Source organism: Croceibacterium salegens, from assembly GCF_009827435.1.
GTDB classification, from domain to species: Bacteria; Pseudomonadota; Alphaproteobacteria; order Sphingomonadales; family Sphingomonadaceae; genus Croceibacterium_B; species Croceibacterium_B salegens.
Window position 1 is genome coordinate 1 of sequence record NZ_WTYM01000022.1, and the last position, 52,140, is coordinate 52,140.

Below are 52,140 nucleotides of genomic sequence, written 5' to 3' on the forward strand. Positions count from 1 at the left end.
GATGTCTCCGCGCTGATCAAAAACGTCTATTCGACGCTTTTGGGTCTCGGTAGCGAAGGCGGTGCGGCCGAACCCGTGCCGGAACCGGCTGTTCCGATCCGCACGTCGGTCAAGAAGGATCACATTGTTTGCCTGGAAGACGGCAAGAAGATGAAGATGCTCAAGCGCCACCTCATGACCGATCATGGCCTGACGCCCGATGAATATCGCGCGCGCTGGGGCCTGGCGGCCGACTATCCAATGGTGGCTCCGGATTACGCGGACAAGCGCCGCGAACTGGCGAAAAAGATCGGCCTCGGCCGCAAGCCAGGCCAGCGCCGCAGCCCCCGCAAGAAGGCCAACACCGAGAGCTGACCACGCAGCTATCGAGAAGCATAATCTTGGACGCGCTGGCTGAGGATCCAATTTGCGGATCTAGGCCCTCCAAAGACGTCTACTCGGAAAATGGCCGAATTGCGGTCGCCAACCGCGAAATGAGGTCAACGCACCAAATTGCTATAGACGTCAAAAGCACAAAGATGCAGGGTTTTACGCGCGACCCGAAGGGTTGATCACATGATGATCGCCCTGACAACTTTGCCCCGGCTTCAGCCGGGGCATACTTCCTCAAGCTTGGATGACAGCTCTTGGGCCGCTTTCGGACAGTCAGCTTCTAGATGCGCAGTCAGAATAAGATGTCAGTCGGCCAACGACCCAGTTAGTGACTACTCCAGCGAGAGTGCTGAATGCCAGGAGCGGAGCAGCCGGTAACACCCCAATTGCAGCACTTGATCAAGGACAGCACTGCCGGTGGATTTTGAGCGGACTGGCATCGCGTAAAGGCCGGTTGCGAAATCTTACGTCGTTAGCGTCAGCTACCGGGCGAGCAGCCAGAAGAGCAAATCCTAGCGTATGCTACCCGTGGGCGGTTGGAACAGCACACTGGTTTCGAGCGGTTGGGTCAGGCCGGTGCGACCGAATAGGTTTCCTGTATGGGCGACAGTCATTGAATTATGCCAGTGGCTGGCCCGAGACAAGAATTGCTGCCATATAAAGAGAGGAGCGAGGAACGAGGGGGAAAATGGCGACCCAGAAACGGCGTCCAACGATCATAGACATAGCCAAGAAGGCGAAAGTGTCGTTCAAGACCGTTTCACGGGTTCTAAACGACAATACCAGCGTTACGGCCGAATTGCGTGATCGTGTTCTCGAGGCGATGGCGGAACTGGACTACCATCCCAACTTCGCAGCACGCGCGCTCGCCGGGAAGCGCAGCTACACGATCGCAATGCTTCTCGACCAGTCAGAATACTTGAGTGACGAAAGTTCAAGCACGTACTTTGCGCCTTACTTGGTCGACCTTCAGTCCGGCGCGCAGCAGGCGTGCCGCGAACTCGGTTATCATTTCCTGGTCGAGCCGTACGATCCCCACTCGGGCAACCATCCTGACGACCTTCGCGCTCAATTTTCGAAGTTCTCACTCGATGGCGTGCTGCTCGCTCCCCCTTCGTCCGACAGACCTGTACTGCTGCAAGCGCTTGAGGATATGGGATTACCCTACGTTCGGCTAATGCCGGGCATCGAAGTCGACCGGTCTCCTTCGGTTGCGATCGACGAAATCGATGGGGTCGCGCAGGTGGCCGAGCATTTGCTAGCTCTCGGCCATCGGCGGATCGGGGTGGTATGCGGGCCGGAATCGCATATCGCCGCGCGCATTCGGTCCTTGGCGTTCCAGTATGCGATAGGGGGCAGGGCAGAGGTCTTCCTGCACCCGGGCGATTTCTTCTTTTCGGGAGGGCTCGCTGCTGGCGAGGCGCTTCTGGGTCGGCCGGACCGGCCAAGCGCCATATTTGCCGCGAACGACTTCATGGCGGCTGGAGTGATCGTGGCAGCAACGCGGCTCGGGCTTCGTGTGCCTGACGACATCTCGGTAGTCGGTTTCGACGATTCCGTAGTGGCGCGTTTCATCTGGCCGCCGCTCACGACCGTGCGCCAGCCCATTCGGGCCATGGCGCGATGGGCGATCGAGTACCTTGTGGCGCTTGCCAGCGGACGCGAAACACCTGAACGGAAGCTCGAATTGCCTTTAAGCTTGATGGTTAGAGAGTCGACCGCTCCGCCCGCCCAGGTAGATCAAGAAGGCCTGCTTCCGTAGTTTACATGGTTGCTGACCAGAGAGAGGAAGCCTGCCAACTCGACGCGGAAACAAACTTTTGCTGGTGTTTCAGCTCCATAAATCCTGGGCAATTGGCTGAATCCACACCAGACGGTTTGCCCAAAGACGGACCGAGTTGGATTCGAACAATCAATTCGGTCTTACTCTGCTGAGCCGCGAAAGTGTCGACTGAATTACGGCCGAGGATCACTAAGAGACTGAAAGTGCTCCCTTTCAAGTTGTGATCATGCCTGTTCGAAGCATCGGTACGGTTGTCGAATTATCCAGATCTGAATCGATGTTCTGGAAAAACAGAGACAATTCAGCTGACTAGCTGGCGGAGCGGGAGTGAAACGTCATCCGTTCCGAGTAATTCCAGAGCGTGCCAAACTCATTAAATACTATCGAATTAACAACGGCATCGTTCCATAGCGTTCCAGCCGAGCCTTCGATATTCCCGAATCAAATGTTGGACGATATGTTGGACGACTATGAACAAGCCGACAGGCCCCCACGCTGAAAAGCGCCTAACCGCGATGCAGGTAAAGACCATAGCCAAGAGAGGCTTCTATGGTGATGGTCATGGCCTCTATCTGAAGGTCGAAGCGTCGGGCGCAAAGCGTTGGGTCCAGCGACTGACAGTCAACGGCAAGCGTAGAGACATCGGCTTGGGGTCCGCTTCCCTTGTATCGCTCGCTGAGGCTCGGGAACGCGCCCTAGAGCAAAGAAAGGTTGCAAGAGGCGGCGGCGACCCACTTGCCGAAAAGAGGCGTCAGGAAGCGCTGTTGACGTTCGAAGAGGCCGCTAGGGAGGTCTACCGAATTTCCGAGCCCACATGGCGAAACGGAAAGCACACTAAGCAATGGATTCGGAGCTTGGAAGTCTATGCCTTTCCCAAGCTCGGCGATAAGAAAGTCAGCATAATTGATAGTGCCGACATCCTCGCCGTTCTAACGCCAATTTGGACTGCGAATCCTGAGACTGCCCGTCGCGTCAAACAGAGGATAGGGACGGTTCTCAAGTGGGCGATTGCGCAAGGCTGGCGAAGTGACAATCCAGCTGATGCAATTTCACGAGCGCTACCAAAGCATGACCGCTCGACGGTCAAACATCACAAAGCATTACCCTACTCCGAAGTTAGACATGCGCTTGCAGTGATTAAAGAAAGCGATGCCACCGACACGAGCAAGCTCGCACTAGAATTCCTTGTGCTTACTGCAACACGCTCAAGTGAGACTCGGCTAGCGCGTTGGTCAGAAATCGACCTTCGATCGGCAACCTGGACGATTCCTAGTGAGAGGATGAAGGCCAAGAAGTCCCATCGTGTTCCATTGTCGCCAAAAGCACTAGAAATCCTGAATTCGGCAATAAGCTATCGCCTCAAAGAGGCAGATTGGATTTTTCCGGGGCCAACAGGAAAACCCATGTCAGACAGCACTTTCTCGAAATTGTTGCGGGAACTTCGCGTTGGCTGTGTGCCCCATGGATTTCGCGCATCATTTAGAATGTGGGCAAGCGAACAAACAAATCATGCAAGAGAAGTGGTGGAGTTTGCGCTCGCCCACGTGATAAAAGACAAAGCTGAGGCAGCATATGCAAGAAGTGACCTATTAGAGAAACGTCGTTCAATAATGAATGAATGGTCGGAATACATAATAGAGTAACAATAAATCGAGCTTATTTGGAAATATACAATACTCCTGTATTAAGAATATGTATTAATATTTCTTGCGACATTTCTACACGCGCCCTATCTCCGCGCCATGACTAACGAATCGCCCCCCAGCTTCCGCATTCTTAGGCGCCCTGAAGTCGAAAGACTTGTCGGCCTTAGCCGAAGCTCAATCTACGCCATGATGGCAAAGGGCGAATTTCCTCGCCCGATTTGCCTATCCCGAAGGGCAGTCGGGTGGAGACAAACGGACATCGATGAATGGTTGAATTGCCGCCCTTTAGCTGTCCGCAATCAGCTCTAGCGGGACAGCAGGATATCACCTCAATTCAACTGCTTTGAGAGCTTAATACAATGGACAAATATTCAGACAAGAAACTCGACGAAATCGTAGATTCCATCAATGACATCATTTCTGATATTAACGATACTCTCATCAACAATGATGATTACAATGTAAGAAGTCATCTAAGGGACATTAAATCTTCCCTTGAATCGATTATACCATCGTAATACTACTGGAGGTATGTATTTCCATATTGCATACCTCCACCCTCCGTTAGGGTGATATACAGTGTTGGCTTTTACACTACCCATAACAGAATATTACCTTTTGAGACTCTTTTACATACCGTTTAGCCCAACTGCTTTTTAGTCTAACCCTTGAAAGGTTAGAAGGTGAGCCACCACCCGTGATACCTAGTCAGAAAAGGACTAGAACTGAATATCAGCCCATACGTTGGGTTGTTCCTTGGAGCTAAAGTCTCGCTCTTCAGGAGGGTCGGAGGGTAGGCCTTACGGCTTGGAAAGTTCCCCCGGTATGAACCTTAGCCGTGTCTTCTAAGGGTATGATCACGGAAGCCTGAAACATCCCGAGTCCTGCCGCACATCGGCGGAATGCCTTCGCAAGCTAGGATATCAACAATGTAGAGGGCTTTGGCGATGTAGCTCGCCAAGAGCGTTTGGCTTAGATGATTTAGTGACGTTCCAGCCAAGGTAAGCGTCGTCAGTGAATACAATCATACCAAAAATCTGTAAGAAAGAAAAGACTATTCATCTTATTGATACTTGGTTCAAACTTAACAGATTTTGTTATAATCAATAATATCTAAACATTTATCCTACGTCGTATTATGCCTATAAAATCGATTTAAAGTGCCATACAGGGAGATTTTACTTGCTTTATGAGTTAGGGTAGCCAAATTCTCGTAAACGCGCTCAAATCGCCTTAGAATTCAAAATATATAACCTCTCTATTATTGCGAAGTCCTAGAGAAATTTTGGGCGATCCGTTCATATCCCTTTTCAGTGATGGCCTGAATTCTCTTCAAACCTCACACTCCAAGCATGAGCGCTCTAATTGAGGGCGAAATCTGTTTAAGTATATTGACTCAACTTTAAGCAAATTTATTAAGGTGAATACTCGCAGCAAGTAGGGGCTTTGCGTAAATAGGGAGGGGCACTTGGCTAACGACGGAACTATGGCCAGGGAAACCTTGGTTTCAATCACTGCGGAAATCGTCACCGCAATTGTAGCAAACAACAAAGTTGAGCCGGCTGGTGTAGGCGGGCTGCTTGCTACGGTCTTCGAAACATTATCGAGCCATGGTGCAGATGCGCAGAAGCCCAAAGCAGAGCCTGCGGTTTCAATTAGCAAGTCGGTCTCCAAATCCCACCTGGTCTGCCTAGAGGATGGCAAGCCGTTTAAGTCGCTCAAACGGCATTTGATGACCTCGCATGGCTTGACGCCTGAAGGTTACCGCGAGCGTTGGGGGTTGCCCGCTGACTACCCTATGGTCGCAAGCGATTATGTTAAGAAGCGCAGAGAATTGGCTTTGCAAATTGGATTGGGTCGTAAACCTGGTCAGCGTCGAGGACGGAGAAAAGCTGCCACTAAGAAATGACAGTTATTGGGTGGAAAGCGGACTGTCCGCTAATTGATTTGGACTTCCCACTGCTCGCGGTAGGACGCACGCGATGCGACTGTGCCAGGAGGAAGATTGATTATCGAACCCAGCGAAGGCCAAGTCGCTAGAACCTCTGCAATCGTCCAAGTTTGAGCATCGACAACTTCGCCGCCACCTTGGGGATGGCTGCTGAATTGCCATCCGCTATCAACGTCATCGACTGGCTCTTCGCGTGATGCATGCAGCATCGCGTGGCCCTCTACGAGCGACACGATTGCTCCTAGGCTCTCAAAGTTGGCGTCCCTCACCATTTTGAAATGCCAGTTCGTCGCATGCGTGGCAACGTCCGCAATGGGGTCGTTAGCGGAAGGACTGCATTTTTATCGAAATCACCGAATCAAGACATCGGCTAAGTCGCCACCATACCAAGAGCCCGATAGACTGAGGTTCGGCCAACTCCCATTTCCCTGGCGATAGCTGAAGGCGACATGCCATCATCATGCAGCGACCTAACCCGCTCCCGGTCAATCGACCTCTTGCGGCCCTTGTAGACGCCTTTGGCCTTGGCCTTGGCGATACCTTCCATCTGCCGCTCTTTGCGTATGCTGGTTTCGAACTCTGCAAAGACGCCTAGCATTTGGAGGAACGCCTTACCTGCAGCGGTGCCCGTATCAATCGGCTGGTCGGTGGCCTTGAGATTGGCTCCCTTATTTCGAAGCTCAGAAACGATATTCTCCAAATCGAGTAACGAGCGAGCCAGGCGGTCAATGCGAGTGACAACCAGTGTGTCGCCTTCTCTGATGAAATCCAAAACAGTCTCTAGCTCGGTCCTGCCTGACCGGCTGGTTCCGCTTACCTTTTCTGTTCTAATGACATTGCAACCAGCAGCCCTAAGGGCTTCTTCTTGAATGCCACAGTCCTGGTCACGGGTTGAGACACGAGCATAGCCAATCATGTTCGACATGGAACGACTCCTGTTCCGTTAGGATCTAGACCCTACACATAAGTGTTCCGTAATTATGGAGTCAAGCCTAATGGAACACGCAATCTGTTCCAGGCCATATGTTCCGGTGGGGTATACCCTTTTGGGGGAACTGATTGAAAATATATAAAACAAATGCCAACATGTGTGCGCAAAACAGGGAATGGAATGACTATGGCAATGTTCACGGAGGTAATTCTTCGAGACTGGCGTCAGTTCTCTCACGTGCAAGTGCCACTCGAGAGTCCGTGCACCATAATTACTGGCGTAAACGGTTCAGGGAAGACCACACTCCTCACCATCTTATCGAAGCATTTTGGCTGGAATCTGCACTTCGTTTCCACTCCCCTTCTAGGGAAGAAGCGCGCGCAACGCTATTACAGTGACATCTACGACCCTCAAAGCTTCAGCGAGACCGAGGAGTTGCCCGAAGGAAGTTTCGAGGTGGGCTCCATCGCATATGGCGACGGTGCAAAGTGCACGCTGAGCACAAAAGCCCGCACTGGTGCGAATTATCATCTGGACTACAACGGCATACAGCAAGTTGCAGGGCTCTACATTCCGTCACATCGCCCGGTTTCTGTCTTTGCGCCTGTCAACGACATTCCTACAAACCCAATCGCACTAAGCCAGCTCTACCAATCCTACTTTTCGGTTCTTTCACAATCAATGATGAGCGCTGGAAACCTGCGAAATCCCGCTCTCACTCAGAAACAAAACATCATTGCTTTGGCGGTATTTGGAGAAAGCTCAGAGCACGTAGAGGCCAATCCAGAATACGTGGGCAGGATAAAGGAATTTGAAGCGGCATTAAAGCAGGCTCTACCCCAGGACCTAGGCTTTGAAAGGTTGATCATTCGGTCGCCCGACATTGTCTTGCGGACCAAAACTGGAGATTTTTCAATTGATAGTATGTCAGGAGGAATAAACGCGATATTTTCTATAGTATGGCAAATATATTGCTTCGGAATTGGAAAAACTGAATTCGTTGTCGCAATCGACGAACCCGAAAATCATCTCCACCCTAGCATGCAAAAGACCTTCCTGCCGAATCTTCTCACTGCGTTTCCGCATGTGAAATTCATCGTCGCGACCCATAGCCCATTCATTGTTAGCAGCTTTGCTGAGGCCACAGTAGTTTCACTACAGCGAACCAGCGAAGACGGGCCCCGGAGTCGCATTCATTCAGAAATTTTGGAAGCTGCTGACCTGTCGGCAACACCAAATTCCATTCTCCGTGATGTGCTTAAAGTAGATTCGGTTCTGCCGATTTGGGTGGATGCGAAAATTAGGGAATTGCTCAAGATGGCGGACGGAATGCCAGATGAGCAGCGGGGGTCATTTCTAATGAACCAGTTAGAAGAGCTAGGCATTGGCGACTCAATTGCGGAATATGGGGCGTCGCAATGAGGAAACTACAGAAGCTCCAGGAGCCGCAGGTGCTAACGGACAATGCGGCCAACTGGCAGAAATTGGTCGATGAAAATCCTACCTATACTAATAAGTATAGGTATCGCCATGACGAAATCAAAAATCGATTACACGAAGAAACCGGGGAAAAATGCATATATTGTGAAGCAAAAATGAGACCCGTTGCGCCTAGCAATATCGAGCATATCATTCCCGTTTCATATGACCCTAGCAAGAGGTTCGTGTGGGATAATCTAACAATAGCTTGCCCTGAGTGTAATCGTCTGAAGGGTGCGGTCTACGACGAATTTCAGAAGTTCATTAATCCCTACAGCGATGATGTCGAAGCGCTATTGTTGCATCGCGGACCGATGGTTGGATGGCAGGCTGGCCAAGCCGATGCGGAGCTTACGGTCAAGTATCTTCGCTTGGATAGCGGTGAGCGAACCACGCTTATGATGAGAAAGATTGAGGCCATTAGTGACATTGACGATAAAGTTGAGCGATATACCCAACACAAGGGAACGCCTCTAGGCGACGTGATTGCAGCTAGAATAAGAAAGCGAACAGAAAAAGGGGAAGAATTTTCTGCGATGATAAGGTCAATACTGAGTCAGGCTGGACTCAATGAGTTGATTGCGTAATTTGGCAGGCATACCCTTGGGACAAGGGTCCTGTCATTTCGATGGTGTTGGACAAATTTGAGAATACGCTCCTCAAAACTTTGAAGGATGGCCGCGAAAGAGGAATGACACGAGCGATATGCCGTATCCTTCCCACTCATCGCGGTATCTTAGCTGCTTCATTCCGATGCGTGCCGAGTGACGAACTTCATTCGGGACTGCACCGTTGACCAGCCAACCGCAGATGAGGACGGCCCTGACTAGCCAAGACATCAACAAAAGATCATTTGTTGGTCGTTTTGTTGGCCTCGAAAAGATCGTATGCATTTAAGTATTTTATATATCGTATTTTTCTTAAGCCCGGTGGCGGAGCGGGAGGGATTCGAACCCTCGATACGGGGTTGCCGTATACACACTTTCCAGGCGTGCGCCTTCGACCACTCGGCCACCGCTCCGCGTGCCTTTTCGCGCTACCGCTTCGCTACTTGAGCGCAGGATGCCGTCCGGGCGAGGCGCGCCCTAGCCGCAGCCGCTTGCCATGGCAAGCGAGCCGGACCACACAGCCGCGATGAATCGCAACTTTGGGATGCCACCGTCCGCCGACGAAATCGAAATGCTCGCGCGCGCCGCGCTGGAGCGGCTGCCGGACGACTTCGCGCGCCACATCGGCGACATCGTTCTGCAGGTAGACGATTTCGCCAGCGACGAGGTGCTCGCCGACCTCGGTATCGAGGATCCGTTCGAGCTTTCCGGGCTCTACGAAGGCGTCGCCCTGACCGAGCGCAGCATCGAGCACAGCGGCACGATGCCCGATCGCATTTTCCTCTACCGTCGCGCGCTTCTCGACGAATGGGCCGAGCGCGGCGACGTGACGCTCGAAGACCTCGTTACTCACGTGGTGGTGCACGAGGTCGGCCACCACTTCGGATTGTCGGACGACGACATGCACGCTCTTGAGGATGCCGTTGGTTGAGGGCACCGTGCGGCGCATGAAGCCAAGCCTTATAACAGCATCTCTGCTCGCCCTCACCCTCGCCTCGCCAGCCGCCGCGCAGGAGACTGAACCGCCCACGCCGGCCTCGGTCGTGGCAGCCGCCCCGGCGAGCGACTGGAAGCGGATCGATCCCGCCGACCTGCTCGTGATGGATCTTGCGCCGGACGCTGCCGGCAAGCCCCGCCGGGTGGTCATACAACTCGTCCCCGCCCCGTTCAGCCAGGGCTGGGTCGGCAACATCCGCAAGCTGGCCCAGGCGCAATGGTGGGACGGGACGAGCGTTTACCGCGTGGTCGACAATTGGGTCGCCCAGTGGGGCGACGTGGATGAGAGCAAGGCGCTGCCCGAGGGGGTGAGCGAGCAGCCAGATGATCAATACACAGCACTTTGGTCCGACGTACCCGCACTCTACCGCCAAGCCGGGGATATAATGGTGAACGAGGCGGAAAGATTGGAACGAGTGGCGTCGGGCGCAGAGCCAAATCGAGGAGATTCTTATGCCGGCTTCACGACGCATTCGAATAGCTGGCCCGTGGCCGTCGAAGCCGGAGATGTGTGGCCCACTCACTGCTACGGCTCGGTCGGGGTCGCCCGCTCGGTCGGTAGCGGAGGAACAGGCTCCGAGCTCTATGCCGTCATCGGCCATGCACCGCGGCAGCTCGACCGCAACATCGCGGTCGTTGGCCGGGTAATCGAGGGGATCGAGTATCTCTCCACCCTTCCTCGCGGGCCCACCGGGACGAACGGCGTCTACGAGGATGCCTCGCAGCGGGTGCCAATCCTCTCTGTGCGGCTTGGCAGCGAGCTGCAGGAAATTCCCCAGCCGCAGTTCGAATACCTCGACAGCGACAGCCAGAGCTTCGCCGATTACGTCCACGTTCGCGCCAACCGGCAAGACCCATTCTACCTCCATCCCGCCGGCGGGATCGACATCTGCAACGTCCAACCTCCGATCCGGCGAATTCCCAGCGAATGACCACCGTCCGGTTCGTAGCGCCGCTGCAGTCGATGATCATCGAGGAGGGCATGCCGCCGATCGGTTTCGTGCACCTCACCGATGAAGCGGCCGAGCAGGTCACCTGTCACGAGCTCGAGCGGCGGCTCGAACTCGGCAAGCGGCGCGGGTTCGGTTCGGTCAAGGTCACCGTGCGGGTCGGCGAGAGCGAGTGGCAAACTTCGGCGTTCCCGTCACAGGGTAGGTGGTTTCTGCCGATCAAGAAGCCGGTGCGGTTGGCAGAGGACCTGGCGGAAGGCGAACCGGTCGAGGTCGAACTCGACCTGCTCTAAAGCTTCTGCATCACCTCGATGCGATTGCCGAACGGGTCGACGATATCGCCGCGCACGTAGCCTTCGAGCGGCTTGCCGGGTGTGAAGTCCACGCCCCCCGCCCTGACTGCCTCCGCAAACGCCGGGAGGTCGTCGACCAGCAAGGCCGGGTGCGCCTTCTTCGCGGCGCGGAAGTCCTGTTCTATGCCGAGATGGATGTGGAGCCCGGCCTGCTCGAACCAGCAGCCTCCCGACACCGCGAGGTGCGGCGGTTTCGGTATCTCTGCCATCTCCAGCACACCGACATAGAACGCCCGCGCCCGCTCCTCCTCGCCAGGCGGCATGGCGAGCTGGACGTGGTCGAGGCCGACAATCGCCATGGCCTCAGATGCGCTCCGCCTGGGCGACCGCCTCGCTTGCCCGCAAGGCGCTGACGATGCGGGTCAGGTGTGCGAGGTCGGAGACTTCGAGGTCGACGTCGTAGGTGTGGAACGGGTCGTCGCGCTGGGTCAGTTCGAGGTTGATTACGTTGGCCCGGTTCTGCGCGAAGATCGTGGCCATCTCGGCCAGCGTTCCGGTCCGGTGGTAGAGCACGACGCGCAGGCGCCCGACCGCGCCCTGCGAGCGTTCGCCCCACGACAAGTCGACCCAGTCGTTGTCGATCCCGTTGGCGAGTTCGAGGCAGTTGATGGCGTGGACCTCGACTCCGACACCCGGCTTCTTGAGCCCGACGATGCGGTCGCCCGGCACCGGGTGGCAACAGTCGGCGAGCACAAATCCCATGCCCGGCGTCAACCCCTTGATCGAGATCGCGCGTTCCTGAGCGGGCAGTTCGGGCAGGTCGGCGGTGCAGCCGGGAACGAGCGCCTCCATGACCTCGCGGTCGCTCAGCTTGGCCGAGCCGATGGCGAGCATCAGGTCGTCCTCGTCATCCAGCTCGAGCCGCTCGACCGCCGCCTTGATCGCCTTGCGGCCGATCTTGGCCGGCACCCGGCCTGCGATGTCGTCGAACATCTTGCGCCCGATCGAGGCTACTTCCTCGCGCTCCTTGGCCCGCACCGCGCGGCGGATCGACGCCCTCGCCTTGCCGGTCACAACGAAGCTGAGCCACGACAGCTGCGGCTCCGTGTTCTTGCCCTTGATGATCTCGACCACGTCGCCGTTGTGCAGCTCGGTGCGCAGCGGCATGTGGCGGCCGTTTATCTTCGCCCCGACGGTCTGCGCGCCGAGGTCGGTGTGCACGGCGAAGGCGAAATCGACCGGGGTCGAACCCTTGGGCAGCTGGAACAGCGCGCCCTTGGGAGTGAAGGCGAAGATGCGGTCGGAGTAGATCGCCAGCCGGGTGTGTTCGAGCAGCTCCTCGGGATCGTGGCTGGCGTCGACGATCTCGATCAGGTCGCGCAACCAGCCGACCTGTCCGTCGGGGCGGTCGTCCTGCTTGTAGGCCCAGTGCGCGGCGAGGCCGAACTCGTTGCGGCGATGCATCTCGCGGGTACGGATCTGCACCTCCACGCGCATCGAGTTCTCGTAGATCAGCGTCGTGTGAAGCGAGCGGTAGCCGTTGGTCTTGGGCGTCGAGATGTAGTCCTTGAAGCGCCCCGGCACGAACTGCCAGACTTGGTGCAGCACCCCGAGCACGCGGTAGCAGTCCTCGACGTTCTCGGTGATGATGCGGAACGCCATGATGTCGGAGATCTGCTCGAAGCTGACGTGGCGCTCGGCCATCTTGCGCCAGATCGAGTAAGGGTGCTTCTCGCGCCCCGACAGCTCGACGCGGATGCCGGCTTCGGCCAGCGCCTGCTTGATCTTGAGGGCGATGGCGTCGACCTGCCCCTCGCCGCTGCTGCGGATCTGTTCGAGCCGTCCGGTGATGGTGGCGTAGGCCTCGGGCTCGAGCTGTTCGAAGGCGAGCAGCTGCATCTCGCGCATGTACTCGTACATCCCCACCCGCTCGGCCAGCGGGGCGTAGATATCCATCGTCTCGCGGGCGATGCGCTTGCGCTTCTCGGGGCTGCGGATGAAGTGCAGCGTGCGCATGTTGTGCAGCCGGTCGGCGAGCTTGACGAGCAGGACGCGGATGTCCTCGCTCATGGCGAGCAGGAACTTGCGCAGGTTCTCCGCAGCGCGCTCGTCGTCGGTGAGCTGCTCGATCTTGGAGAGCTTGGTGACCCCGTCGACCAGCCGGGCGACGTCGGGCCCGAAGTTGGCCTCGACATCGTCGATCGTCGCCAGCGTGTCCTCGACCGTGTCGTGGAGCAGCGCGGTGATGACCGTGTCCTGGTCGAGCTTGAGGTCGGTGATCAGGCCGGCGACCTCGACTGGGTGGCTGAAATAGGGATCACCGCTGGCCCGCTTCTGGGTGCCGTGCTTCTGCACCGTATAGACATAGGCGCGGTTGAGCAGCGCCTCGTCAGCGTCCGGGTCGTATCCCTTGACCCTCTCGACCAGTTCGTACTGCCTCAGCATGGCCCGCCAAGATGTGGGTGCGCCGCGCCTTGGGCAAGCGGAAAGAACGGCGGGGGTGTTGACACGTGGGACACGATGCCGTGCGAAACGGCCAATTGTGTCACCTTGTCGGCCAAAAGCGTCGCCTTGCGGGCGAAAACCGTCACCTTGCGACCGAAACCGGCACCTTGGCATTCGGCGCTGTCAGGCATGATCGAATCGATAAGCATCGCCGGAACGCTGGCACAGCTAGTGGCCTGTAGGACAGCGATTTTCCTGCCGCGGCGCTTGCGGCTGGCGATGGCAGGCGCATAACGCTGCGGCCATGCCGCCGACCGCGCCCTCCGCCTCCGACACCGTGTTCGACCGCGTCTCGGCGCTCGCCCGCGAAACCGGGGCGATCAACCTCGGCCAGGGCTTCCCCGAGATCGAGCACGCGCCCGAACTTCTGGCGGCGGCGCAGCGCGCGCTGGTCGAGCATTCGAACCAGTACCCGCCGATGCGGGGCCTCCCCGAACTACGCGCCGCCGTCGCCCGCTACTACGTGCAGGAACAGGGCCTCGCCGTCGATCCCGCGCAAGTCATCGTCACCTCCGGCGCGACCGAGGCGCTCGCCGCGGCGATCCTCGCCTTCGTCGGTCCGGGCGACGAGGCGGTGCTGCTGCAGCCGTTCTACGACGCCTACCTGCCGCTGGTCCGACGCGCGGGCGGCACGGCGCGGATCGTGCCGCTCGAGGCGCCGGGCTGGACCATCCCGTTCGACGCGCTCGAGGCGGCCATCGGCCCGCGTACCCGCGCCATCCTCGTCAACACCCCCAACAACCCGACCGGCACGCTGGTCAGCCGCGCCGACCTCGAACGGCTCGGCGCCCTGTGCGAAGCGAGCGACATCGTGCTGATCTGCGACGAGGTCTGGGAAGGCATGATCCTGGACGGCAGCACACAGGTCTCGCCGCTGCACGTCGAGAGCCTCAAGGACCGGTCGGTCAAGATCGGCTCGGCGGGCAAGATCTTCTCGCTCACCGGGTGGAAGGTCGGCTGGGCCGTCGCCGCCCCGGCACTGGCCGAACGCATTGCCGCGCAGCACCAGTTCCTGACCTTCACCACCGCCGTGCCGCTGCAATGGGCGGTCGCCGAGGGCCTCGCCCTGCCCGCCGAATGGCACTCCGAACACCGTGCCCGCTACGTCGCCGCCTACCACCGGCTGGCCGGCGGGCTGGCGCTGGGAGGCTATGCCGTCCTCCCTTCGGCGGCGACCTGGTTCCTGACCATCGATCTCACCGCCTCGGACCTCGAATCCGACGACGAGGCGGTGGCGACCCGAATGATCCGCGAAGCCGGCGTCGCGGCCATCCCCGTCAGCGCCTTCTGCGGCGACGAGCCAGAGAAGGGCTACCTGCGCTTCTGCTTCGCCAAGGAAGACGCCACGCTCGACACCGCAATCGAGCGGCTGGCGCGGTTCCGCGAGCGGTCCTAGCCTGTCCATGGGAAGAGAGCTGGAGAGGAGCATGTCGTGCGAATTGCCAACGATGATTGTGAACGTTATCAGACGCGCATGAACTCGACCCGCACCCTCTTCGCCCTGGCCGCAACGGCCGCTCTCACGCTCGCCTTCCCCGCCCGCGCCGAGGATCCGCCGGGCAAGCTGGTGTTCGCCGAGGAGTTCGATGGGCAAGCGCTCGACCGCACACGCTGGAACGTCGTCGGACCCGACTTCTGGGTCAACAACGAGCAGCAGGCCTACGTCGACGACCCGGCGACCGTCAGCATCGTGCAGGGCGTGTCCGGCGCCAAGGGCGGCGCGCTGATGCTGCGCCCGCTGTACAAGCCGGGGATCGACCCGAAGGGCGACCGCAAGGCCGACTTCGTCTCCGGGCGGATCGACACGCAGGGCAAGTTCGAATTCTCCCACGGCCGCGCCGAAGCGCGCATCCGCATGCCCGATGCCGAGGGAGTGTGGCCGGCGTTCTGGCTGCTCGGCAACGGCAAGTGGCCCGACAGCGGCGAAATCGACATCATGGAATACGTCGGCGAGAAGGACTGGACCGGCGTTGCGCTGCACGGCCCCGGCTATTCGGGCGAGACCCCGCTGGTGAACAAGTTCTACTTCCCCGAGGGCCTCGATGTGACTGATTGGCACACCTACTCGGTCGAGTGGGACGAGCAGGCGATCCTGTTCGAGGTCGACGACCACCTCGTCTACCGCGTCACCCGGCCGATGGTCGAACACTACGGCAAGTGGCGCTTCGACAACCCCAAGTACGTGATTCTCAACTTCGCGCTGGGCGGGGCCTACCCGTTCAAGATCAACGGGGTCGAAAAGCCCTACAACGGCCTGCCCGCGGCGACGGTCGAGAAGATCAAGGGCGGAAATGTCGCGATGCTGGTCGACTGGGTGCGGGTGTGGTCGGCGGACGAGAAGTGAGCTTGAACGCAGCTTCCGTCTGCGTTATAACGCTCGTATGAACGCAAAGCTCAAGATCACCAAGATCGGCAATTCCGCCGGGATCATCCTGCCCAAGGAGGTGCTGGCGCATCTCGCCGCCAAGGTCGGCAGCGAGCTTTCGCTCGCGACCACTCCGCGCGGCATCGAGCTTGCTCCCCCGGATGACGATTTCGACACGCAGATGGCAGCGGCTCGCAAGGTGATGGAGCGGCGCAAGCGCGCCCTGCGCGAACTCGCGAAATAGCGTCGTGACCCCAGACTGGATCTGGATCGCCATCGAAGTGGCGGAGGTGGCGCATGCCGAACAGCTCGTCGAGCATGGCGGCGGCGAAGGCGTGCGCGATCGCGGCCTGCTCGAAAGCGCCATGGCGCGACCCCGACAGTTGGCGGCCTACGGCGAACCGGACGCGGCAGCCTTGGCTGCCGCCTACGCCTTCGGAATAGCCCGCAACCACCCTTTCGTGGACGGCAACAAGCGTACCGCGGCGGTGGTCAGCGAAACCTTTCTAGACCTCAACGGGTACGAACTCGATGCAAGCGATGCCGAACTGGTCGTGGCCTTCCTCGCCCTCGCCGCCGGCGAGTTGAGCGAGGAGGAACTGGCCGACTGGTTCCGCACGCGGATCGCGTCGGACTAGCTCAGCTCCAGGTCACCTCGGGCGGCAGGCTCATCAGGATCGCGTCGATGTTGCCGCCGGTCTTGAGGCCGAACAGCGTGCCGCGGTCGTAAACCAGGTTGAACTCGACGTAGCGCCCGCGCCATTCCTTCTGCGCCGCCTTTTCCTCGGGCGTGAACTCCTGCCCCATGCGGCGGCGGACGATCTTCGGGAAGACGTCGAGGAAGGCGCTGCCGACGTCGCGGGTGAAGGCGAAGTTGCGTTCGAACTGGGCCAGATCGGCGCATTCGAGGTGATCGTAGAAGATCCCGCCGACCCCGCGGGCGACGCCGCGGTGGGGGATGAAGAAGTAGTCGTCGGCCCACTTCCTGAACTTCTCGTAGTAGGTCGGGTTGTGGCCCATGCAGGCAGCGCGAAAGGCGGCGTGGAACTGCTCGGTGTCCTCCTCGTAGGGGATCGGCGGATTGAGGTCCGCCCCGCCGCCGAACCACGCCTTGCTGGTGGTCAGGAACCGGGTGTTCATGTGCACCGCGGGGACATGCGGGTTGGCCATGTGCGCGACCAGGCTGATGCCCGTCGCAGTGAAGCCCGGGCTGTCCTCGCTCGCCCCGTTGATGGTCTGCGCGAAGCCCGGGGCGAAATCGCCCGACACGGTCGAGACGTTGACCCCGACCTTCTCGAACACCTTGCCCTTCATCACTCCGCGCACGCCGCCACCGCCTTCTGCTCCGTCGTCGGTTTCGCGGTTCCAGGAAATGTATTCGAAGCTCGCGTCGGACCCCGCCTCGCGCTCGATCGCCTCGAACGCGGCGCAGATCTGGTCGCGCAGGGTCTCGAACCAGTCGCGCGCTAGCTGGGTCTGGGCACTCCAGTCGGTCAATTCAGGCTCCCGGATTGGTCTTCTTGTCGTGGTCGCGTTCGAGCAGCGGCTGGAGCAGCTCGTGGATGTCGTAGCCGTAGATAGTCAATCCCTCGATGTTGGCATTCTCGATCCGCACGCCCTTCATGTTGATATCGTCGAGAACGGCATCGGCGAAATTGACGTTGCGCAAGGCCGCCCCTCGCAGGTTGACGTTGTCGAACCCTGCGCCCGCCATGTTGCAATCGTTGAACTGGCAGCCCGACAGGTCCTGCCGTTCGATCTTGCGGGGCTCGGTCATGAGCGACTCCTCTCGTGACGGGGGGACCCGCTTGCCAAGCATGGGGCGCTAGTGCAAGGAAAGCCGATGGTTCCCCTTTCGTTCGCAAACGAGGAATTCGCGCTCTCGCAAGGCCGCGCGCTCTACTGGCCGCGCGAGCAGGCGCTGCTGGTCGCCGACCTGCATCTCGAGAAGGCGAGCTTCTACGCCAGGACCGGACAGATGCTGCCGCCCTACGACAGCCGCGAGACGCTCGAACGCCTCGCGCTGGCGATCCGCGAGACCGGTGCGCGCAGGGTCTATACCCTCGGCGACAACTTCCACGACGATGACGGGCCTGAGCGGATGGAGCCGCACGCCGCTGGCATGCTCGCCGCGCTGGTGCGGGCGACCGACTGGGTCTGGATCACCGGCAACCATGACGCCGGGATGGAAGCCAAGGCCGGGGGCACGCTGGCCGAGGAACTCGACATTGCCGGCCTGCTGCTGCGCCACCGCGCCCAGCCGGGCGAGACCCGGCCGGAGATATCCGGCCACTACCACCCGCGCGTGCAGCTGCGCGTCCGCGACCGCTCGATCCGCCGCCCCTGCGCGGTGATAAGCCGCGGCGAAGCGGGCGAACGGATGATCCTGCCCGCCTACGGCGCACTCACCGGCGGAATGAACGCCGCCGATCCGGAAATCCTCAAGGCCCTCCAGCCGGCCGAGGAAATCGACGCCTTGGTTCCGGCGAAAGGCAAGCTGGCAACGTTCCCACTTTGGCGCAGGGCAGCCTAGGTTTCTCCCCACTAGCGCTCCGGGGGGAATCTCCCTACATAGCGCCTCCAATCAAAGGCAATTATCAGGAGACTGCCCCATAGCCCGTCCCCCCCGGCGCAGCATGCAAATGCCCGTGAAAAGCGGCCCGCGCTACGATGATATGATCCAGTCGGACAAAGTCCGGGTTATCGACCACGAAGGCGAGAACCTCGGCGTCATGTACACCCGAGAAGCAATGGAACAGGCCAATGAGCTTGGGCTGAACCTCGTCGAGGTCTCGCCCAACGCCGATCCGCCTGTCGCCAAGTTCCTCGACGTCGGCAAGTACCGCTACGAGGCGCAGAAGAAGGCCAACGCCGCGCGCAAGACGCAGAAGACACAGGAGATCAAGGAGATCAAGATGCGTCCCAACATCGACACACACGATTACGACGTGAAGATGCGCAGCGTGAAGAAATTCATCGAGGAAGGCGACAAGGTGAAGATGACCCTGCGCTTCCGCGGCCGCGAAATGGCGCACCAGGAACTGGGCATGGACCTGCTCAAGCGGGTGCAGGACGACGTGGCGGAAATCGCCAAGATCGAAGCCTATCCGCGGCTCGAAGGCCGCCAGATGCTGATGGTGCTGGCGCCGAAATAGGGAATTGGGGCCGCGCGTGGAACGACGCGCCGCCCCGCCCCGTTTGCTTCCGCAAGAGGAGGCACGATGATCGGCAGATTACCAATCCTTGCAGTCCCCGCGGTCGCGGTTCTGGCGCTCGTTGCCTGCAGCGAGCAGGAACCGCCGACGCCCGCGGAAACCGCGACGGCGACGCCTGCGCCTGCGCCAACCGGCTCGCCAACCCCGGCCGCGGCTGGCGGAGAGGGCGAAGCCGCGCTTGCCCCGCCGCTGGTCCCCGAAGCGGAAAAGGGCGAGAAGGGCGCGCGCAACGTGCTGCTCACCTGGGCCCGCGCGCTCGAGAACCATCAGTTCGCCGAAGCCTATGCCCAGTTCGGGCCGGACGGACCGCCGGACGGCCTGAGCCCCCCGGCCTACGCCGCGCAGTTCGGCCGCTGCCGCAAGATCACGGTCGCCATGCCCACCGGCACGATGGAAGGCGCGGCCGGCTCGCAGTACTACACCGCGCCCACCACGCTGACCTGCGAGCTTGTGACCGGCACCAGCGAGCAATGGAAAGGCGACGTGATCCTGCGCCGTATCAACGACATCCCCGGCGCCACGCCCGAGCAATTGCGCTGGCACATCGAAAGCGCGGAGGTCACCCCTTCGGGCTAGTCCTCCGCCGGCGGCTCCCACAGTTCGAGCGGGTTGCCTTCGGGGTCGTGGATGCGGGCGAAGCTGCCGACGCCTTCCATCGCCTCGCGGTGGCTGACGACCGCACCCGCTGCCTCGAGCCGGTCGAGCAGTGCGTCGAGGTCCTCGACCCGCAGGTTGAGCATGAACTGGCGATCGGCAGGGAAGTAATCGCTGTCCTTTGCGAACATCGCAAAGGCCGTGTCGCCGGCCTCCTGCGCCCAGCTCCAGTTGCCGTCGGGATCGGGCTCGCCCGATTTCGTGGCGACGATGCCGAGGTTCTCGCGGTACCACGCGGCGAGCGCGCCCGGGTCCTGCGCCCTGAGGAAAAAGCCGCCAATCCCGGTTACCCTGCCCGCGCCCATGCCTGGCCTCCTTGCCGTAATCGCCCGCTAGGCTAGGATTGCGGCGGAGACGGGTAAAGGGGCATCGGGTGCTGGCGAAACGGATCGGGTTCTGGGGCGGGCTCATCGCCATGGCGTTGACGCTGGTGCTGCCGCCGCCGGAGGGCATGCCGCACATGGCCTGGCACGCCGCGGGCCTCGTGCTGTGGATGGCCGCGTGGTGGATGACCGAGGCGATCCCGCTCTACGCCACCGCGCTGTTGCCGTTCATCGTCCTGCCGCTCGCCGGCGTGGCGGACGCCAACAGGACCGCCTCGGCCTATTACTCGCCGATCATCTTCATCTTCATCGGCGGCGCGTTCCTCGCCCTCGCCATCGAGCGCACCGGCCTGCACCGGCGGCTGGCCCTGTTCATCATGGGGCTGACCGGGGCGACCTCGTGGAAGCTCCTGCTCGGGGTGATGACCGCCACCGCGATCCTCTCGATGCTCATCTCCAACACCTCCTCGGCACTGATCATGATGCCGATGGCGCTGGCCATGCTCGCGGCGGGCGGGATCGCGGAGGCCGAGACCGAGGGCTTCGCCGGGGCGCTGCCGATGGGCATCGCCTTCGCCGCCTCGATCGGCGGCCTCGCGACGATGATCGGCACCCCGACCAACGTCATCGGCGCCGGGTTGATCGAGGAATCGCTCGGCGTGCACATCAGCTTCCTGACCTGGAGCCTCTACGCGATGCCGCTGGTGATCGTCAGCATCCCGCTGGCAGCCTTCATCATCGGCAAGGTCCAGCACCTCGGCAACGAGACCTTCGACCCGGTGGCCGCCAAGGCAGCAATCGGTTCGGGCGGGGCATGGACGGTGGCGGAAAAGCGCCTGATGGCGGTGGTCGTGCTGGCGATGCTGGCGTGGATGACCCAGCCGTGGACCGAGCCGCTGCTGCCCAAGGGCGGTCTCACCGACGGGACCATCGCCTCGGTTGCGGGCCTAGCGATGTTCCTGCTGCCCGACGGCACCGGGCGTCCGATGCTGACCTGGCCCGAAGCCAACCGCGCGCCGTGGGACGTCGTGCTGATGTTCGGCGGCGGCCTCGCGATGGCGATGGGCATGACCGAGAGCGGCCTTGCCGCGTGGCTCGGAGAGGCGCTGATCCCGCTTTCCGCGGTGCCGCCGTTCGTGATGGCGGTGCTGGTCGTGGCCTTCGTGATCCTCGTCACCGAGTTCGCCAGCAACATCGCCACCGCGAGCGGCATCATGCCCGTCGTCGCGGCGCTGGCGCCATCGCTTCACGCCGACCCGCTGCTGCTCGCCCTGCCCGCCGCGATTGCCGCGACCTGGGGCTTCATGCTGCCCGCCGGGACAGGCCCCAACGCCCTCGCCTGGGCAACCGGCCACCTGACGTTGAAGCGCATGATCGCCGCCGGATTCTGGCTCGACGTGTTCGGCGCGGTGGTGATTGTCGCGGTGGTCTGGGCAATGCACCTGTTGCTCGGTTAAGATCCTCCCCGGGACGGGGAGGTGGCAGGCGAGAAGCGGCTGACGGAGGGGATTCTCCGCTCGCGCGGCGAATGTGGACAGTCCCCTCCACCGCCCTGTGGGCGGTCCCCCTCCCCGTTCCGGGGAGGAATTGTTACAGCCGCAACCATATTGCCTTCACACGGTACGGGCAGTAATGCGCACTCGCCGACGCCCGGTGGAGATGCGGTCCTGCGGAGGTTAGGACCGCCAGCGCCCCGGGAACAATCGAACAGGCTCCTGCCTTCCTGGGAGCGTAGCAATTAGGAAGGAGCGCCAGCGATGGCCGATCCCGTAAAGCCGCTCACCCCGCGTCGCCACCGCAAGCCCGAAGTCACCACCATCGGCGGGCGTGAGCTCAAGCCCAGCACCCTGATGATGGGCTATGGCTACGACCCGGTGCTCTCCGAAGGCTCGCTCAAGCCGCCGATCTTCCTCACCAGCACCTTCGTGTTCGAGAACGCGGAAGCCGGAAAACGCCACTTCGAGGGCATCACCGGCAAGCGCCCGGGCGGCGCCGAGGGCCTCGTCTATTCGCGCTTCAACGGCCCCAACCAGGAAATCCTCGAGGATCGCCTCTCGGTGTGGGACGGGGCGGAGGACGCGCTGGTCTTCTCCAGCGGCATGACTGCGATCTGCATCCTGATGATGGCCTATTGCGAGGCGGGCGACGTGATCGTCCACTCCGGCCCGCTCTACGCCGCGAGCGAGGGCTTCGTCGCCAAGTGGCTGAGCAAGTTCGGCGTGCGCTACGTCGACTTCCCGGCCGGCGCGACCCGCGAAGAACTCGATGCGGTGATCGTGAAGGCCAAGGACATGGCCGCCGAGCGCGGCGGCAAGGTGGCGATGATCTACCTCGAAAGCCCCGGCAACCCGACCAACGCGCTGGTCGATGTCGAGGCGGTCAAGGCCGCGCGCGACGCGACGCTCGATCCGGCGGTGACTCCGATCGCGATCGACAACACCTTCCTCGGCCCGCTGTGGCAGAGCCCCCTGCGCAATGGCGCCGACATCGTCGCCTACTCGCTGACCAAGTACGCGGGCGGCCATTCGGACCTCGTCGCGGGCGGCATCTCCGGCGCCAAGGCGTGGATGGACCCGGTGCGCAGCCTGCGAAACACCATGGGCGGCATCTGCGACCCCAACACCGCATGGATGCTGTTGCGCAGCCTCGAGACGCTGGAAATCCGCATGCAGCGCGCGACCGAAAACGCCATCAAGGTCTGCGACTTCCTCAAGGACCACCCCAAGGTGGAAGGCGTCGGCTTCCTCGGCCTGCTGCCGGACGGGCGGCAGAAGGACATCTACGACCGCCACTGCACCGGCCCGGGCAGCACCTTCAGCCTGTTCATCAAGGGCGGCGAGGCCGAGAGCTTCCGCTTCCTCGACGCGCTCAAGGTGGCCAAGCTCGCGGTGAGCCTCGGCGGCACCGAGACCCTCGCCAGCCACCCGGCGGCCATGACCCACCTCTCCGTCCCCGACGATCGCAAGGCCCAGCTCGGCATCACCGACAACCTCGTGCGCATCTCCATCGGCATCGAGGACGCCGGCGACATCATCGCCGACTTCGACCAGGCACTGGCGGCGGTGTAAGCTCCAGCAGACTCCCGCAATCCGACTTGCTTCAATCCGGCAAGTATGGTTCCCTCATCGCGGAAGGGGGGCTTCCGTGCGCGTAACACCCAGAATTCTTGCAGCAATCCTCGCGGGGTGCCTTGCGCATGTCCCGATGCTTGCCGCGGCGAAGGATGTGGTGCTCGAACCGTCTTCCGACTGGACGCTGACGGAAACGCCGCAAAGCTGCGCCGTCACACGGGAGTTCGAGAACGACGGCCGCAAGGTCGTGCTTCAGATCGAGAACCACACTTTGGGGCCCTTGCTCAAGATGGTGGTGGTGACCGGCGACTATCAGCTTGCCAAGGCAAAGCTGGGCAGGAGCGGCCTTTCGACCGGGTTCCTCCCGGGCAAGACGTTCGATTGGCGGACCTGGCCGGCCAGCCTGCCGGACGGTCGCCAGGGAGTCTCATTTCCCTACGCCTTCGCCTTGCAGGTCAATGAGGACCAACTCAAAGCAGTGGAAGGCGACAACGCCGACGAGAACATGCTGCAGCGGCTCTTTTCCCTGGCCCGCCAGCGCGAACGCGATGTCGACCGCCTTTACGTAGGCAACGCGTTCACGCGCGACATCGTCCTGCACACCGGGAGCATGCGCGCGCCGATGGTGGTCATGCGGTCGTGCCTTGCCGGGTTGGCCCGGCAATACGGCCTCGATTGGGCGAAGCTCGACGGCGCCAGCCAACTGGCCCGTCCGCTCGACATGGCCGGTTGGGTGCAACGGGTCCAGCTCAGCTATCCGCCGGAGATGAAGAAGAAGGCGATCGGGGCGCACTTCGACCTCGTCATTACCGTCGAACCCAACGGCGTGGCACGCGCTTGCGAGGTATTCGGAAAGGCGCCCGCGCCGGAATTCGTCGATGCCGCCTGTTCCGTGGCCTACACCGAACCGTTCGCACCGGCACTCGATGCCGGCGGCGAGCCTATCCGCGGGGTCTACAGCATCGGCGTAACCTACGTTGCCGATGGCCAACCCCGGCGCCAGTGGGGCGGCGGCGACTATCGCCCCAACCTCGAACCGAGAGTGACCGGCGGCGAGAGCCTCCCCACGGCGAACTGATCGTTCACCAGGAGGCTCGGCGGAGCGGACGCATACGCTGGCTCTTGGAGGGGGTAGCGCGCCCTGTTCCCCCCGAGCCAGGGCGCGCCGTAGGACGGTGTGTAACCGTCCTGTCAAATATAGGCAATCGCCCGGATTTCGGTCCGATTCGTCAGGCCGCGCGGTCGATTTCGCGCAGCGGCACGCTCTCGCCGATCGAGGTGATCCAGCCGCGCACGCCGAACTTGGTGATGTCGAGCCGCTTGTCGAAACGGATGCCGCAGTAGAGCTCGTCGATCCACACGATCCTGCCCGAGACGCTGACCTTGTCGGTCAGTTCGACCTGCACGGTGCTACCGAGGTTATCCATCGGGCGAGCGGTCTCTATCCTGCAGCCATGCAGCGAGATGTCGCGGATGACCACGCGTACCGGCGTGGCCGGAGCGCGGCAGGCGACTGCCACATTCGTGGCGACGCGCGGTGACGAACGGCGTTCATCCATCCCGAAGGTCCTCCCGTTTGATTGTTGCAAATAGGGGAACTTCCTTAACAAAGCGTCACCTGCGTTAACTCCGATTTTCGCGATTATCGGTGCTGTTGGCCCGGCGCGGAGAGGCTCGAGCGGGTTGGGGATATTAACCCTTCCAGCTGCGCCGTTCCTCGGCCTGTCGCAGGACCTCGTAGGCCAGCGAGTAGGCCTGGAAGGCCTTGGCCGCTTCCTCGTCGCCGGGCTTGACGTCGGGATGGACTTCCTTGGCCTTGGCCCGCCACGCCTTCTTGATCGCCTCGAAGTCGACATCGGATTCGAGCCCGAGCACGTCGAGCGCGCGCATCTCGTCGGCGGAGCGGCTGCCGTCGCCGCTGCCCGCCCAGCCGTAGTGCGCCGCCTCGGCATAGCCGGCGTTCTCGCTCTGCTCCGACTTGGCGCGCGCCGCGGCCTCTTCCTTGTCGAGGCCTTCGAAGTAGTCCCACTTCTGGTTGTATTCGGCCGCGTGGCGCTGGCAGAAATACCACCGTTCCTTGCTGTTAGGAGACTTGGGCGCGGGGCAATCGCCGGGCTCTTCGCAACCGTGACGGTCGCACAGCCGCACGGTCGCCGCCTCGCGCGAGCTGCCGTAGCCGCGCCAGCGCGGGAACCCCCAGTCGAGCGAACGCCGGGCGCGGCTCAAAGCTGCATGTCCTGAATCATCGTCACCTATGTGGCCTGCCTCGGCTCGCCTGCCAAGGCGTCCGTTTGCTACACTTTAAGACAAATGCTGCATTGCACAACGAATGTGGCGACCCATATAGCGCGCCAAGGAGATCCGTTCGTGAGCAAGCAGCTGTCCATTTCCGCGTCGATTTCCGTCTTCGTGACGGCGGTGTTCGTGCTGATGGCGACGCCGAACCTCGACCGCGCCAACGATACGGGCGCGACGAATTTCTTCGCCGCGCCCGCCATCCAGGTCTCGCTGCCGACGCGCTAGCGCCGGCAGGAACCTCATTCGCTTCAGTTCAGGACGACCGTCACCGCACGGCGGTTCTGCGCCCACGCGCCCTCGTTCGAGCCGAGAGCGACCGGACGTTCCTTGCCGTAGCTGATCGTCGAGATCCGCGCCGCCGGGATGCCGAGGCTGACGAGGTAGTTCTTCGCCGCATTGGCCCGACGCTCGCCGAGCGCGAGGTTGTAGTCGCGGGTCCCACGTTCGTCGCAATGACCCTCGATCGTGGCGCGGATTTGCGGGTATTGCAGCAGGTACTGCGCCTGGCTGCGCAGCGCCGCGGCGTCTTCGCTGTCGATGTTGAACTTGTCGGTGTCGAAGTAGATCGTGTCCTGCCCGGCCATGACCTGCTTGAAGTGTCCCTGGCTGCCCGGAATCGGGCCGGCAGGCTGCGTCGGAGTGGGCGCTGGGGCATAAGTGGACTCGGGCGCCGGCGGAAGTTGTTCCGGAGCCTTCTTGGCACACGCCGTGAGGGCCAGGGCGCTAACTGCTACGAGGGAGATGGTCAGCTTGTTCATCGAAATCTCCTTTTTCTTTTCTTAATCTCAACGCCTGTTCGCCGCGCCCGAGGGATAACCCTACCACGAACAGACGACGTTTTTAGGGCAGAACCGGCCCCCACGCCGGATCCGAGGCACCGACCGGCGTCCGCAGACGCCGTTCGTTGCGGCCTGTGAGGTCCACCTGCCAGATCGAGCTGTCGCCCGAGGTGCCCTGGGCAGTGCGGAAAAACTGTACGATGCGCCCGTTCGGGCTCCAGGTCGGGGCTTCATCCTGCCAGGAATTGGTGAGGTGGCGAAGCCCGCCGCCCGAAGGGGTCATCACGCCGATGCGGAAGTTGCCGACGATATGGGTGAAGGCGATCTGGTCACCGCGCGGGCTCCATTCGGGCGTGGCGCAGCGGCCGCCGAAGAAGCTGATGCGGCGCTGGTTGCCGCCGTTGGCGTCCATCACATAGCATTGCTGCGTGCCCGAGCGGTCGCTCTCGAACACGATGCGACTGCCGTCGGGCGAATAGGACCCGCCAACGTCGATCCCCGGCGTATCGGTCAGCCGCCGCGGCGTGCCGCCGGTAGCTGGCACCGAATAGATATCGGTATTGCCGTTGACCGCCATCGAATAGAGGATCGTGCGCCCGTCGGGGCTCCAGCGCGGCGCGAAGGTCGCGTTGCTGCTTTCGGTGACGAGGGTCTGCCGCCCGCTGCCGATGTCGTAGACGTAGATCCGCATCCGGTCGTTCAGGTAGCTGAGGTAGACGATCTGCGAATAGTCGGGCGAATAGCGCGGCGTCAGCGCGGTCGACTGGCCGTTGGTGATGAAGCGATGGTTGGCCCCGTCCGAATCCATGATCGCCAGCCGCTTCACGCGGTGATCCTTGGGCCCCGTCTCGGCGATGTAGGCAATCTTGGAATCGAAAAACGGGCTCTCGCCCGAGAGGCGCGAATAGACGAGGTCGGCACACTTGTGCGCCGCGCGCCGCCAGTCGGCCGGCTGCACCACCCAGCCGGCGCGGGTCAGCTCGTCGCCCAGCTGCACGTCGTAGAGATAGCAACCGACGGTCAACTTGCCGTCGTTGGCGGCGCGGACGAAGCCCTGCACGAGCATCTCTGCCCCGCGCCCGCTCCACGTGCCGAACTGCGGATTGGTGATATCGCCATAGCTCGGCTTGGGCAGCGCATCGGGCCCGGTCGGCTTGAACAGCCCGTTGTTTCTGAGGTCGTTGTAGACAACCCGCGACAATTCGAGCGCCAGCGCGCCGGTCCCGGCGCTGTTCGCCGGCGTCGACTGTTCGCGGTCGGTGGCGAAACTCGGGATGGCGAGCGCGAGGTCTTCCCACGCGTTCTCGTCAGTGACGGAGCCGGTCAGGCCGCCTTCATCCTCCGCCTCGGGCGGCGGTGCCGCGTCGTCCTGGGCCAATGCCGGCACCGGGGCCGCGAGAAGGGCCAGCGCTATGATCGTCCTGATGGTCATCCCAATTTCCTGTCAAAGCGCCATGACTTCACGCGCTTCCATTTGTCGTAGAACTCGTCCGGGAGGTCGAACGGGGCGGCGAGGCGGACGGCACGGACCGCCTGTTCGGCATGGCGGGCCGCCTGCGCCTCGTTGGTCGGCGTGATGCCCTCCTGCCGCACCACGCGCGGCGAACCGGCAAGGCTGCCGTCACTGTTGAGGTCGAACGCGAGATAGGTCACCAGCAGCTCGGCGTCGGGGCCCTGCGGCGCCTGCCAGTACTTCTTGAGCTGGCGGTTGATCGCCTGTTCGAGGCTCGCCTGCTCGGCCGGGCCGAACTTGGCTGCCGGGCTGCCGGAACCGCTGCGCTCTCCTGCACTCACGCCCTTGAGGAAATCGTCGCCGAGGCGCGCGCCGCCACCCAGCTTGCTGCTCGCGGTCGGCTTGGGCTTCGGAGGCGTGGTCGGCTTCGACTTGGGCGGCGCGGGCGTCGGCGAAGCGATCGTGCGCGGCTGCGGTGGAGGCACAGGTTCGGTCACCGGCGCGGGCACCGGCTCGGGCTCAGGCGAAATTTCGGGCGCGACCGCCGCCTGCGAGTCCAGCGAGGGTTCGGGCGCGGTCGATTCAAGGCTCACGTCGGTGGCCAGGCTGACCGTCATCCGCTCGGTCGGCGGGATCGCCGGCGGCGCGCGGTTGGCATGCCACAGCAGCAGGCCGAACAGGGCGATGTGGGCGACCACAGCAATGCCGAGCCCAACCTTTTCCTCCCCTTGAAGATGCGCGATCGCTGCCATCCTTCGTTCCGGGCTATGGCGCTTCGGCTGAACCGTTGGTGACCAGCGATATGCTGCGGCACCCGGCGCGGTTGAGTTCGCCCATGACCGCCATGACCCGCCCGTAGTCGAGCGCGCGGTCGGCACGCAGCGTGATCAGCGGAGCGTCTGCCGTCTCGCAGCCGAAGCGACCGAGCACGGCAGGCAGTTGTCCGGCGGGCACGCGCGAATCGTCGACGAAAATGAAGCCGTCACGGTCGATCGACATCGTCACCTGGTCGGGCGTCTGGTCGAGCGGGTTTGCGCGGCTGTCGGGCAGGTCGATCGGAACCCCGCTGGTCAACAGCGGTGCAGTGACCATGAAGATGATCAGCAGCACCAGCATCACGTCGACCAGCGGCGTGACGTTGATGTCCGCCATCGCCGCACGGCGGCGCGCACGGCCGCGGCGGCTGGACCCAGAGGAGGCGATGCCCATCGCCATGGCTCAGAGGCCCTCCAACTCGCGCCCGACCTGGGCGTGGACGCGGTCGGCGAAGCGCTGCAGGCGTGCCTCGAAGGCGTTCACCCGGTGGCTGAAGCGGTTGTAGGCGATGACGGCCGGGATCGCCGCGAACAGGCCGATGGCGGTGGCGAAGAGCGCCTCCGAAATGCCCGGCGCGACGACCGCGAGCGAGGAGTTCTGCTGTTGGCCGATCTGGAAGAAGCTGTTCATGATGCCCCAGACGGTGCCGAACAGGCCGACGAAGGGCGCCACGGCGCCGGTCGTGGCGAGGAAGTTGAGCCGTTCAGCTAGGCTGTCGGCCTCGGTCGCGACCTGGCCTTCCATCGCCAGCGCAACGCGCGCGGCGGCGCCGTTCCTGTCGATGACGCGGCCGCTGCTGCCGGTCGAGCGCGCCAGTTCCTCGAGCCCGGCCTTGGCCACCCGCAACGAGGGGTTGGTGCGACGCCCGTCATCGAGCAGACGCTCCGGCTCGCGCGCGCTGAGGAACAGCTTTTCGAACTCGCGCGAGCGCTTTCGCACGCTGCCCATCTTGAGCTGGAAGCTGACTATGATCGCCCAGACCCAGATGCTCGCCAGCACGAGGCCGAGGATCACCGCCTGGACGACAATGTCGGCATCGAGAAACAGCTGCAGCGGGTTGAGCCGGGTCGGTGCGGAGACCGCGCCGGAAGCGAGAATTTCGGTGAGGTTCATGCAGTCCCTTGTACGTCCATCAACTGTGCAAATGCCGCGCGCCATTCCAGCGGCTGGCGGCGTGGTTTCCCGTCCGGTCCAACGAACCCGACGCGTAATTGTGCCTCCGCCAGGACAGTATCACCGCGCAGCGCGCGCTGTGCAATGCGGCACGAGGCGGCGCGAAGTTCGACGGGGCGGCTTTCGATCACGATCTCGTCGTCAAGGCGGGCCGGGCTGAGGTAGCGGATCGATATTTCGGCCACGGCGTATGCCCCGCCTCCGCCCTCGTGGGTGGCGCGCTGCTCGATGCCGACAAGGCGCATCATTTCGGTGCGCGCGCGCTCGAACCATTTGAGATAATTGGAATGATAGACCACGCCGGTCAGGTCGGTGTCCTCGAAGTAGACGCGCATCGGGAAACGGTGCGTCGTCCCGTCGAGAACACCCGACGGCGATTTTGGGCACGTGGTCATGAGGGGGGCCTTAGCCGCCGCGCGACTCGGCTGGCAACCTTACTTAAGTTAGGAATCTCCTGCCGGCCGGCTCAGCCGCCGATCATCCGCCCGAGCGGCCTGCCGCCGAAGATATGGAAGTGGAGGTGCGGGATTTCCTGCCCGCCCTCGATCCCGGTGTTGACCAGCAGGCGGTAGCCCGGTTCGACCAGCCCCGCCTCGCGCGCCACATGGCCCACGGCGCGGGCCAGCCCGGCGATTTCCTCTGCCGAAGCGCGCACGGAAAAATCGTCCCAGCTCACGTAGGCGCCCTTGGGAATGACAAGGATGTGCACCGGCGCCTGCGGGGCGATGTCGTGGAAGGCGAGCGACCACTCGTCCTCGTAGACCTTATTGCACGGCAACTCGCCGCGCAGGATCTTTGCGAACACGTTCTGGTCGTCGTAGGGCAGCGTCGGGTCGATCGGCATCAGGCGCTCCTCGCAGCCTTTTCGTCCAGACCGGAGGTGCCTTCGCGGCGATCGAGTTCGGCGAGGACGTCGGCCAGGGCGATGTCCTTTTCCGCCAGCAGAACGAGCAGGTGGAACAGCACGTCGGCGGCCTCGGAGGTCAGCTCTTCGGTGCTGCCCGAGAGCGCTGCGGTGACCGCTTCGACCGCCTCCTCGCCCAGCTTGCGGGCGATAACCGGCAGGCCGCGGGAGTGGAGCTGCGCGACGTAGCTCGTCTCCGGCGAAGCCGAGAGGCGCTGTCTGATAGTGCTTTCGAGGCGGCTCAGCGTGTCCATGCGCGGGGCATGGGCAAGCGCGGGCGGTCCGTCAATCCTGTCCGGGATCGCGGATCGCCAGCCGCCGCCCGATCAGCACACCGGCGAGGCCGAGCGCGAAGAGCGTGACCTGCGAACCTTCGGGCACCTGCATCCCGTCCCCGGCGAGTGCGGCGCTCGAGGAAAGCAGGAAAGCGGCGGACATCAGGATACGCGGGGGCATGGCTTCCCGCTCTGCCTCGGCAGGCGAGTCCGCAAGCGCCACTTCGAAGCTGTCCCGCGTCGGGACCGGCCGAAATTCGCTCAGGCGCGCGCCGGCAGTCCCGCCGCCCGCAGCGCTTCGTGCGCCTCGGCGATGGTGTGGGTGCCGAAGTGAAAGATCGAGGCGGCCAGCACGGCGCTGGCATGGCCCTCGGTGACGCCCGCCACGAGATGGTCGAGCGATCCGACCCCGCCGCTGGCGATCACCGGGATCGAGACGGCATCGGCGATCGTCCGGGTCAGCTTGAGATCGTAGCCGCGCTGGGTGCCGTCGCCGTCCATCGAGGTGACGAGCAGCTCGCCCGCACCGAGTTCGGCCAGCTTCGCGGCGTGTTCGACCGCGTCGATGCCGGTTTCGCGACGGCCGCCGTGGGTGAAGATTTCCCAGTGATCGTGGACCCAACGCGCATCGACCGAGGCGACGCAGCACTGGCTGCCCATCTTCTGCGCGATCTCGGCCACAACCTCGGGCCGTGAAACGGCGGCGGAATTGACTGCGACCTTGTCCGCCCCAGCAAGCAGCAGCGCGCGGGCATCCTCGACCGTTCGCACACCGCCGCCGACGGTCAGCGGCATGAAGCACACCTCCGCTGTGCGCCGGACGATGTCGAGCAGCGTTCCGCGCCCTTCGTGGCTGGCGGAGATGTCGAGGAAGCACAGCTCGTCCGCCCCCGCCTCGTCATAGGCCCGCGCCTGCTCGACCGGGTCGCCGGCATCCTTGAGGTCGACGAAATTGACGCCCTTGACCACCCGGCCATCGGCGACGTCGAGACAGGGGATGACGCGGATGCGGACGGTCACAGGACTTTCTCCGCGAAGAGGTAAAGTTGGAAGGCAGTCGCTAGTGCGCCAAGACCGACAACGAACCAAAATTTGGCTGGCTCGACATCGCGTTCGACGTCCACATCCAAGCGAAAAAATGTCGTCTGACCACGCCGCAGTATCCTCGCAGTCATTACTCCGAGGAGCGCAGCGGTGAGCAAGTGCAGCCAAGGCCAGAAGTCCGTCATCCCCGCCCCGCCATCGCAATTGCCGCCGCCAGGTCCAGCTTGCCCTCGTAAAGCGCGCGCCCGGTAATCACGCCCTCGATCCCGTCGCGGGCGTTGAGCGCGAGAACGTGGATGTCGTCCAGCCCCTTGACCCCGCCGCTGGCGATGACCGGGATATCGACCCGCCGCGCGAGGTCGAGCGTCGCGTCGATGTTGACGCCCTTGAGCAGCCCGTCGCGGCCGATGTCGGTGAACAGGAGGCTGGCGACCCCGGCATCCTCGAAGCGGCGGGCGAGGTCGACCACCGGCACGTCGGACACGTCGGCCCAGCCTTCGGTTGCAACCATCCCGTCGCGCGCGTCGACGGCGACGACGATGCCGCCTTCGAACTCGCGCGCCATGTCCTTGACGAACTCGGGGTCCTTGAGCGCGGCCGAGCCCATCACCACGCGCGCCACGCCGAGGTCGAACCAGCCCTCGACCGCTTCGCGGTTGCGGATGCCGCCGCCGAGCTGGACGTAGCCCGGAAAGGCCGCCACGATCGCTTCGACCGCCTCGCGGTTCTCGGCCTTGCCGGCGAACGAGCCGTCGAGGTCGACCACGTGGAGGTGTTCGGCCCCGGCCTCGGCAAAGATCATCGCCTGCGCCGCCGGGTCGTCGCCGTAGATCGTGGCGCGATCCATGTCGCCTTCGGCCAGCCGCACGACCTGGCCGCCCTTGAGGTCGATGGCGGGGAAAACGATCACGGGCGCCACTCCAGAAAACGTTCAAGCAGCGCCAGCCCGTAGGCCTGGCTCTTTTCGGGGTGGAACTGCACGCCGAGCAGGTTGTCGCGCGCCACCGCGGCGACGAGGCCGCCACCGTGGTCGGTCATCGCCGCGATGTCGCGGCCGTTGTCGGGGGCGAAGTGATAGGAGTGGAGGAAATAGGCCTCGCCTTCCTCGATCAGTCCGGCGCCGTCCCGAGGATTGCTGGTATGGTGCGGCATCGGCGAAACGTCGTTCCAGCCCATGTGCGGCACCTTGATCGCCGGATCGGTCCGCTCGATCAGTTCGACCTGCCCGGGAATCCAGCCGAGACCGCGCGTGACGCCGTGTTCGAGCCCGCGGTCCGCCATAAGCTGCATGCCGACGCAGATGCCGAGGAAAGGGACGCCCTTTTGGAGCACCCGTTCTTCCATCGCCTCGACGAGGCCGGGGATGCCCTTCAGCCCCTTGGCGCAGGCCCGGAAGCTGCCGACGCCGGGGAGTACGATCCGCTTGGCCCCGCGCACGAGGTCGGGATCGGCGGTCACGGCAACTCGCTCCGCCCCCGCGGCCTTCAGCGCGTTGTGAACCGAGTGGAGGTTGCCCGCGCCGTAGTCGATGAGGGCGAGTGCTTCCGCCATGCGCGTCAGCCCCCGAGCTGCCCCTTGGTGCTGGGCACCGCCCCGCCCTTCCTCGGGTCGAGTTCGACCGCCTGGCGCATCGCCCGGGCGAAGCCCTTGTAGATGCTCTCGCAGACGTGGTGGTTGTTGGTGCCGTAGAGCAGCTGGACGTGCAGCGTGATCCCGGCGGCCTGCGCCACCGAGTGGAACCAGTGCTCGATCAGCTCGGTGTCCCATTCGCCGAGCTTTTCCTGTGTGAAATGCGCCTTCCAGACGAGGTACGGGCGGCCCGAGATGTCGAGCGCGACGCGCGCGAGCGTCTCGTCCATCGGCGAATAGGCGCTGCCGTAGCGGCCGATCCCGCCCTTGTCGCCGAGCGCCTCGCTCAGCGCCTGGCCGAGCACGATGGCGCTGTCCTCGGTGGTGTGGTGCTGGTCGACGTGCAGGTCGCCCTCGACCTTCATCGTCACGTCGATCAGCGAGTGTCGTGAAAATTGTTCGACCATGTGATCGAGAAAACCGATCCCGGTCGCAACGTCATAACTGCCTGTCCCGTCGAGATTGACCTCGACGAGGATCCTGGTTTCGGTCGTATCCCTCATGATGCGGCCGGTGCGCATGTGCCGCGCTATAGGCAGAATCAGCGCTCAGGCAAGCATTCCACGCTTGACCGCGAGCCTGTGTCTCGCCACGACGCGCCTGATATGGCCGACGACACGCCAGACAGCCTGATACCGTACGACGAAATCGTGCAGGAAGCGCTCCGCGCCGTGGTGGGCCGCGTGCTCGGCGAGGTCCAGGCGACCGGCGGCGAGCTGCCCGGCAACCACCACTTCTACATCACCTTCAAGACCGGGGCGCCCGGCGTCTCGATCCCGCGGAACCTGAAAGAGCGGTTCCCCGACGAGATGACCATCGTCCTGCAGAACAAGTTCTGGGACCTCAATGTCGACGAGGACGGCTTTACGGTCGGCCTGTCGTTCAACCAGATCCCGGCCAAGCTCGACATCCCGTTCTCGGCGATTACTGCCTTCGTCGACCCGGCGGTCGATTTCGGGCTGCAGTTCCAGGCGGTTGCCTCCGACCTTGCGCCGCCGGCGCACGAAGACGCAGAAAACGATGCACCGGAAGGCGGCAAGCCCGACGTGACCCCGCCGGAAGACGGATCGAACGTCGTGACGGTCGATTTCGGCCGCAAGAAGTAGCCGCTCCGCTTTGGGGCGGTGCAAGCAGGGGGCGCAATGCCAAGGCGCAGCAGGGACAGGGTCTCGAACAAGGGCACGGTCAGCAAGGCGCTGGGCGGCGCCAGGAAGGCCATCGCCAAGGTCCCCGGCCCCAGCACCAATGCCGCCACCAACCTCCTGATCGCCGACATCGCCATGCGCGCGTCGAGCCGCCTGTTCCGCAAGACGATGGAAAAGGGGCTGCTGCGACTCAAGTTCCCGGCCGAGCAGGCGCACGACATCGTCGAGGGCAAGACGATGGGGCATACGCTGATGACCGCGGCGGTCGCGCGCATCGCGACGCGTTCGGTTCCGGGCGCGCTGGCGGTGGCCGGCGTGCTGTTCGGCAAGGCGGTCATCGACCGCAGCATGGGACGGCGCAAATCCAGCCGCCGCGGCATGCGCCGGCTGAACAAGCAGGCGGAAAACGCCGACTGACGGGTTGATTAACCGGTCCTGCTTGCGGCAACAGCGCGCATGGCCGGTTCCCCTTCGCTCAAACGCCGCGGACTGATGTTCGTCCTGTCCTCGCCCTCGGGGGCGGGCAAGACGACGATCTCGCACATGCTGCTCGAGGCCGATCCGGACATCCGCCTGTCGGTTTCCGCCACCACCCGGCCCATGCGCCCGGGCGAGACCGACGGGGTCGACTACCACTTCCTGAGCGACGCCGAATTCGACCGGATGATCGAGGAAGACGGGTTCTACGAATGGGCCCAGGTCTTTGGGCACCGCTACGGCACGCCCAAGGGGCAGATCCGCGCAGCGCTGAAGGAAGGGAAGGATTTCCTCTTCGACATCGACTGGCAGGGCACCCAGCAGCTTTACCAGAAGGACCGGCAGGACGTGGTCAGTGTCTTCATCCTGCCGCCCAGCCTCGAGGAGCTGCACCGCCGCCTGTCAGGCCGCGCCACCGACAGCGCCGAGGTGATCGAGAGCCGCATGGCGCGGGCCCGCGACGAAATCAGCCATTGGGCAGAATACGAGTACGTCGTGATCAACGACGACAAGGACACCTGCTTCACCAAGGTGCGCGAGATCCTCGATGCCGAGCGCATGGAACGCACGCGGCAGACCGGGCTGATCGACTTCGTCCGCGACCTAACGCGCTGATCAGAACTTCGACGACCAGCTCAGCGCGACGCCCTTGTCGTCGGGCAGGCTGGCGAAGTGCCCCGGCTGGCGGCGGTAGAACAGGCTCGCCGATCCGAACCCGCTGAGGAACGGTCCCGACCATGCCAGCTCGCCGGTCAGCTCGCGCCCCTGCGGGGTGAGCGAGAGCGCATGGATGCCATAGGTCGGGCTCAACGTCTCGTAGCTGTAGTCAACCGGCAGCGAGAGGTTGAGCCCGCCGTTTTCGACCCGCATCGGCTGCGAAAGCCGCAAGCCCAGCGTATCGCTACCCGCGAACACCCCGGCCCGCACCAGGTCGAGCGACCAGGCCCGGCTGGCCAGCTTCGAGCCGCCCGCGACGGCACCCGAAACGTGCGCCCGGGTCCAGCCCTGCCGCAGCGCGCCGCCGAGCCGCCAGCCGTCGGCGAACGACCAGCCGGCCTGCGCGTCGAGGAACAGGGTTTCGGCCCCGGTGAGCCCGAAGGCGTCGTGGAACTTGGCCCCGAGCAGGGTCTCGTCCTCGCGCATCCAGGTCAGGCCGAGCGCGGTGTCGAGCGCGCCGAAGCGGCGGTCGAGCGCGAGGCCGAAATCGTGCACCCGGCCGCGATAGCGCTGGCCGTGCTGCTCGGAGGCAAGGCGGACGAAGCTCGCCGACAGGGCATCGCCGCGGTCGGCGCTGACTGTCAGGCCCCACGCGCCGAACTGCCGGCGCAGCGCCAGCGCGGTATCGACCGACTGGTAGAGACCGGAATCGTCCGCCGCGTCGCCGGCGATAAGGAAGGCGGGCCGCTGCTGCCCCTGCAGGTGCGCGACGAGCCCGTCGCGCCCTTGCGAGAAGGCGAAGCCGACCTGCGTTTTCGGCGAAATCTTCAGCGCCACCTGTCCGGCGAGGACGCGCGCGGTTTCGGCGTCCTCGCCGGCGAGGCTGAGCTGGCGGATGCGCGGTGCCTCTCCGGCCTTGCCACGGGCATCGATGCTGAAGGCCACGCTCAGCTGCTCGCTAACGCCCGACACGCTGCGCCGTTGCACGCCGACCGCGCCGTGAAGCGGCTCGCGCGGCCGCGCGGCGGCCAGCGTCCCGGCAAGATCGACCCCGAAGGCGCGGCGGTATTCGTCGAGCACGACCGACTGCAGCCTGGCCGCCACCACCGCGTCGCCCATCGCCGGCGAGGTGGATCCGCTTGTGTCGGCCAGCGCAATCGGCGTGGTCCCGCCCGCCAGGCTCGTCGTGCCGATCGGCTGGAACGCCTTGGCGATATCGAGGATGCCGCGGCCGTAGATGCTGTCGGCCCCGGCATCGCCGGCGTCGAAGGCAGACCGCAAGAGGATATCGACGATCTCCTTGCCGGTCAGCGCGGGGAACGCCTGCGCCAACAAGGCCGCCGCTCCGGCAATCTGCGGGGCGGAGTAGCTCGTGCCGGAGAACAGGTAGGCATAGCCCTCGTCGTCGACGTAGAGAGTGCCGTTGTCGTAAACGCAGCAGATCGTTTCGCCGCGCGCCGCCAGGAAATGATCAGGCTGCGAGCCGGCGCGGTCGCTGAAATCGGAAATCACCCCGTTCACGTCGACCGAACCGGCGACGATTACCCCACCGCTCCCGGCGATATCGAGGCTCGCGGCAAAGGAATCGATCTGGGCAGAACCATCATTGCCGGCGGCGACGACGACCACTGCACCTGAGGCCACCGCGTCGCGGACGGAATTCTTCAGCAGGTTGTTCGGCGGCCCACCGCCGAGCGACAGGTTGATGACCTTGGCCCCGTTGGCGACAGCATAGTTTATCGCATCGGCGACGGTATCGTCGTCGAAGGCGCAATCGTCGTCCGAATTGGGATCGTCGGACAAACAGGTTCCAACATTATCGGCGCGGAGCGCGAGGATCGTGGCGTTCCAGGCGATGCCGAGCATACCGGTGTTGTCGCGCGCAGCCGCGGCGACCATGGCCACGTTGGTGCCGTGATCGTCGGTCGCATTGAGCCCGCGGCCGCTGCTGGCATCGAACATGTCACGCGACCTGGGAGAAATGCGTCCCGCGAACTCCGGACTATCCACGTCGATCCCTGTGTCGACGATGGCGATGCTGACCCCCTGCCCGTTCCAGCCGAGGTTCCACGCGGTGGCGGCGTTGTGCTGCAACGGGCCGTCCGATTCGCGAAATTCGGTGGTGTTGAACCGTGACGGCACCGGAGCTGGCGTGGGACTGGCACCCGGAGTCGGAGTCGGCGTGGGAGTCGGTACCGGTGTCGGTGAAGGTGTCGGCGACGGAGATGGTGCTGGCGTCGGGGCAGGAGTGCTGTGAACACCACCGCCGCCACCACACGCCGCGAGCATCGCAACCGCCCCCATGGCCATGCCGAGACTCAGGCTGCGGCGGAAGCTGATCAAACCCGACATGTGCAACTTTCAGTCTACGCCTCGGTGGCCGGCGCTGTGAATTCCCATTGGTCCCCCCATCACAATTCTTGGGACCGCCTGCCTTGCTCCGACACGATACCAAGGTTACCGGCAATACGTCAGTCCGCTTGAACAGGCGGTTAATTCGGTGCGCCTGAAAGCTGTTACAAAAAGCACACGATTACAAGGAACGTTCAATGTCCGAAGCGCTTGAAGCCGTCATTGAGGCAGCATGGGAGGCACGCGCCTCCGTAACGCCGGGCAGCGACGACGTGCGCGAGGCGGTCGAGGCGGCGCTCGAACTGCTCGACAGCGGCCAGGCCCGCGTCGCCGAACCGGACGGTGCCGGCGGCTGGAAGGTCAACCAGTGGCTCAAGAAGGCGGTGCTGCTGTCCTTCCGGCTCAACGACAACATGGTGATGGAGCACGCGGCGGCCGGTGCCGCGGCCTATGACAAGGTTCCGAACAAGTTCGCCGGCTGGGGCGAGAACCGATTCCGCGAGGCCGGATTCCGCGTCGTTCCCGGCGCGGTCGCCCGGCGCGGCAGCTTCATCGGCAAGGGCGTCGTCCTGATGCCGAGCTTCGTCAACATCGGCGCCTACGTCGATGAAGGCACGATGGTCGATACCTGGGCCACGGTCGGCTCGTGCGCGCAGATCGGCAAGAACGTGCACATTTCGGGCGGCGCCGGCATCGGCGGCGTGCTCGAACCGCTGCAGGCCGGACCGGTGGTGATCGAGGACGGCGCCTTCATCGGTGCGCGTTCGGAAGTGGCCGAGGGCGTGCGCGTCGGACAGGGTGCGGTGCTATCGATGGGCATCTACCTCGGCGCTTCGACCAAGATCGTCAACCGCGCGACCGGCGAAATCCATGTCGGCGCGGTCCCGCCCTATGCCGTGGTCGTGCCGGGCGCGATGCCCGGAAAGCCGCTGCCCGACGGCAGCCCCGGCCCCTCGCTGTACTGCGCCGTCATCGTCAAGACGGTCGACGCCCAGACCCGCGCCAAGACCGGGATCAACGAGCTGCTGCGCGACTGACTTCCCGGCGGAACGATTCCCCCGTGCGTCCGTTGATTTTCGGCGTCTGCCGGGGATCCGGCACGGCCGGGAGAGTGACATGCGCAAGGAAGGCGAAGAAGCCCATTTCGAAACCGACGAGGCCCGCGGCGCCACGTCGCCCAATATCGTTCGCTGGGTCCTCGCGATCAGCCTGCTGGCGGCAATAGTGCTGCTCTCGGCGATCTGGATCTTCGGGGCTTACAACACGAACTGACGGGTCGGAGGGGCTACGATCCCGCCTACTTGACCGGCCGCTCGATCGGCGGATCGCCGCGATGCGCGGCGGCATAGGCTTCCACCGCCTTCATCACCCGCATCATGTTGCCGCTCGAAATCTTTTCGAGGTCGGCCTTCGAGTAGCCGCGCCGCGCGAGTTCGGCGAAGAGCTTGGGATAGCCCGAGACGTCCTCCATCCCGACCGGGAAGGCGTACCACCCGTCGTAGTCGCCGCCGACGCCGATGTGGTCGATCCCGGCCACCGCGCGGATATGGTCGACGTGGTCGGCCAGCTCCGAGACGGTGACCGCCACCGGGGGATGGTCCTTGAGCCAGACCTGCAGCCTCTCTGCAACCTTGCCCGGCTGGCCCTGCCACAGCCATTCGAGCCGCGCCTTCTCCGCCGCCTGCTCGGCGAGCCATGAGCGGCGCCCTTCGCTGATGAAATCGGCCACCCCGGTGACCATGACGATACCGCCGTTGTCCTTGAGCGTTGCCAGCACGTCGTCCGGGACGTTGCGCGATTCGTCGGTCAGGGCGGCGGTGTTGGAGTGGCTGAACATGACCGGCGCCCGCGCCACTTCCAGCGCATCGCGCATGGTGTCGGCGCTGACGTGCGAGAGGTCGACGACCATCCCGAGCCGGTTCATCTCGCGCACCACGTCGCGCCCGAAATCGGTCAGCCCGCCATGGACGGGCTTGTCGTCGGCGCTGTCGGCCCATGGCGTGTTCTTGTAGTGCGTCAGCGTCATGTAGCGCGCGCCGAGCGCGTACATCTGCCGCAGCGCGCCGAGGCTCGAGCCGATCGAGTGCCCGCCCTCGATGCCCATCAGCGAGGCGACCTTGCCCTGTCTGAATGCCGCCGCGACATCGGCGGACGAGGTCGCCAGCATCATCCGGTCCGGATACTTCGCCACCAGCCGCTTGAGCACGTCGATCTGTTCGAGCGTTTCGAGCACCGCCTGTGGCTCCGCCAGGTCGGCCGACACGTAGATCGACCAGAACTGCGCGCCGAGGTGTCCCTGCGCCATGCGCTTGAAGTCCGTGTTCATCGCGCTGGTCCCGCCGGTGCGCGGGTCCGGCTCGTGCGTGGTGTCGTTGAAGTCGAACCCGGCCAGCACGTTCCCGCGCCGGTTGCGCAGCCCCTCGGGCACGTCGTTGTGCCCGTCCCACACCGGCGCCTCGCGCAATGCTGCCTCGGCCGTCTGTTCAGGCGTCTGGGCGGCAAGCGGAACAGAGGTAAGAAGAACTGCAAGAGGCAGGATCAAGCGCTTCATCGTCGTCCTTTCAGCAAGTCGGCGAGCGCCATCGCGGCGGCCGGGGCGCGTTCCTTGGCGCCGTTGATCATGAAGGCGAAGACATCGCCGTCCGCCCAGCCTTCGCACAGGCGCTTCAGCCGCTCGAGGTCCTCGGGTGGGTAGCCGGTCGGGCAGTCCGGGCTCATTCCCTGCATGCGCAGGTAGGCGAAGTCCGCCGTCCGTTCGGCGACGGGAGTCCGCTTGGACGTTTCCGAATAGACCACGGCGATGTCGTGCCGGCGCGCCAGCTCGACGAATTCGTCACAGGCGAAGCTCTCGTGACCGACCTCGATGGCATGGCGCAGGGCCACGCCTTCGTAGTTCGCCGGGAGCATCTCGAAGAATGCCGCAAGGTCGTCGGGATCGAACTGCTTGGTGGCGCGCAGCTGCCAGCAAATCGGACCCAGCATGTCTCCAAGTTCGACGATGCCCTGCGCCATAAACCGGCCGAGCGCCTCCTCGGCCGTGGCAAGGACCTTGCGGTTGGTAACGTAGTTCGATCCCTTGAGCGCGAAGACGAACCCTTCGGGCGCCTGCTCGCGCCAGCTTCGAAACGTCTCGGGCTTCTGCAGCCGGTAGAAGGTGCCGTTGACCTCGATTGCCGCGACCGCACGCGAGGCGTATTCCAGTTCGCGCTTCTGCGAGAGACCCTTGGGAAAGAACGTCCCGCCGCGCCAGTCGGCATAGTTCCACCCGCCGATGCCGGTCCGGATCGTCATGCACGGCACCCTAACCGGAACCAGCGGAAGTTTCGCAAGGTTTTTCGCCGGACAAGCGCAAAGGAGACCCGCATGACTATCGAAGCGAGCTGGAACGGCAAGGTCATCGCCCGCAGCGACGATACCGTGGTGGTCGAGGGCAATCACTACTTCCCGCGGGCCGACGTCGATATGGCTCTACTGGCGGACAGTGCGACGACCACGGTTTGCCCGTGGAAGGGAACGGCGCACTACTTTTCGATCGACCTCGGCGAGGCGCGCAATGCCGATGCCGCATGGTATTACCCCGACCCCAAGCCCGCAGCGGACGAGATCCGCGACCGCATCGCGTTCTGGAAGGGCGTCACGGTCGCGGAAATCTAGGCCCGCAAGCACGTTGACGAAGCCGCCGCCAATGGACAGCCTGCGAGCGGACCAATGGGAGGTGGATAGTGAAGGCATCGCAGATCTCACCAGGCTCGGCGCGTGACCTGATCGAGAAGCTGAAGCTCACTCCCCATCCTGAGGGCGGCTGGTTCCGAGAGACCTGGCGCGCCGATGCCGCCGAGGACGAGCGAGCATCGGCAACAGCAATCTACTTCCTGCTCGAAAGCCACGAGCGCAGCCACTGGCACAAGGTCGACGCCGCCGAGGCCTGGCTTTGGCACGCCGGAGACCCGCTGTTGCTCTCGCTGGCCGAGACCGACGCCGGGCCGGTGCACGAAGTCCGTCTCGGACCCGACGTGCTGGCCGGCGATGCCCCGCAGCACGTCATCCCGCCGCACGAATGGCAGGCCGCCGAGCCGCTGCCCGGCGAGCACGGCTTCACGCTGGTCTCGTGCATGGTCTCCCCGGCGTTCGAATTCGCCGGCTTCACCCTCGCCCCACCGGTGTGGCAACCGGGCGAATAATGCCGGGACGGTCTATGTCATTAGGCCGGCGTATGCCTCTTCGAACGGTTCGAGGAACGATCGGTAGGGTTGCGCCGATCCGATACCCTTCCGGTTGATCGGAACGCGGACCTGCATCGCGCTCGCGGTCGTTACCACGCGGCCGTTCTGGTGCGGGGCATAGGGTCCGGGCTCATCGGCCAGGGCGCAATGAGACAGGATTGTCCGCACCCATAGGTCGGGGTTCGTCGCCAGCCCCTCGAAGGGGACAACCAGCAGCCTGTCGCCGAGCACGTCCTGCCAGAAGCCCAAAAGGCGGTCTTCGAGGCGGAAATTGTAGCCTATGTCCCCGAGATCGTTGCTCCAGCGAATGCCGCCCATGAAGCTGGTGCGAAAGCACGACCAGGCGCAGTCAAGCGGATCGCGCTTGAGCCAGATCAGCGGTGCCTCGGGCAGCACCGCGGCGGCCAGCCCGAGCTTGCGGCTGGCGTCGGTCGTCTTGTCGACGATCCGGCCGGGCCGCGGAAAGCGCTCACCGACCAGGTGCGACCACAAGCGGGCCAGCGACGACGGCCCGTCCTTGACAGCAAGTCGTTCAAGCGCCGGATAGGAGGCATCGCCGACCTCGTGCACCAGCAGGCGCAGGAGATCGATCTCGCCTCCATCGCAAACCTCGCTGTGGCTGGTCAGGATCTGTTCGACCAGAGTCGTGCCCGAGCGCGGCTGGCCCATGACGAAAATCGTCCGGTCGGTCGGCTCGCCGCCTTGCGCGGCCATCGCGGCGATCCGCCCGGAATTGTAGCCGGTCACCGCGTCTTTCGCGATGTTGAAGTCGAGCTGGCGGTCATAGGGAAAGAGTGCCTTCGTCTCGGTCGCTGCGCGCATGGCGACGGCGAAGGCTCCGGCATGATCGCCGATATCGGCGCGGGCCTTGCTGAGCGCATAGTAGTACAAGGCGCGGTCCTTGCCCGGGGCGGCTTGCATAGCCGGCTCTGCAGACATCAGCTTGTCCGCGAGCTCAGCGTCGTGGGCAAAGTCGGCAACCTGCGAAATCGAGTGCCAGGCCGATCCCGAATTCGGTCTTTCGGCAATGGCCTTGCGTAGCCATTCGCGCGCTTCATCGACCTCCCCGACGTTGATCGCAGAGGCCCCGCGCGTGATGGCATAGGAGAACGGGTCCGGTTCGGTGGGCGGGATCGAACGCAGCACGGCAAGCGCTTCGTCGTATGCGCCGAGGCGGGCAAGAACGCCGACCGTTTTCATCAGGGCAGCGGGACTGCCGCCGAAGTGAGACTGGTAGAGATGCGCGGCATCGCGCGCGAGCCGCGGCTCGCCGAGGTCGACCGCCATCAGGGCAAGGTCCAGCCACTGGTCCGTCATCGGCGCGCGCAGCGACACGAGGCCCGACAGGTGCGCCGCGATGTCGCCGCGGTTTCGCCGTTGCAGCGCGCGCTGCAACCCGTCGACATGCCGAAGCGCTGCCGCGTCTTCGCGCCCCGAGGCGCCCCTCTCGCCGGGAGGTAATGTCACGGAGTCAGCAACATGGTTTATCCGGCCGACCCTAGACCGGGCAGGCTGGCGGACTTCAAATGCAAAAATGTCGTAAATTGTCTCGCCGAGCCCACTTGCCTGTCACCCTTGGTCGGGGCATGCTCTGCATCGAGGTAAGGGAGTGGCTGGAGCGACGCCGGAAAACGGTGCGGATCGGCCAATTGAGGTTCGAACGGTCATTGGCCGAACGAGTCTCGACTGGGGGCTTGAATGGTTTCGTTTCGAATCCAAGCGCACTTGTTGCGCCGGTGGATTTCAGCCGATCCGAAGAACACCGTCGAAGCGGAAGCTTTGGCAGCCGAAGAACCGAAGTCCGGCGCGACTGTAACCATGGGCGATTCCGAAGGTCGCGACGCGGAACTCAGGCGCGCAATCGAGATCGCCCGCGAGGCAGGCCTTGAAAACTACCGCGTGGAAATGTCTGCCGACGGCACGGTTACGATCAGCGTCGGGCCAACGAGAGACAGCGACGAGCTTCCTCCGGCCGAGGATCGATAGACGGGCACAGACGCAATTGCGCCGGGATTCCCTGCCTATCAGTCTTCCTTGCCGGCGACGCCGTAGTTGATCTGCGCATTGCGGGTCTTCTGGAATTCGGGGACGGTCATCCCCTTCATCGCGGCATAGATGTCGATGTTGCCGATGCCGGTCACAGCCCCGAGCTTTTCGAGCATGAAGAAGATCACGCCGTAGTGGATCATGCCGATCCAGTCGCGACGGCGGACAAGGTCCTTCTCTTCTTCGGTCAGCCCGCCCTTTACGTAGGCGGCTTCCTCGTCCTCGCGGAACAGCTTGCGCATGCCGGGCTCGGTCAGCGAGTGGAGGAAGTGGTTGAGGCGGAAGCCCTTGACGCTGCGTTCGATGGTGAAGGGATAGGTCCCCGCCATCTCCTCGGCGCCAACATAGTCGTGATCGGCGCGTTCGCGGGTCCTGGCCGGGTCTTCGACCGGGCCTTCGTGGCCCTTTTCCTCGAAGATCATCGTCGCGATCGGACACATCGAGGGCAGGAAGTAGGTCTTGTGCGTGCACTCGACCTCGGCCGCGAGCGCACCGCGCATCATCAGCCACATGACCACCTCGGCGCCTTCCCAGCCGCCCAGCCTGGCCAGTTCGGCCACGGTCATGTCGAGCAGGCCTTCGGGATCCTTCTCGAGCCGCTCCATGAACTCCATGTCCCATTCGGGATTGTTGAAGCCGCAGCCCTCGCCATGGACCTGGTGGCTGAGGCCGCCGGTGCCGGCGATCGCAACCTTGATGTCTTCAGGGTACGAAAGGATCGCCTGGCGCAGGCTCTTGCCGAACTTATAGAAACGCCGCGCGCTCGGCAGCGGCACGGTCAGCACGCCGCAAACGATCGGCAGCAGCTTGCAGGCCCATCCGTCCTGCTCGTTGTAGTCGACCATGACCGAAAGCGGACTGAAGGCGCCGTGGTCGAGGCCCTTGCCCTGGAAATAGGACAGGTCGAATTCGTTGGCGACCATGACCCGGGCGACATGCTCAGCGAACTTCGGATCGCCCTTGATCGCCGGGATGTCGCGCGGGCCGCCACCTTCATCGGCCGCCTTGAATTCCTCGCCCACACCCAGCGCGAAGTGGCTGTAATGGTCGAAGAACGAGGTCATGTGATCGTTGTAGATATAGACCAGCACGTCGGGCTGCTTCTCGCGGAACCACTCCTGCACCGGCTCATAGCCTTCGAAGATCGGCTTCCACACCGGATCGTCGAACTTTTTCGCGTCCTTGGCGAAGGCGATGGTGGGAGTGTGCGACGTGGCGACGCCGCCGACGATGGTTGCCATGACAGTGACCTCTCGATGCAGTGCGGAGCCGTAAACCGGCCTGCAGCTTTATCTATATGATGCCACGTGGGGTCGCATTGCGACAAGTCAATTTTCCGCGTGCGCGAAAACTTCGTATATCCGAAAAAAGAGAACGGGCGGAGATGCCAGCCGCATCCCCGCCCGTCCCTTTGATCCGGTCGCGAGGCCTTGCGCCTCGCTCTCCCGCTTAGCTGAGGTGCTTGGAGACCGCAGCCGTCATCTTGAACATCGAGATCTGGCCAGTGCCGATCACCGCGCCGAGAGCGGCGTCGGGATTGATCATGCGCTTGTCGGTGCTGTCCTGCAGACCGTTCTTCTTGATGTGTTCCCAAACCTTGCTCGTCACCTGGGCGCGGGTCATCGGACCTTTGCCGATGACAGCCTCGAGCTGCGGCGACAGGGTTACGGGCTTCTGAAGTGCGTTGTTCTTGGCCATCGGCCTATCCTTTCAGGTTATGATTCGGTGGTGGTTGCTTAGTCCATTTCATCCGTATCGTCCCATTGGCTCCCCCATTCTTCCCCATTTTCTTGAGCTTGGTATTTTGCCGTAAGGACTGCGGCCGCGACGACGTGATCCTTCATCTCGATCATCAGGTCGACTCGCGAGGCACCGGGCATCAGCGGAACGCCGGTATCGAGAGCGAAAAGCTGGAACACGTACTCGTGCTCGGTGTCGCCTTCGGGCACGTTGGGCAGCAACCATTCGGAATTCTGGTGCGAGTTCTTGCCGACGCGCGGCGGGGTCTCGCCTTCGAGCAGCTTGCCCTGCTGGGCGCGCAGGCCCCAGACGAGCCAGTGACAGGCGGTCTCCGCACCCGGCGCATCGGGGTCCTCGACGATCAGCACTAGTTCCTGTGCGCCCGCGGGCGGCGCGGTCCATTCGAGCGGCGGGGCGACGGCGTCTTCCTCGTCGGCGGTGAAGCAGGGGTCGAGTTCCTCGCCGTTCTTGAAGGCCGGCGACTTGAGCGAAAAGCCGCCCTTCCCGATCAACCCTTCACGGGCCAGGCGGGCGACCGCCAGCCGCGCGTGCCCGTCGTGCGGGTCTTCGAAAATATCTTCCAGCCACTCGGGTACGTCCGAAGTCATGATTTCTCCTGATTTACGGATGAGCCTAGGCACGCTCGGCGTGCATCGCAACTGGGGGTGGCCCAAGTTATCCTCCGTTCACCACAGGGCGACGCAGGCGAGATGCAGGGATTCAGCCCGGCTCGATCATCCGCAGGTCGGCGAGCATGCGTTCGAGATGGCCACGTCCGAGCTTGCTCCAGACATTATATGTACATTCCTGCCCCTCGATGCGCACGTAGGCGAGCGAGTCGACCCCGTGCCCGCCGGGATTGCCCTCGGGATAGGCCGCCGCACCTTCCATGCCGTAACCGGCGAAGGCCGGCTGCCGCAGTTGGCCGAGGTCCTGGAAGTAGGGCCATTGGACTTGCAACCGCGAGCGCTGCGTTTCGGCATCGAGGGCGTCATCCGGAATCAGACCGGTCCCCGCGATGCCGTATGCGCTTCGGCGGCCGGGAAGGTCGAAGGCCACCGACCAGCCTCCGGAGAAATCGGCGACCCGCGGTACTCCATCGCTGCCCTCGCCCGGCACGAAGCCGACCGGGGCGCACTTGTCCTTGTTCTCCGCCTTGGCCCACTGCTCGAGAATCAGGTCGCGGCCTTCGACGGCGACCGGTTCGACCGTCGGTTGCGGTTCGGGCGATGAAACATCCGTCGCCGGAGTGGGTTGGCCGCTCGGGCTGGCGGCTGGTTGCTCGGCCGATTTCTCCGGCCCGCAGGATGCGAGGGCCAGTAGCGCTGCCAGGGCGAAAGTCTTCTGATGAATCATGCCGTCCCGACGCTTGGCCGCCGCGGCGGTTCCTCAGGCAGCGCCGATCATCCGTTCGAGCTTGCTCAGCGCACGGTGCGAGTACGATTTCGCCCGGTTGCCCTGCGGGTAGAGCCGCGGAGAGGCGGGGCGCAGTCCGATCTGGCGCAGACGGCGGTTGAAGCGGCAAGCGTCGGCGTGATGGCAGCTCCATTCGCTACGCCAGGTGATCGACAGCGAAACCGAGACCTCGTCGTGCACCACGACGTGGTGGGGGGCGAGGATCGGAACATAGATCGCCTCGCCCGGCCTGATCGAGATCGGCTTGCCGCGAACCGCCCAGTCGTCCTGCCACGGCAAGTTGCGCGGGCCGCCGGCGAAGTACTGTTCGAAGAACGGGTCGCCGATGATGTCCGGATCGGCGGTCGGGAAGATCGTCATCGTCTTGGAGCCGCGCGCCTGGAACAGGATATTGTATTCCGGATCGAAGTGAAGCGGCGTCACGGCGTTTGGGCTGGAGACGAAGATGAAGCCCTCGAAACGGAACATCTCGCCGGTCTTGGGCGCGACCAGCGGTTCGATTTCCGACAGCACGTCGCGCATCAGTTGGGCGTAGGCCGGGTCCTGCTCGATGTACTTTAGCAGCACCCACGATCCGCATTCTCCGATCCGCTCGATCGTCTCGCGCACGCCGAGGCCATTGGACGGCGTCTCGTCGTTTCGGATGCCCATCTTCAGGTCGACCGCGGCGTTGTGTTCGAGTGTTTCGGGACGAAGCCGTTCGGCAAGGCCGACGAGCGCGTCGAGTTCGAGCAGCGGGTGCTGCGCGATGGTGTGGGTCAGGTGCTGCGGGGCGAGCGGATAGGCCGAAGCGAAGTCGGCGAGCGCGCTCTCGGTGAAGGCATGCTGGTGCATGCGCGGGCAATTACTCTTCGCAAGGTAAACGGAAAATAACCCGCGCCGGCCGGGTTATCCGCCTGTCCCCAAGCGGGACATTTCCGCCCCGCCGTCGCGCGATTGACTATGCCGTCCACGAGATGCAGCATCCGGGCCAATGGGACGCGAATACACCAGCTTTACGGCATTCTGGCCGTTCTACCTCAGCGAGCACTCGCGCCCGCAAACCCGCGCGCTGCACTATGTCGGGACGACGCTGGTGGTCCTGCTGACGCTCTTTGCGCTCTTCACCATGCACCTGTGGTGGCTCGTAGCGCTCCCCGTCGCGGGCTACTTCTTCGCCTGGGTCGGGCACTTCGGCGTCGAGAAGAACCGCCCGGCGACGTTCACCTACCCCTTGTGGAGCCTGATGGCGGACTTCCGCATGTGGTGGCTGTGGCTGACTGGGCGGCTCGGCCCGGAACTTGAGCGCGCCGGGGTCCGCTAGGCGAAGCGGAAGCCCGAAACCGCCGCGGCCAGCACTTCCTCGCCGAAATCGTGCGTGCCCGGTTCTTCCGAAGCCCCCGCGGCGACCATCATCGGAAGCAGGTGTTCGGAGCGGGGATGGCATAGCTGGGCGTAGGGCGCCTGCTGCCAGTGGGATAGCAGGTCGCTGCGCCCGCCCCCGCCATGCGCTGCGGCGTCGACCAGCCACCGATCGAACTCGGCTGCCGGCGCAGTGACCCCCGGATTGCCGTAGGCGCGCAGGTTGTGAAAGCTCATGCCCGAGCCGAGCACCAGCACACCCTCGTCGCGCAACGGCGCCAGCGCGCGCCCGGCTGCAAGGTGCAGCGCGGGATCGAGCGAATGGTGCAGGCTCAGCTGGACGACCGGCACGTTAGCTTCGGGCCAGGCGACCGCCAGCGGCACGAATACCCCGTGATCGAATCCACGCAGCGTCTCGCGAGCGGTCGGTAGGCCCGCTTCGCTCAGAAGGCTTTCGGTTCGCTCCGCCAGCCACGGCGCGCCAGGCGCGGGCCACTGGATCTGGTAGGTGTTCGGCGGAAAGCCGTAGTAATCGTAGAGCAGTCCCGGATGCGCTTCCCCCACCGTGACAGTGAAGGCCGGCGCTTCCCAGTGGCCCGAGACGATCAGGATCGCCCGCGGCGGCTCAGGCAGGGTTTCCGGCAGGCGTTCGAGGTAGGCTTCGAGCCCGCGCCACATCGGACGCATCTCGCGCATCCACGGCCACGGACCACCACCGTGGGGAATGAAGAGGGCGGGCTGGCGCACGCCGAGAGCCGTACTCACTGCTCCTGCGCTCCGGAAGGCGACCGTTTGGCCGTATAGGCGCAGCCGGTACGAATCTGGCCCTCAACCTCCATCGTGGCGTTGAAGGGGTAGGTCCGGTCGCTCATCCCGTCGCTGCAATCGCCCGGCGTGATGCCGAGCGTGAACGGCATGGCCTTGTACTCGCCGGAGTACGAGAGGCCGCCGCGGCCACCGAAGCGCTGGACGGCGATCGTCGCGCCCTCCGGGTCCTCAGGCGTCGTGTAGGTCAGCGTATCGCCGGTCACCTCGCCGCCCCAGAACGGCTCCGTCCCGGTGAACTTGACCGTCTCGTCGGCGGCGATGCCGTCATAAGGTGCATTGTCGCCGAGATCGCCCGGCGCTGTACTCCCTGCCGCTGCCGTGCTTTCGTTGGCAGCATCCGATCCGCCGCAAGCGGCGAGCAAGACGGCGGGGACGAGGATTGCGAATAATCTGAGCTGGGTCATGGCCGGTACCTAGGATGCCCGGGGCGCTTCGCAAAGAGGGGCAATCGGAACCACGCTTGGCGGTACGCATTTGACCTGCAGACGGGGCAAAGGGAGTCGCACGTGATCAAGCCCCTCTACGCCTTCGCCGCGGTCGTTCCCGCCGGAATGCTGCTTGGTCTCGCCGGAGGAAAGGCCTCGCAACCGGAGATGCAGTTCCACCGGGAGCAGCCCTGGCCACAATCGGTCGTCGAGCATGGCAGCCGCATCGAACCCTACCGGCCGATATACGAATCCGGACCTCAGGACCTGACACCGCGAGCGGTCAGCTATCGCCCGGACCTCGATTACAGCGCCGAGGCCATTCCACCTCAGGAGGCGGTGGAACATGCCGATACATCCGGGCCGCCCGCCGCGAACTCTGGCGAGGCGGAGGTTACAGTCCAGGTCGGCACCAGTATAGAAGTCGCGGCCGAGAGGGCCGAGGCCGCGGTCGACGATGCGGTGGAGGCGGCACAGGGCGACGCCGTGATCAGGCACGTTCCACCGGCCGAGACGCAAACCTACTGACTCCAGACCATGTTTCCATCTCGGCGCGAGGTAAGTGCCCGACAGGACGTGCCGGTGGCGCGCCCGGCACGTTGCGCGTTCTTTGACAGTGCCGACGAGCGATGCGTAATATCCCGCTGGGCTTGGAGAGAGCTGAAAGGAACGGGCGATGATCGAAATCGACCTGTCGGATCCCGATATCGTGACGTTGCGGCCCAAGGGCCGGCTGAGCGAGGAGGACTTCGACAATCTCGCCAAGACCATCGATGCGCGCATCCATGAGACCGACAAGGTTCCGAACCTCGTGATCCGGGTGGACAGCCTGCCGCACTGGGACAGTGTCGGTGCGCTGGCGCGCCACTTTCACTTCGTGCAGGTCCACCAGAAGGTGGTGCGCAAGGTCGCCATCGTCGGCGACTCCCCGCTGCTCGCATTTGCCCCCGAGATCGCCGACCACTTCGTCGCCGCCCGGATCAGGCGCTTCCCCGCCGCCAAGCTTGCCGAGGCGCAGAGCTGGGCACGCGCCGAGACCGACGACCCTGGTCACTTCGAGGAAATCGACGGCTTTCCCGGCGACGTTATCGCCCTGCGCGCGGTCGGCGTGATCACCGGCGACGACTATCGCGACACCCTGGTGCCGCTTATCGAGGAGCGGCTCAGGACCCATGAGAAGCTGAAGTGCCTGATCGTGCTGGGCGAGGAATATGCGACCTACACCGGCGACGCAGCCTGGGCCGACATGCGCCTGGGGCTCAGCCACTGGAACACCTTTACCCGTGTTGCCCTGGTCACCGACATTGGCTGGGTGGCCAAGGCATCGCGGCTGTTCTCCCCGGTCATACCGCTGGAGATCGAGGTGTTCGGACTCAACGCACTCGACGAGGCCAGGAGCTGGATCACGCGCTAGCCGCTCGACAAGCGCGGCACGGCATAGCACAGTCTCGCCCGGAACCGGCGCCAGGGGGCACGTTCGCAAATGGACAGGGCGGAAGCTGCTGCAGAGCAACTGTTCGAAGGTGCGCTCGGTTCGCCGCTGCGCAACCTTGCCGCCGCGCTGACCTTCGTCATCACCGTCTGGTTCATCGCCACGCTCGGCTTCGTAGCCGCCGGGTGGACCGTGTCGGATGCGTTCTACATGGTCACGCTGACAATCTTTTCGGTCGGCTACGGCGAAGTCCACCCGCTCGATACGCCGTGGCTGAGGTTGCTCGACATCGGCACGATCATCCTCGGCTGCACCGGCATGATCGTGCTCACCGGTGCGCTGGTCCAGGCCTTCGCCCACTACCAGGTCACCCGCCTTCTGGGATTGAATCGCATGCATCACGAAATCGAGAGACTGGCCGGCCACACCATCATCTGCGGGCTCGGCCGGATCGGCCGCCAGCTCGCTGCGCAACTGCACGCGGCGAAGAGCCCGTTCGTCGTCATCGAGCGCGACGCTGACAAGGTCGCCGAAGCGCGCACGCT

The 52,140-nt window shown here is 63.6% G+C and carries 66 protein-coding genes and 1 tRNA gene (1 of these 67 only partly in view); 33 read left to right on the plus strand and 34 right to left on the minus strand.

Going from position 1 to position 52,140, the window contains the following annotated elements:
- The 5 genes from GRI89_RS01200 to GRI89_RS01220 all read left to right on the plus strand — a co-directional run.
- A partial coding sequence (locus GRI89_RS01200; RefSeq protein WP_159791454.1) for a MucR family transcriptional regulator occupies window positions 1-354 on the plus strand: 354 nt, incomplete at its 5' end.
- A gap of 706 nt (window positions 355-1,060) precedes the next feature.
- A complete protein-coding gene (locus tag GRI89_RS01205) occupies window positions 1,061-2,134 on the plus strand; it encodes a LacI family DNA-binding transcriptional regulator (protein WP_159791455.1) in 1,074 nt (357 codons plus the stop codon).
- Between the two features lie 491 nt (window positions 2,135-2,625).
- Entirely contained in the window at window positions 2,626-3,798 is a 1,173-nt protein-coding gene (locus GRI89_RS01210; RefSeq protein ID WP_159791456.1) for a tyrosine-type recombinase/integrase, read from the plus strand.
- Between the two features lie 99 nt (window positions 3,799-3,897).
- The gene (locus tag GRI89_RS01215; RefSeq protein ID WP_159791457.1) at window positions 3,898-4,110 is read left to right on the plus strand and encodes a helix-turn-helix transcriptional regulator; all 213 of its coding nucleotides are present in this window, start codon (window positions 3,898-3,900) and stop codon (window positions 4,108-4,110) included.
- 1,159 nt (window positions 4,111-5,269) lie between these two features.
- A complete protein-coding gene (locus GRI89_RS01220; protein WP_328598018.1) occupies window positions 5,270-5,710 on the plus strand; it encodes a MucR family transcriptional regulator in 441 nt (146 codons plus the stop codon).
- 412 nt (window positions 5,711-6,122) lie between these two features.
- Here the strand turns inward: GRI89_RS01220 and GRI89_RS01225 are convergent, their stop codons facing one another.
- Window positions 6,123-6,677 (minus strand): recombinase family protein, encoded by a 555-nt coding sequence (locus GRI89_RS01225; RefSeq protein ID WP_159791458.1) that lies wholly within the window; start codon window positions 6,675-6,677, stop codon window positions 6,123-6,125.
- A gap of 192 nt (window positions 6,678-6,869) precedes the next feature.
- Here GRI89_RS01225 and GRI89_RS01230 point away from each other — a divergent pair, with 192 nt between their 5' ends.
- Window positions 6,870-8,105 (plus strand): AAA family ATPase, encoded by a 1,236-nt coding sequence (locus GRI89_RS01230; protein ID WP_159791459.1) that lies wholly within the window; start codon window positions 6,870-6,872, stop codon window positions 8,103-8,105.
- A gap of 29 nt (window positions 8,106-8,134) precedes the next feature.
- Complete coding sequence (locus GRI89_RS01235; protein WP_159791460.1) at window positions 8,135-8,749, plus strand: HNH endonuclease; 615 nt, start codon at window positions 8,135-8,137, stop codon at window positions 8,747-8,749.
- A gap of 343 nt (window positions 8,750-9,092) precedes the next feature.
- Here GRI89_RS01235 and GRI89_RS01240 read toward each other — a convergent pair.
- Window positions 9,093-9,183, minus strand: a tRNA-Ser gene (locus tag GRI89_RS01240).
- Between the two features lie 113 nt (window positions 9,184-9,296).
- On the opposite strand from GRI89_RS01240, the gene GRI89_RS01245 reads away from it, so the two are divergent.
- From GRI89_RS01245 to GRI89_RS01255, 3 genes are read left to right on the plus strand one after another with little or no spacing between them, the layout of a single operon-like run.
- The gene (locus tag GRI89_RS01245) at window positions 9,297-9,701 is read left to right on the plus strand and encodes a metallopeptidase family protein (RefSeq protein WP_159791461.1); all 405 of its coding nucleotides are present in this window, start codon (window positions 9,297-9,299) and stop codon (window positions 9,699-9,701) included.
- A 16-nt stretch (window positions 9,702-9,717) separates the two neighbouring features.
- Window positions 9,718-10,698 carry a peptidylprolyl isomerase gene (locus GRI89_RS01250; protein WP_159791462.1) on the plus strand — a complete coding sequence of 327 codons (981 nt, stop codon included), beginning with the start codon at window positions 9,718-9,720 and terminating at the stop codon, window positions 10,696-10,698.
- Window positions 10,695-11,009, plus strand: a complete 315-nt coding sequence (locus tag GRI89_RS01255; RefSeq protein ID WP_159791463.1) for a DUF1905 domain-containing protein — start codon at window positions 10,695-10,697, stop codon at window positions 11,007-11,009. The genes GRI89_RS01250 and GRI89_RS01255 overlap by 4 nt, the downstream gene beginning before the upstream one ends.
- Here the strand turns inward: GRI89_RS01255 and GRI89_RS01260 are convergent.
- Genes GRI89_RS01260 through GRI89_RS01270 form a run of 3 tightly spaced genes read right to left on the minus strand, consistent with a single transcriptional unit; the run spans window position 11,006 to window position 13,663 of the window.
- A complete protein-coding gene (locus GRI89_RS01260) occupies window positions 11,006-11,368 on the minus strand; it encodes a VOC family protein (RefSeq protein WP_159791464.1) in 363 nt (120 codons plus the stop codon). The two genes, GRI89_RS01255 and GRI89_RS01260, sit on opposite strands and share 4 nt — an antisense overlap.
- A gap of 4 nt (window positions 11,369-11,372) precedes the next feature.
- A complete protein-coding gene (locus tag GRI89_RS01265) occupies window positions 11,373-13,454 on the minus strand; it encodes a RelA/SpoT family protein (RefSeq protein WP_159791465.1) in 2,082 nt (693 codons plus the stop codon).
- Window positions 13,448-13,663, minus strand: coding sequence for a hypothetical protein (locus tag GRI89_RS01270; protein WP_159791466.1), 216 nt, complete (start codon window positions 13,661-13,663; stop codon window positions 13,448-13,450). Before GRI89_RS01270 ends, GRI89_RS01265 begins: the two co-directional genes overlap by 7 nt.
- Window positions 13,664-13,758: 95 nt before the next feature.
- Here GRI89_RS01270 and GRI89_RS01275 point away from each other — a divergent pair, with 95 nt between their 5' ends.
- From GRI89_RS01275 to GRI89_RS01290, 4 genes are all read left to right on the plus strand, one after another.
- Complete coding sequence (locus GRI89_RS01275) at window positions 13,759-14,910, plus strand: aminotransferase class I/II-fold pyridoxal phosphate-dependent enzyme (protein WP_159791467.1); 1,152 nt, start codon at window positions 13,759-13,761, stop codon at window positions 14,908-14,910.
- 78 nt (window positions 14,911-14,988) lie between these two features.
- Window positions 14,989-15,858 carry a glycoside hydrolase family 16 protein gene (locus tag GRI89_RS01280; protein WP_159791468.1) on the plus strand — a complete coding sequence of 290 codons (870 nt, stop codon included), beginning with the start codon at window positions 14,989-14,991 and terminating at the stop codon, window positions 15,856-15,858.
- 37 nt (window positions 15,859-15,895) lie between these two features.
- Window positions 15,896-16,123, plus strand: a complete 228-nt coding sequence (locus tag GRI89_RS01285) for an AbrB/MazE/SpoVT family DNA-binding domain-containing protein (RefSeq protein ID WP_159791469.1) — start codon at window positions 15,896-15,898, stop codon at window positions 16,121-16,123.
- Window positions 16,124-16,127: 4 nt separating this feature from the next.
- A complete protein-coding gene (locus tag GRI89_RS01290) occupies window positions 16,128-16,517 on the plus strand; it encodes a type II toxin-antitoxin system death-on-curing family toxin (protein WP_328598019.1) in 390 nt (129 codons plus the stop codon).
- A 1-nt stretch (window position 16,518) separates the two neighbouring features.
- On the opposite strand, the gene hemF is transcribed toward GRI89_RS01290, so the two are convergent.
- Together hemF and GRI89_RS01300 are read right to left on the minus strand one after the other, a co-directional pair.
- Window positions 16,519-17,376: an oxygen-dependent coproporphyrinogen oxidase gene (gene hemF, locus GRI89_RS01295; RefSeq protein ID WP_159791470.1), complete on the minus strand. Its 858-nt coding sequence runs from the start codon at window positions 17,374-17,376 to the stop codon at window positions 16,519-16,521.
- Window position 17,377: 1 nt separating this feature from the next.
- On the minus strand, window positions 17,378-17,656 hold the full coding sequence (locus GRI89_RS01300) for a pentapeptide repeat-containing protein (RefSeq protein ID WP_159791471.1): 279 nt from the start codon (window positions 17,654-17,656) through the stop codon (window positions 17,378-17,380).
- Window positions 17,657-17,722: 66 nt separating this feature from the next.
- Here GRI89_RS01300 and pdeM point away from each other — a divergent pair, with 66 nt between their 5' ends.
- The 3 genes from pdeM (at window position 17,723) to GRI89_RS01315 (ending at window position 19,670) form a co-directional block, all read left to right on the plus strand.
- Window positions 17,723-18,412, plus strand: coding sequence for a ligase-associated DNA damage response endonuclease PdeM (pdeM, locus tag GRI89_RS01305; protein WP_159791472.1), 690 nt, complete (start codon window positions 17,723-17,725; stop codon window positions 18,410-18,412).
- Between the two features lie 103 nt (window positions 18,413-18,515).
- Window positions 18,516-19,034, plus strand: coding sequence for a translation initiation factor IF-3 (gene infC / locus GRI89_RS01310; protein ID WP_159791473.1), 519 nt, complete (start codon window positions 18,516-18,518; stop codon window positions 19,032-19,034).
- Window positions 19,035-19,100: 66 nt separating this feature from the next.
- Window positions 19,101-19,670, plus strand: a complete 570-nt coding sequence (locus tag GRI89_RS01315) for a hypothetical protein (RefSeq protein WP_159791474.1) — start codon at window positions 19,101-19,103, stop codon at window positions 19,668-19,670.
- On the opposite strand, the gene GRI89_RS01320 is transcribed toward GRI89_RS01315, so the two are convergent.
- The gene (locus GRI89_RS01320) at window positions 19,667-20,053 is read right to left on the minus strand and encodes a VOC family protein (RefSeq protein WP_159791475.1); all 387 of its coding nucleotides are present in this window, start codon (window positions 20,051-20,053) and stop codon (window positions 19,667-19,669) included. The genes GRI89_RS01315 and GRI89_RS01320 overlap by 4 nt on opposite strands.
- A 68-nt stretch (window positions 20,054-20,121) precedes the next feature.
- Here GRI89_RS01320 and GRI89_RS01325 point away from each other — a divergent pair, with 68 nt between their 5' ends.
- The 3 genes from GRI89_RS01325 (at window position 20,122) to GRI89_RS01335 (ending at window position 24,220) form a co-directional block, all read left to right on the plus strand.
- Window positions 20,122-21,528 carry an SLC13 family permease gene (locus tag GRI89_RS01325; protein WP_328598020.1) on the plus strand — a complete coding sequence of 469 codons (1,407 nt, stop codon included), beginning with the start codon at window positions 20,122-20,124 and terminating at the stop codon, window positions 21,526-21,528.
- 300 nt (window positions 21,529-21,828) lie between these two features.
- Window positions 21,829-23,139: a cystathionine gamma-synthase family protein gene (locus GRI89_RS01330; RefSeq protein WP_159791476.1), complete on the plus strand. Its 1,311-nt coding sequence runs from the start codon at window positions 21,829-21,831 to the stop codon at window positions 23,137-23,139.
- Window positions 23,140-23,275: 136 nt separating this feature from the next.
- A complete protein-coding gene (locus GRI89_RS01335) occupies window positions 23,276-24,220 on the plus strand; it encodes an energy transducer TonB (RefSeq protein ID WP_159791477.1) in 945 nt (314 codons plus the stop codon).
- A 151-nt stretch (window positions 24,221-24,371) separates the two neighbouring features.
- Here the strand turns inward: GRI89_RS01335 and GRI89_RS01340 are convergent, their stop codons facing one another.
- Window positions 24,372-24,701, minus strand: coding sequence for a PilZ domain-containing protein (locus GRI89_RS01340; RefSeq protein WP_159791478.1), 330 nt, complete (start codon window positions 24,699-24,701; stop codon window positions 24,372-24,374).
- A gap of 133 nt (window positions 24,702-24,834) precedes the next feature.
- Window positions 24,835-25,368, minus strand: a complete 534-nt coding sequence (locus tag GRI89_RS01345; RefSeq protein ID WP_159791479.1) for a J domain-containing protein — start codon at window positions 25,366-25,368, stop codon at window positions 24,835-24,837.
- Between the two features lie 141 nt (window positions 25,369-25,509).
- Between GRI89_RS01345 and GRI89_RS01350 the strand changes: the two genes are divergently transcribed.
- Window positions 25,510-25,665 (plus strand): hypothetical protein, encoded by a 156-nt coding sequence (locus tag GRI89_RS01350; protein ID WP_159791480.1) that lies wholly within the window; start codon window positions 25,510-25,512, stop codon window positions 25,663-25,665.
- Between the two features lie 23 nt (window positions 25,666-25,688).
- Here the strand turns inward: GRI89_RS01350 and pal are convergent, their stop codons facing one another.
- The 13 genes from pal to hisB form a co-directional block, all read right to left on the minus strand.
- Complete coding sequence (gene pal, locus GRI89_RS01355) at window positions 25,689-26,198, minus strand: peptidoglycan-associated lipoprotein Pal (RefSeq protein WP_159791481.1); 510 nt, start codon at window positions 26,196-26,198, stop codon at window positions 25,689-25,691.
- Between the two features lie 82 nt (window positions 26,199-26,280).
- Entirely contained in the window at window positions 26,281-27,651 is a 1,371-nt protein-coding gene (gene tolB / locus GRI89_RS01360; protein WP_159791482.1) for a Tol-Pal system beta propeller repeat protein TolB, read from the minus strand.
- Window positions 27,648-28,424 (minus strand): energy transducer TonB, encoded by a 777-nt coding sequence (locus GRI89_RS01365; RefSeq protein ID WP_159791483.1) that lies wholly within the window; start codon window positions 28,422-28,424, stop codon window positions 27,648-27,650. The genes tolB and GRI89_RS01365 overlap by 4 nt, the downstream gene beginning before the upstream one ends.
- Window positions 28,425-28,437: 13 nt before the next feature.
- Window positions 28,438-28,887: an ExbD/TolR family protein gene (locus tag GRI89_RS01370; RefSeq protein WP_159791484.1), complete on the minus strand. Its 450-nt coding sequence runs from the start codon at window positions 28,885-28,887 to the stop codon at window positions 28,438-28,440.
- Window positions 28,888-28,890: 3 nt separating this feature from the next.
- Window positions 28,891-29,601, minus strand: coding sequence for a protein TolQ (gene tolQ, locus GRI89_RS01375; protein ID WP_159791485.1), 711 nt, complete (start codon window positions 29,599-29,601; stop codon window positions 28,891-28,893).
- Window positions 29,598-30,056, minus strand: coding sequence for a YbgC/FadM family acyl-CoA thioesterase (locus tag GRI89_RS01380; protein WP_159791486.1), 459 nt, complete (start codon window positions 30,054-30,056; stop codon window positions 29,598-29,600). Before GRI89_RS01380 ends, tolQ begins: the two co-directional genes overlap by 4 nt.
- A 71-nt stretch (window positions 30,057-30,127) precedes the next feature.
- On the minus strand, window positions 30,128-30,505 hold the full coding sequence (locus GRI89_RS01385) for a histidine triad nucleotide-binding protein (RefSeq protein WP_159791487.1): 378 nt from the start codon (window positions 30,503-30,505) through the stop codon (window positions 30,128-30,130).
- Window positions 30,505-30,819 (minus strand): phosphoribosyl-ATP diphosphatase, encoded by a 315-nt coding sequence (locus GRI89_RS01390; RefSeq protein ID WP_159791488.1) that lies wholly within the window; start codon window positions 30,817-30,819, stop codon window positions 30,505-30,507. The genes GRI89_RS01385 and GRI89_RS01390 overlap by 1 nt, the downstream gene beginning before the upstream one ends.
- 31 nt (window positions 30,820-30,850) lie before the next feature.
- A complete protein-coding gene (locus GRI89_RS01395) occupies window positions 30,851-31,021 on the minus strand; it encodes a hypothetical protein (RefSeq protein WP_159791489.1) in 171 nt (56 codons plus the stop codon).
- An 80-nt stretch (window positions 31,022-31,101) separates the two neighbouring features.
- Entirely contained in the window at window positions 31,102-31,860 is a 759-nt protein-coding gene (hisF, locus tag GRI89_RS01400) for an imidazole glycerol phosphate synthase subunit HisF (protein ID WP_328598021.1), read from the minus strand.
- Window positions 31,861-32,065: 205 nt separating this feature from the next.
- Window positions 32,066-32,794: a 1-(5-phosphoribosyl)-5-[(5-phosphoribosylamino)methylideneamino]imidazole-4-carboxamide isomerase gene (gene hisA / locus GRI89_RS01405; protein ID WP_328598022.1), complete on the minus strand. Its 729-nt coding sequence runs from the start codon at window positions 32,792-32,794 to the stop codon at window positions 32,066-32,068.
- Window positions 32,791-33,435 (minus strand): imidazole glycerol phosphate synthase subunit HisH, encoded by a 645-nt coding sequence (gene hisH, locus GRI89_RS01410; protein ID WP_159791491.1) that lies wholly within the window; start codon window positions 33,433-33,435, stop codon window positions 32,791-32,793. Before hisH ends, hisA begins: the two co-directional genes overlap by 4 nt.
- A 5-nt stretch (window positions 33,436-33,440) precedes the next feature.
- A complete protein-coding gene (gene hisB, locus GRI89_RS01415) occupies window positions 33,441-34,034 on the minus strand; it encodes an imidazoleglycerol-phosphate dehydratase HisB (RefSeq protein ID WP_159791492.1) in 594 nt (197 codons plus the stop codon).
- Window positions 34,035-34,118: 84 nt separating this feature from the next.
- On the opposite strand from hisB, the gene GRI89_RS01420 reads away from it, so the two are divergent.
- Genes GRI89_RS01420 through gmk form a run of 3 tightly spaced genes read left to right on the plus strand, consistent with a single transcriptional unit; the run spans window position 34,119 to window position 35,750 of the window.
- On the plus strand, window positions 34,119-34,619 hold the full coding sequence (locus GRI89_RS01420; protein WP_159791493.1) for an SspB family protein: 501 nt from the start codon (window positions 34,119-34,121) through the stop codon (window positions 34,617-34,619).
- Between the two features lie 36 nt (window positions 34,620-34,655).
- The gene (locus GRI89_RS01425; RefSeq protein ID WP_159791494.1) at window positions 34,656-35,075 is read left to right on the plus strand and encodes a hypothetical protein; all 420 of its coding nucleotides are present in this window, start codon (window positions 34,656-34,658) and stop codon (window positions 35,073-35,075) included.
- A gap of 39 nt (window positions 35,076-35,114) precedes the next feature.
- Entirely contained in the window at window positions 35,115-35,750 is a 636-nt protein-coding gene (gmk, locus tag GRI89_RS01430) for a guanylate kinase (protein WP_159791495.1), read from the plus strand.
- Here the strand turns inward: gmk and GRI89_RS01435 are convergent, their stop codons facing one another.
- On the minus strand, window positions 35,751-37,934 hold the full coding sequence (locus tag GRI89_RS01435) for a S8 family peptidase (protein ID WP_159791496.1): 2,184 nt from the start codon (window positions 37,932-37,934) through the stop codon (window positions 35,751-35,753). It lies immediately after the preceding gene.
- Window positions 37,935-38,341: 407 nt separating this feature from the next.
- On the opposite strand from GRI89_RS01435, the gene dapD reads away from it, so the two are divergent.
- Both dapD and GRI89_RS17750 read left to right on the plus strand, forming a co-directional pair.
- Entirely contained in the window at window positions 38,342-39,181 is an 840-nt protein-coding gene (dapD, locus tag GRI89_RS01440) for a 2,3,4,5-tetrahydropyridine-2,6-dicarboxylate N-succinyltransferase (protein ID WP_159791497.1), read from the plus strand.
- 79 nt (window positions 39,182-39,260) lie between these two features.
- The gene (locus GRI89_RS17750; RefSeq protein WP_201290841.1) at window positions 39,261-39,416 is read left to right on the plus strand and encodes a hypothetical protein; all 156 of its coding nucleotides are present in this window, start codon (window positions 39,261-39,263) and stop codon (window positions 39,414-39,416) included.
- Window positions 39,417-39,441: 25 nt separating this feature from the next.
- Here GRI89_RS17750 and GRI89_RS01445 read toward each other — a convergent pair whose 3' ends face one another.
- Together GRI89_RS01445 and GRI89_RS01450 are read right to left on the minus strand one after the other, a co-directional pair.
- On the minus strand, window positions 39,442-40,695 hold the full coding sequence (locus GRI89_RS01445) for a dipeptidase (RefSeq protein WP_159791498.1): 1,254 nt from the start codon (window positions 40,693-40,695) through the stop codon (window positions 39,442-39,444).
- Entirely contained in the window at window positions 40,692-41,435 is a 744-nt protein-coding gene (locus GRI89_RS01450) for a DUF72 domain-containing protein (protein WP_159791499.1), read from the minus strand. The genes GRI89_RS01445 and GRI89_RS01450 overlap by 4 nt, the downstream gene beginning before the upstream one ends.
- Window positions 41,436-41,507: 72 nt before the next feature.
- Between GRI89_RS01450 and GRI89_RS01455 the strand changes: the two genes are divergently transcribed.
- On the plus strand, window positions 41,508-41,798 hold the full coding sequence (locus GRI89_RS01455) for a DUF427 domain-containing protein (protein ID WP_159791500.1): 291 nt from the start codon (window positions 41,508-41,510) through the stop codon (window positions 41,796-41,798).
- Window positions 41,799-41,866: 68 nt separating this feature from the next.
- Complete coding sequence (locus tag GRI89_RS01460) at window positions 41,867-42,325, plus strand: cupin domain-containing protein (RefSeq protein ID WP_328598023.1); 459 nt, start codon at window positions 41,867-41,869, stop codon at window positions 42,323-42,325.
- A gap of 12 nt (window positions 42,326-42,337) precedes the next feature.
- Here GRI89_RS01460 and GRI89_RS18215 read toward each other — a convergent pair whose 3' ends face one another.
- A complete protein-coding gene (locus tag GRI89_RS18215) occupies window positions 42,338-43,834 on the minus strand; it encodes a tetratricopeptide repeat-containing sulfotransferase family protein (protein WP_159791501.1) in 1,497 nt (498 codons plus the stop codon).
- A 231-nt stretch (window positions 43,835-44,065) separates the two neighbouring features.
- Here GRI89_RS18215 and GRI89_RS01470 point away from each other — a divergent pair, with 231 nt between their 5' ends.
- Window positions 44,066-44,353: a hypothetical protein gene (locus GRI89_RS01470; protein ID WP_159791502.1), complete on the plus strand. Its 288-nt coding sequence runs from the start codon at window positions 44,066-44,068 to the stop codon at window positions 44,351-44,353.
- 38 nt (window positions 44,354-44,391) lie between these two features.
- Here GRI89_RS01470 and GRI89_RS01475 read toward each other — a convergent pair whose 3' ends face one another.
- The 5 genes from GRI89_RS01475 to GRI89_RS01495 all read right to left on the minus strand — a co-directional run bounded on the left by GRI89_RS01475 (window position 44,392) and on the right by GRI89_RS01495 (window position 48,403).
- Entirely contained in the window at window positions 44,392-45,654 is a 1,263-nt protein-coding gene (locus GRI89_RS01475) for a gallate dioxygenase (RefSeq protein WP_159791503.1), read from the minus strand.
- Between the two features lie 208 nt (window positions 45,655-45,862).
- Complete coding sequence (locus GRI89_RS01480; RefSeq protein WP_159791504.1) at window positions 45,863-46,111, minus strand: SWIB/MDM2 domain-containing protein; 249 nt, start codon at window positions 46,109-46,111, stop codon at window positions 45,863-45,865.
- Window positions 46,112-46,149: 38 nt separating this feature from the next.
- Window positions 46,150-46,761 carry a YbhB/YbcL family Raf kinase inhibitor-like protein gene (locus GRI89_RS01485; protein WP_159791505.1) on the minus strand — a complete coding sequence of 204 codons (612 nt, stop codon included), beginning with the start codon at window positions 46,759-46,761 and terminating at the stop codon, window positions 46,150-46,152.
- Window positions 46,762-46,873: 112 nt separating this feature from the next.
- Entirely contained in the window at window positions 46,874-47,509 is a 636-nt protein-coding gene (locus tag GRI89_RS01490) for a hypothetical protein (RefSeq protein WP_159791506.1), read from the minus strand.
- A 33-nt stretch (window positions 47,510-47,542) separates the two neighbouring features.
- Window positions 47,543-48,403, minus strand: coding sequence for a cupin-like domain-containing protein (locus GRI89_RS01495; RefSeq protein ID WP_159791507.1), 861 nt, complete (start codon window positions 48,401-48,403; stop codon window positions 47,543-47,545).
- Between the two features lie 139 nt (window positions 48,404-48,542).
- Between GRI89_RS01495 and GRI89_RS01500 the strand changes: the two genes are divergently transcribed.
- A complete protein-coding gene (locus tag GRI89_RS01500) occupies window positions 48,543-48,872 on the plus strand; it encodes a DUF962 domain-containing protein (protein ID WP_159791508.1) in 330 nt (109 codons plus the stop codon).
- On the opposite strand, the gene GRI89_RS01505 is transcribed toward GRI89_RS01500, so the two are convergent.
- Window positions 48,869-49,606, minus strand: coding sequence for a DODA-type extradiol aromatic ring-opening family dioxygenase (locus GRI89_RS01505; protein ID WP_159791552.1), 738 nt, complete (start codon window positions 49,604-49,606; stop codon window positions 48,869-48,871). The two genes, GRI89_RS01500 and GRI89_RS01505, sit on opposite strands and share 4 nt — an antisense overlap.
- Before the next feature lie 65 nt (window positions 49,607-49,671).
- Window positions 49,672-50,142 carry a COG3650 family protein gene (locus GRI89_RS01510; RefSeq protein WP_159791509.1) on the minus strand — a complete coding sequence of 157 codons (471 nt, stop codon included), beginning with the start codon at window positions 50,140-50,142 and terminating at the stop codon, window positions 49,672-49,674.
- Between the two features lie 102 nt (window positions 50,143-50,244).
- Between GRI89_RS01510 and GRI89_RS01515 the strand changes: the two genes are divergently transcribed.
- From GRI89_RS01515 to GRI89_RS01525, 3 genes are all read left to right on the plus strand, one after another.
- Complete coding sequence (locus tag GRI89_RS01515) at window positions 50,245-50,691, plus strand: hypothetical protein (RefSeq protein WP_159791510.1); 447 nt, start codon at window positions 50,245-50,247, stop codon at window positions 50,689-50,691.
- Between the two features lie 148 nt (window positions 50,692-50,839).
- Window positions 50,840-51,577 carry a SpoIIAA family protein gene (locus GRI89_RS01520; protein ID WP_159791511.1) on the plus strand — a complete coding sequence of 246 codons (738 nt, stop codon included), beginning with the start codon at window positions 50,840-50,842 and terminating at the stop codon, window positions 51,575-51,577.
- Window positions 51,578-51,646: 69 nt separating this feature from the next.
- Window positions 51,647-52,140, plus strand: the 5' portion of a protein-coding gene (locus tag GRI89_RS01525; protein ID WP_159791512.1) for a potassium channel family protein. 610 nt of this gene lie beyond the right edge of the window; 494 of the gene's 1,104 nt are visible here — the first part of the coding sequence; its start codon is at window positions 51,647-51,649; the stop codon falls past the right edge of the window.

Bases quoted from the DNA above. Each gene is read 5' to 3' on its own strand.
- GRI89_RS01370 (WP_159791484.1), bottom strand. From the start codon at position 28,887: ATGGCGATGGGCATCGCCTCCTCTGGGTCCAGCCGCCGCGGCCGTGCG.
- GRI89_RS01365 (WP_159791483.1), bottom strand. From the start codon at position 28,424: ATGGCAGCGATCGCGCATCTTCAAGGGGAGGAAAAGGTTGGGCTCGGC.
- GRI89_RS17750 (WP_201290841.1), top strand. From the start codon at position 39,261: ATGCGCAAGGAAGGCGAAGAAGCCCATTTCGAAACCGACGAGGCCCGC.
- tolQ (WP_159791485.1), bottom strand. From the start codon at position 29,601: ATGAACCTCACCGAAATTCTCGCTTCCGGCGCGGTCTCCGCACCGACC.
- GRI89_RS01335 (WP_159791477.1), top strand. From the start codon at position 23,276: ATGCTTGCCGCGGCGAAGGATGTGGTGCTCGAACCGTCTTCCGACTGG.
- pal (WP_159791481.1), bottom strand. From the start codon at position 26,198: ATGAACAAGCTGACCATCTCCCTCGTAGCAGTTAGCGCCCTGGCCCTC.
- GRI89_RS01275 (WP_159791467.1), top strand. From the start codon at position 13,759: ATGCCGCCGACCGCGCCCTCCGCCTCCGACACCGTGTTCGACCGCGTC.
- GRI89_RS01330 (WP_159791476.1), top strand. From the start codon at position 21,829: ATGGCCGATCCCGTAAAGCCGCTCACCCCGCGTCGCCACCGCAAGCCC.
- GRI89_RS01470 (WP_159791502.1), top strand. From the start codon at position 44,066: ATGGTTTCGTTTCGAATCCAAGCGCACTTGTTGCGCCGGTGGATTTCA.
- GRI89_RS01385 (WP_159791487.1), bottom strand. From the start codon at position 30,505: ATGCCGATCGACCCGACGCTGCCCTACGACGACCAGAACGTGTTCGCA.
- GRI89_RS01270 (WP_159791466.1), bottom strand. From the start codon at position 13,663: ATGCTTATCGATTCGATCATGCCTGACAGCGCCGAATGCCAAGGTGCC.
- GRI89_RS01280 (WP_159791468.1), top strand. From the start codon at position 14,989: ATGAACTCGACCCGCACCCTCTTCGCCCTGGCCGCAACGGCCGCTCTC.
- GRI89_RS01260 (WP_159791464.1), bottom strand. From the start codon at position 11,368: ATGGCGATTGTCGGCCTCGACCACGTCCAGCTCGCCATGCCGCCTGGC.
- GRI89_RS01340 (WP_159791478.1), bottom strand. From the start codon at position 24,701: ATGGATGAACGCCGTTCGTCACCGCGCGTCGCCACGAATGTGGCAGTC.
- GRI89_RS01420 (WP_159791493.1), top strand. From the start codon at position 34,119: ATGGCCGACGACACGCCAGACAGCCTGATACCGTACGACGAAATCGTG.
- GRI89_RS01380 (WP_159791486.1), bottom strand. From the start codon at position 30,056: ATGACCACGTGCCCAAAATCGCCGTCGGGTGTTCTCGACGGGACGACG.
- GRI89_RS01495 (WP_159791507.1), bottom strand. From the start codon at position 48,403: ATGCACCAGCATGCCTTCACCGAGAGCGCGCTCGCCGACTTCGCTTCG.
- GRI89_RS01255 (WP_159791463.1), top strand. From the start codon at position 10,695: ATGACCACCGTCCGGTTCGTAGCGCCGCTGCAGTCGATGATCATCGAG.
- GRI89_RS01285 (WP_159791469.1), top strand. From the start codon at position 15,896: ATGAACGCAAAGCTCAAGATCACCAAGATCGGCAATTCCGCCGGGATC.
- GRI89_RS01485 (WP_159791505.1), bottom strand. From the start codon at position 46,761: ATGACTTCGGACGTACCCGAGTGGCTGGAAGATATTTTCGAAGACCCG.
- GRI89_RS01490 (WP_159791506.1), bottom strand. From the start codon at position 47,509: ATGATTCATCAGAAGACTTTCGCCCTGGCAGCGCTACTGGCCCTCGCA.
- GRI89_RS01475 (WP_159791503.1), bottom strand. From the start codon at position 45,654: ATGGCAACCATCGTCGGCGGCGTCGCCACGTCGCACACTCCCACCATC.
- GRI89_RS01395 (WP_159791489.1), bottom strand. From the start codon at position 31,021: ATGCCCCCGCGTATCCTGATGTCCGCCGCTTTCCTGCTTTCCTCGAGC.
- GRI89_RS01390 (WP_159791488.1), bottom strand. From the start codon at position 30,819: ATGGACACGCTGAGCCGCCTCGAAAGCACTATCAGACAGCGCCTCTCG.
- dapD (WP_159791497.1), top strand. From the start codon at position 38,342: ATGTCCGAAGCGCTTGAAGCCGTCATTGAGGCAGCATGGGAGGCACGC.
- GRI89_RS01450 (WP_159791499.1), bottom strand. From the start codon at position 41,435: ATGACGATCCGGACCGGCATCGGCGGGTGGAACTATGCCGACTGGCGC.
- GRI89_RS01300 (WP_159791471.1), bottom strand. From the start codon at position 17,656: ATGACCGAGCCCCGCAAGATCGAACGGCAGGACCTGTCGGGCTGCCAG.
- GRI89_RS01245 (WP_159791461.1), top strand. From the start codon at position 9,297: ATGAATCGCAACTTTGGGATGCCACCGTCCGCCGACGAAATCGAAATG.
- GRI89_RS01205 (WP_159791455.1), top strand. From the start codon at position 1,061: ATGGCGACCCAGAAACGGCGTCCAACGATCATAGACATAGCCAAGAAG.
- infC (WP_159791473.1), top strand. From the start codon at position 18,516: ATGCAAATGCCCGTGAAAAGCGGCCCGCGCTACGATGATATGATCCAG.
- GRI89_RS01445 (WP_159791498.1), bottom strand. From the start codon at position 40,695: ATGAAGCGCTTGATCCTGCCTCTTGCAGTTCTTCTTACCTCTGTTCCG.
- GRI89_RS01480 (WP_159791504.1), bottom strand. From the start codon at position 46,111: ATGGCCAAGAACAACGCACTTCAGAAGCCCGTAACCCTGTCGCCGCAG.
- GRI89_RS01320 (WP_159791475.1), bottom strand. From the start codon at position 20,053: ATGGGCGCGGGCAGGGTAACCGGGATTGGCGGCTTTTTCCTCAGGGCG.
- GRI89_RS01455 (WP_159791500.1), top strand. From the start codon at position 41,508: ATGACTATCGAAGCGAGCTGGAACGGCAAGGTCATCGCCCGCAGCGAC.
- gmk (WP_159791495.1), top strand. From the start codon at position 35,115: ATGGCCGGTTCCCCTTCGCTCAAACGCCGCGGACTGATGTTCGTCCTG.
- GRI89_RS01510 (WP_159791509.1), bottom strand. From the start codon at position 50,142: ATGACCCAGCTCAGATTATTCGCAATCCTCGTCCCCGCCGTCTTGCTC.
- pdeM (WP_159791472.1), top strand. From the start codon at position 17,723: ATGGTTCCCCTTTCGTTCGCAAACGAGGAATTCGCGCTCTCGCAAGGC.
- GRI89_RS01315 (WP_159791474.1), top strand. From the start codon at position 19,101: ATGATCGGCAGATTACCAATCCTTGCAGTCCCCGCGGTCGCGGTTCTG.
- GRI89_RS01215 (WP_159791457.1), top strand. From the start codon at position 3,898: ATGACTAACGAATCGCCCCCCAGCTTCCGCATTCTTAGGCGCCCTGAA.
- tolB (WP_159791482.1), bottom strand. From the start codon at position 27,651: ATGACCATCAGGACGATCATAGCGCTGGCCCTTCTCGCGGCCCCGGTG.
- GRI89_RS01505 (WP_159791552.1), bottom strand. From the start codon at position 49,606: ATGCGCGAGATGCGTCCGATGTGGCGCGGGCTCGAAGCCTACCTCGAA.
- GRI89_RS01425 (WP_159791494.1), top strand. From the start codon at position 34,656: ATGCCAAGGCGCAGCAGGGACAGGGTCTCGAACAAGGGCACGGTCAGC.
- GRI89_RS01500 (WP_159791508.1), top strand. From the start codon at position 48,543: ATGGGACGCGAATACACCAGCTTTACGGCATTCTGGCCGTTCTACCTC.
- hisB (WP_159791492.1), bottom strand. From the start codon at position 34,034: ATGCGCACCGGCCGCATCATGAGGGATACGACCGAAACCAGGATCCTC.
- GRI89_RS01265 (WP_159791465.1), bottom strand. From the start codon at position 13,454: ATGCTGAGGCAGTACGAACTGGTCGAGAGGGTCAAGGGATACGACCCG.
- GRI89_RS01250 (WP_159791462.1), top strand. From the start codon at position 9,718: ATGAAGCCAAGCCTTATAACAGCATCTCTGCTCGCCCTCACCCTCGCC.
- GRI89_RS01520 (WP_159791511.1), top strand. From the start codon at position 50,840: ATGATCGAAATCGACCTGTCGGATCCCGATATCGTGACGTTGCGGCCC.
- GRI89_RS01210 (WP_159791456.1), top strand. From the start codon at position 2,626: ATGAACAAGCCGACAGGCCCCCACGCTGAAAAGCGCCTAACCGCGATG.
- hisH (WP_159791491.1), bottom strand. From the start codon at position 33,435: ATGGCGGAAGCACTCGCCCTCATCGACTACGGCGCGGGCAACCTCCAC.
- GRI89_RS01225 (WP_159791458.1), bottom strand. From the start codon at position 6,677: ATGTCGAACATGATTGGCTATGCTCGTGTCTCAACCCGTGACCAGGAC.
- GRI89_RS01230 (WP_159791459.1), top strand. From the start codon at position 6,870: ATGGCAATGTTCACGGAGGTAATTCTTCGAGACTGGCGTCAGTTCTCT.